The organism is Tahibacter soli, assembly GCF_025717065.2.
Taxonomy (GTDB): domain Bacteria; phylum Pseudomonadota; class Gammaproteobacteria; order Xanthomonadales; family Rhodanobacteraceae; genus Tahibacter; species Tahibacter soli.
In genome coordinates this window covers 455,974-513,644 of record NZ_JAOVZO020000020.1, presented here as the reverse complement: position 1 = coordinate 513,644, position 57,671 = coordinate 455,974, and the positions used below count along the sequence as shown (strand labels likewise).

Annotated in this window: 42 protein-coding genes and 1 pseudogene (2 of these 43 only partly in view); 21 read left to right on the top strand and 22 right to left on the bottom strand. The window is 67.6% G+C overall.

Going from position 1 to position 57,671, the window contains the following annotated elements:
• Both thrA and OD750_RS23215 read right to left on the bottom strand, forming a co-directional pair.
• Window positions 1-1,458 carry the 5' portion of a bifunctional aspartate kinase/homoserine dehydrogenase I gene (gene thrA / locus OD750_RS23220; RefSeq protein WP_263540637.1) on the bottom strand. The gene continues 1,065 nt to the left of window position 1, outside the view, so the window shows 1,458 of its 2,523 coding nt (coding positions 1-1,458); the start codon lies at window positions 1,456-1,458; its stop codon lies off the left edge, out of view.
• A gap of 1,430 nt (window positions 1,459-2,888) precedes the next feature.
• Entirely contained in the window at window positions 2,889-3,983 is a 1,095-nt protein-coding gene (locus OD750_RS23215) for a ribonuclease D (protein WP_263540636.1), read from the bottom strand.
• A gap of 334 nt (window positions 3,984-4,317) precedes the next feature.
• On the opposite strand from OD750_RS23215, the gene OD750_RS23210 reads away from it, so the two are divergent.
• On the top strand, window positions 4,318-6,243 hold the full coding sequence (locus OD750_RS23210; protein WP_263540635.1) for an SUMF1/EgtB/PvdO family nonheme iron enzyme: 1,926 nt from the start codon (window positions 4,318-4,320) through the stop codon (window positions 6,241-6,243).
• Window positions 6,244-6,252: 9 nt separating this feature from the next.
• Here OD750_RS23210 and OD750_RS23205 read toward each other — a convergent pair whose 3' ends face one another.
• Window positions 6,253-6,894: a Pr6Pr family membrane protein gene (locus OD750_RS23205; RefSeq protein WP_263540634.1), complete on the bottom strand. Its 642-nt coding sequence runs from the start codon at window positions 6,892-6,894 to the stop codon at window positions 6,253-6,255.
• A gap of 89 nt (window positions 6,895-6,983) precedes the next feature.
• On the opposite strand from OD750_RS23205, the gene OD750_RS23200 reads away from it, so the two are divergent.
• The 3 genes from OD750_RS23200 (at window position 6,984) to OD750_RS23190 (ending at window position 8,940) form a co-directional block, all read left to right on the top strand.
• Window positions 6,984-7,724, top strand: coding sequence for a L,D-transpeptidase family protein (locus tag OD750_RS23200; protein WP_263540633.1), 741 nt, complete (start codon window positions 6,984-6,986; stop codon window positions 7,722-7,724).
• Window positions 7,725-7,736: 12 nt separating this feature from the next.
• The gene (locus OD750_RS23195) at window positions 7,737-8,096 is read left to right on the top strand and encodes an MmcQ/YjbR family DNA-binding protein (RefSeq protein WP_263540632.1); all 360 of its coding nucleotides are present in this window, start codon (window positions 7,737-7,739) and stop codon (window positions 8,094-8,096) included.
• A gap of 241 nt (window positions 8,097-8,337) precedes the next feature.
• Window positions 8,338-8,940 carry a class I SAM-dependent DNA methyltransferase gene (locus tag OD750_RS23190; protein ID WP_263540631.1) on the top strand — a complete coding sequence of 201 codons (603 nt, stop codon included), beginning with the start codon at window positions 8,338-8,340 and terminating at the stop codon, window positions 8,938-8,940.
• 151 nt (window positions 8,941-9,091) lie between these two features.
• Here OD750_RS23190 and OD750_RS23185 read toward each other — a convergent pair whose 3' ends face one another.
• Both OD750_RS23185 and OD750_RS23180 read right to left on the bottom strand, forming a co-directional pair.
• Window positions 9,092-11,038: an LVIVD repeat-containing protein gene (locus tag OD750_RS23185; RefSeq protein WP_263540630.1), complete on the bottom strand. Its 1,947-nt coding sequence runs from the start codon at window positions 11,036-11,038 to the stop codon at window positions 9,092-9,094.
• A 127-nt stretch (window positions 11,039-11,165) separates the two neighbouring features.
• The gene (locus OD750_RS23180) at window positions 11,166-13,523 is read right to left on the bottom strand and encodes a winged helix-turn-helix domain-containing protein (protein WP_263540629.1); all 2,358 of its coding nucleotides are present in this window, start codon (window positions 13,521-13,523) and stop codon (window positions 11,166-11,168) included.
• 804 nt (window positions 13,524-14,327) lie between these two features.
• Between OD750_RS23180 and OD750_RS23175 the strand changes: the two genes are divergently transcribed.
• Window positions 14,328-14,537, top strand: a complete 210-nt coding sequence (locus tag OD750_RS23175) for a type I toxin-antitoxin system SymE family toxin (protein WP_263540628.1) — start codon at window positions 14,328-14,330, stop codon at window positions 14,535-14,537.
• A gap of 683 nt (window positions 14,538-15,220) precedes the next feature.
• On the opposite strand, the gene OD750_RS23170 is transcribed toward OD750_RS23175, so the two are convergent.
• Complete coding sequence (locus tag OD750_RS23170) at window positions 15,221-15,430, bottom strand: type I toxin-antitoxin system SymE family toxin (protein ID WP_263540627.1); 210 nt, start codon at window positions 15,428-15,430, stop codon at window positions 15,221-15,223.
• 761 nt (window positions 15,431-16,191) lie between these two features.
• Between OD750_RS23170 and OD750_RS23165 the strand changes: the two genes are divergently transcribed.
• A complete protein-coding gene (locus tag OD750_RS23165) occupies window positions 16,192-16,614 on the top strand; it encodes a hypothetical protein (protein ID WP_263540626.1) in 423 nt (140 codons plus the stop codon).
• A gap of 114 nt (window positions 16,615-16,728) precedes the next feature.
• On the opposite strand, the gene OD750_RS23160 is transcribed toward OD750_RS23165, so the two are convergent.
• Complete coding sequence (locus OD750_RS23160) at window positions 16,729-16,950, bottom strand: type I toxin-antitoxin system SymE family toxin (protein WP_263540625.1); 222 nt, start codon at window positions 16,948-16,950, stop codon at window positions 16,729-16,731.
• Between the two features lie 689 nt (window positions 16,951-17,639).
• On the opposite strand from OD750_RS23160, the gene OD750_RS23155 reads away from it, so the two are divergent.
• Window positions 17,640-20,585, top strand: a complete 2,946-nt coding sequence (locus OD750_RS23155; RefSeq protein WP_263540624.1) for a hypothetical protein — start codon at window positions 17,640-17,642, stop codon at window positions 20,583-20,585.
• 41 nt (window positions 20,586-20,626) lie between these two features.
• Here the strand turns inward: OD750_RS23155 and OD750_RS23150 are convergent, their stop codons facing one another.
• Window positions 20,627-23,446, bottom strand: coding sequence for a ligand-binding sensor domain-containing diguanylate cyclase (locus tag OD750_RS23150; RefSeq protein WP_263540623.1), 2,820 nt, complete (start codon window positions 23,444-23,446; stop codon window positions 20,627-20,629).
• 152 nt (window positions 23,447-23,598) lie between these two features.
• Here OD750_RS23150 and OD750_RS23145 point away from each other — a divergent pair, with 152 nt between their 5' ends.
• The gene (locus tag OD750_RS23145) at window positions 23,599-24,714 is read left to right on the top strand and encodes a serine hydrolase domain-containing protein (protein WP_263540622.1); all 1,116 of its coding nucleotides are present in this window, start codon (window positions 23,599-23,601) and stop codon (window positions 24,712-24,714) included.
• A 14-nt stretch (window positions 24,715-24,728) separates the two neighbouring features.
• On the opposite strand, the gene OD750_RS23140 is transcribed toward OD750_RS23145, so the two are convergent.
• Both OD750_RS23140 and OD750_RS23135 read right to left on the bottom strand, forming a co-directional pair.
• On the bottom strand, window positions 24,729-26,348 hold the full coding sequence (locus tag OD750_RS23140) for a winged helix-turn-helix domain-containing protein (protein WP_263540621.1): 1,620 nt from the start codon (window positions 26,346-26,348) through the stop codon (window positions 24,729-24,731).
• A 23-nt stretch (window positions 26,349-26,371) separates the two neighbouring features.
• Complete coding sequence (locus OD750_RS23135) at window positions 26,372-27,037, bottom strand: response regulator transcription factor (RefSeq protein ID WP_263540620.1); 666 nt, start codon at window positions 27,035-27,037, stop codon at window positions 26,372-26,374.
• Between the two features lie 85 nt (window positions 27,038-27,122).
• On the opposite strand from OD750_RS23135, the gene OD750_RS23130 reads away from it, so the two are divergent.
• Window positions 27,123-28,991: a D-(-)-3-hydroxybutyrate oligomer hydrolase gene (locus OD750_RS23130; RefSeq protein ID WP_263540619.1), complete on the top strand. Its 1,869-nt coding sequence runs from the start codon at window positions 27,123-27,125 to the stop codon at window positions 28,989-28,991.
• Window positions 28,992-29,139: 148 nt separating this feature from the next.
• Here the strand turns inward: OD750_RS23130 and OD750_RS23125 are convergent, their stop codons facing one another.
• The 4 genes and pseudogenes from OD750_RS23125 to OD750_RS23110 all read right to left on the bottom strand — a co-directional run bounded on the left by OD750_RS23125 (window position 29,140) and on the right by OD750_RS23110 (window position 33,895).
• Entirely contained in the window at window positions 29,140-30,837 is a 1,698-nt protein-coding gene (locus OD750_RS23125; protein ID WP_263540618.1) for a SulP family inorganic anion transporter, read from the bottom strand.
• 167 nt (window positions 30,838-31,004) lie between these two features.
• Window positions 31,005-32,246: pseudogene (locus OD750_RS23120) on the bottom strand (malic enzyme-like NAD(P)-binding protein); the annotation flags it as partial.
• Entirely contained in the window at window positions 32,243-33,562 is a 1,320-nt protein-coding gene (locus tag OD750_RS23115; protein WP_336407577.1) for a SulP family inorganic anion transporter, read from the bottom strand. The pseudogene OD750_RS23120 and the gene OD750_RS23115, both read right to left, overlap by 4 nt.
• A 75-nt stretch (window positions 33,563-33,637) precedes the next feature.
• The gene (locus OD750_RS23110; protein ID WP_263540616.1) at window positions 33,638-33,895 is read right to left on the bottom strand and encodes a helix-turn-helix domain-containing protein; all 258 of its coding nucleotides are present in this window, start codon (window positions 33,893-33,895) and stop codon (window positions 33,638-33,640) included.
• Window positions 33,896-34,491: 596 nt separating this feature from the next.
• On the opposite strand from OD750_RS23110, the gene OD750_RS23105 reads away from it, so the two are divergent.
• The 3 genes from OD750_RS23105 to OD750_RS23095 all read left to right on the top strand — a co-directional run bounded on the left by OD750_RS23105 (window position 34,492) and on the right by OD750_RS23095 (window position 36,231).
• Complete coding sequence (locus OD750_RS23105) at window positions 34,492-35,019, top strand: hypothetical protein (protein ID WP_263540615.1); 528 nt, start codon at window positions 34,492-34,494, stop codon at window positions 35,017-35,019.
• Window positions 35,020-35,046: 27 nt separating this feature from the next.
• Entirely contained in the window at window positions 35,047-35,286 is a 240-nt protein-coding gene (locus OD750_RS23100) for a hypothetical protein (protein ID WP_263540614.1), read from the top strand.
• Between the two features lie 183 nt (window positions 35,287-35,469).
• Entirely contained in the window at window positions 35,470-36,231 is a 762-nt protein-coding gene (locus tag OD750_RS23095; protein WP_263540613.1) for a fused MFS/spermidine synthase, read from the top strand.
• An 18-nt stretch (window positions 36,232-36,249) separates the two neighbouring features.
• On the opposite strand, the gene OD750_RS23090 is transcribed toward OD750_RS23095, so the two are convergent.
• Complete coding sequence (locus OD750_RS23090) at window positions 36,250-36,624, bottom strand: hypothetical protein (protein WP_263540612.1); 375 nt, start codon at window positions 36,622-36,624, stop codon at window positions 36,250-36,252.
• Window positions 36,625-36,821: 197 nt separating this feature from the next.
• Window positions 36,822-39,671 carry an RNA polymerase-associated protein RapA gene (gene rapA, locus OD750_RS23085; protein WP_263540611.1) on the bottom strand — a complete coding sequence of 950 codons (2,850 nt, stop codon included), beginning with the start codon at window positions 39,669-39,671 and terminating at the stop codon, window positions 36,822-36,824.
• 294 nt (window positions 39,672-39,965) lie between these two features.
• Here rapA and OD750_RS23080 point away from each other — a divergent pair, with 294 nt between their 5' ends.
• A complete protein-coding gene (locus OD750_RS23080; RefSeq protein ID WP_263540610.1) occupies window positions 39,966-41,915 on the top strand; it encodes an RICIN domain-containing protein in 1,950 nt (649 codons plus the stop codon).
• Window positions 41,916-42,425: 510 nt separating this feature from the next.
• Window positions 42,426-42,764, top strand: a complete 339-nt coding sequence (locus OD750_RS23075; protein WP_263540609.1) for a lipid-A-disaccharide synthase N-terminal domain-containing protein — start codon at window positions 42,426-42,428, stop codon at window positions 42,762-42,764.
• Window positions 42,765-42,814: 50 nt separating this feature from the next.
• Here OD750_RS23075 and OD750_RS23070 read toward each other — a convergent pair whose 3' ends face one another.
• Window positions 42,815-44,488 (bottom strand): endonuclease, encoded by a 1,674-nt coding sequence (locus tag OD750_RS23070; RefSeq protein WP_263540608.1) that lies wholly within the window; start codon window positions 44,486-44,488, stop codon window positions 42,815-42,817.
• Between the two features lie 299 nt (window positions 44,489-44,787).
• Between OD750_RS23070 and OD750_RS23065 the strand changes: the two genes are divergently transcribed.
• Window positions 44,788-46,254 (top strand): hypothetical protein, encoded by a 1,467-nt coding sequence (locus tag OD750_RS23065; RefSeq protein WP_263540607.1) that lies wholly within the window; start codon window positions 44,788-44,790, stop codon window positions 46,252-46,254.
• Between the two features lie 256 nt (window positions 46,255-46,510).
• Window positions 46,511-47,983, top strand: a complete 1,473-nt coding sequence (locus OD750_RS23060) for a hypothetical protein (RefSeq protein ID WP_263540606.1) — start codon at window positions 46,511-46,513, stop codon at window positions 47,981-47,983.
• A 9-nt stretch (window positions 47,984-47,992) separates the two neighbouring features.
• Here OD750_RS23060 and OD750_RS23055 read toward each other — a convergent pair whose 3' ends face one another.
• The 5 genes from OD750_RS23055 to OD750_RS23035 all read right to left on the bottom strand — a co-directional run bounded on the left by OD750_RS23055 (window position 47,993) and on the right by OD750_RS23035 (window position 54,078).
• Window positions 47,993-48,475, bottom strand: a complete 483-nt coding sequence (locus tag OD750_RS23055) for a cupin domain-containing protein (RefSeq protein ID WP_263540605.1) — start codon at window positions 48,473-48,475, stop codon at window positions 47,993-47,995.
• 30 nt (window positions 48,476-48,505) lie between these two features.
• Entirely contained in the window at window positions 48,506-51,997 is a 3,492-nt protein-coding gene (mfd, locus tag OD750_RS23050; protein ID WP_425508257.1) for a transcription-repair coupling factor, read from the bottom strand.
• A gap of 63 nt (window positions 51,998-52,060) precedes the next feature.
• Window positions 52,061-52,648: a GNAT family N-acetyltransferase gene (locus OD750_RS23045; protein ID WP_263540604.1), complete on the bottom strand. Its 588-nt coding sequence runs from the start codon at window positions 52,646-52,648 to the stop codon at window positions 52,061-52,063.
• Between the two features lie 128 nt (window positions 52,649-52,776).
• Window positions 52,777-53,145, bottom strand: a complete 369-nt coding sequence (locus OD750_RS23040) for a PilZ domain-containing protein (protein ID WP_263540603.1) — start codon at window positions 53,143-53,145, stop codon at window positions 52,777-52,779.
• Window positions 53,146-53,277: 132 nt separating this feature from the next.
• Complete coding sequence (locus OD750_RS23035; protein WP_263540602.1) at window positions 53,278-54,078, bottom strand: cytochrome C assembly family protein; 801 nt, start codon at window positions 54,076-54,078, stop codon at window positions 53,278-53,280.
• A 126-nt stretch (window positions 54,079-54,204) separates the two neighbouring features.
• Between OD750_RS23035 and ffh the strand changes: the two genes are divergently transcribed.
• The 5 genes from ffh to rplS form a co-directional block, all read left to right on the top strand.
• Entirely contained in the window at window positions 54,205-55,593 is a 1,389-nt protein-coding gene (gene ffh / locus OD750_RS23030; protein WP_263540601.1) for a signal recognition particle protein, read from the top strand.
• Window positions 55,594-55,751: 158 nt separating this feature from the next.
• Window positions 55,752-56,012 carry a 30S ribosomal protein S16 gene (rpsP, locus tag OD750_RS23025; RefSeq protein ID WP_263540600.1) on the top strand — a complete coding sequence of 87 codons (261 nt, stop codon included), beginning with the start codon at window positions 55,752-55,754 and terminating at the stop codon, window positions 56,010-56,012.
• A gap of 9 nt (window positions 56,013-56,021) precedes the next feature.
• Window positions 56,022-56,540 carry a ribosome maturation factor RimM gene (rimM, locus tag OD750_RS23020; RefSeq protein WP_263540599.1) on the top strand — a complete coding sequence of 173 codons (519 nt, stop codon included), beginning with the start codon at window positions 56,022-56,024 and terminating at the stop codon, window positions 56,538-56,540.
• 17 nt (window positions 56,541-56,557) lie between these two features.
• Window positions 56,558-57,328 (top strand): tRNA (guanosine(37)-N1)-methyltransferase TrmD, encoded by a 771-nt coding sequence (trmD, locus tag OD750_RS23015; protein WP_263540598.1) that lies wholly within the window; start codon window positions 56,558-56,560, stop codon window positions 57,326-57,328.
• A gap of 19 nt (window positions 57,329-57,347) precedes the next feature.
• A protein-coding gene (gene rplS / locus OD750_RS23010; RefSeq protein WP_263540597.1) for a 50S ribosomal protein L19 crosses the window boundary here: on the top strand, window positions 57,348-57,671 show its 5' portion. 45 nt of this gene lie beyond the right edge of the window; only the first 324 of its 369 coding nucleotides appear in the window; the start codon lies at window positions 57,348-57,350; its stop codon lies off the right edge, out of view.

The window sequence follows — 57,671 nt, the reverse complement described above, 5'->3', positions numbered from 1 at the left end:
AATCGTCTGCGGCGACAGCCAGAAACCGGCGTGCGCGGCGCGCAGCGCCTTGTCGGCGTCGGCGCTGGCGACGGCCACGGAGATGTTGCGCTCCGACGCGCCCTGCGCGATCGCGCGGATGTTCACGCGCGCGCGGGCGAGGGTGTCGAACAGCCGCGCCGCGACGCCCGGCGTGCCGGCCATGCCGTCGCCGACCGCGGCGAGCACGCTGATCGCGCGCGTCACCTGCACGCTCTGCACCTGCGCGTTGTCGAGCTCGCGCGCGAACGCCTGCTGCAGCGCGCGGCGCGCGGTGTCGGCTTCGCTTTCGCGCACGACGCAGCAGATCGAATGTTCGGACGAACCCTGCGAAATCATGACGACCGAAACGCGCGCGTCGCGCAGCGCGGCGAACACGCGCTCGGCGGTGCCCGGCACGCCGATCATGCCGGCGCCTTCGAGGTTCACGAGCGCAAGGTCCGGGCTCAGCGTCAGGCCCTTGACCGGCCCGGCCCGGTCGCCGACGGCGGCGATGCGCGTGCCCGGATGGTCCGGTCGGAAGCTGTTGCGGATCAGGATCGGCAGGCCGCGCGAGATCGCCGGCGTCATCGTCTGCGGATGCACGACTTTCGCGCCGAAGTACGCCAGCTCGCACGCTTCGTGATAGCTCAGCGCCGCGAGCGGCACGGCTTCGGGCACGAGCCGCGGATCGGCCGACAGCACGCCGTCGACGTCGGTCCATATGTGTAGTTCTTGCGCATTGAACAATGCCGCGAAAATGGCGCCGGAGTAGTCGCTGCCGTTGCGGCCGAGTATCGTGATGCGGCCTTCCTCGTTGCGCGCGACGAAGCCGGTGACGACGACGCGTCGTGCCGCGTTCGCCGCGCGCCAGTCGGCGAGCTTGCGCTGGCTCGTCGGCCAGTCGACGTCGACGCCGAGGTCGCCGTGGCGTACGACGAGCACGTCGCGCGCGTCGAGCGTCGCGGCGTCTTCGCCGATCGCGGCGAGGTGCGCGCCGAGCAGCCGCGCCGAATACACCTCGCCCAGGCCTTGCACGAGTTCGAGCGCTTCGCGCGGCGGCGAGCCGAGCACCGACAGGGCATGCAGCAGTTCGGCGAGTTCGGTGAAGCGCAGTTCGAGCCAGTCGAGCGTCGGCTGCGCATGGTCGCCGAGGAGGTCGCGCGCGGCGACGACGTGACGTTCGCGCAAGGCGTGCCAGCGCGCGCGCCAGTCGGCCGCGCCGGCCGCGGCGGCGGTCGCGAGGGCGATCAATGCGTCGGTGACGCCTTTCATCGCCGAAACGACCGTCACCTGCACGGTGTCGTCGCGCGAGATCAAGAGTTGCGCGACGTGACGGTAGCGGTTCGCGTCGGCGACGGACGTGCCGCCGAACTTGTGCGCGATGCAGCCGGGCTGCGGCGCGGGCGACGCGGCGGGTTTCGGGTGTTCGGTCGGTGTTGCGACAGCGAGCGGTTTCATTGGGCCTCCGGTCGGGGCCTCGCGCTCGTCAGGGTGGGGTTTGAAGCTCGGCCCGCATCCCTGTTCGAGGTGCGGGGCCGTTTGCGTTGAATTACTCGCGCACGACTCGCCGCACCACCGTAGTGGTCGTCGTCGTAATCGTCGTACCGGAGCCGATGCGAACGCGCGCCGCCGTACGGGCGGAAGCGGGAACGCGAAGGCGGCGGGGAGCGCGGATCATGGGCCGAGTGAAGCGGATGTTGCGCTTGGCTGTCAAGCACCGGTGGGGCATAAGGGGCTCGCGCCGGGTGTTGTCGTTGGTTTTCGCTTCGCCGTTTTCGTCTGGCGTTGAACAGCGCGTTTTGCTCGCCTGTCGGTGGGCTTCTTGCTTTCTTCGACTGGCCGATCGGACGTTGCTGTCGTCGTTGACGGTCGCGTCGTTGTTTGTGCCCGGCGTTGAACAGAGCGTTCCGCTCGCCTGCCGGCGAGCGTCTTACTTTCTTTGTGTGGACAAAGAAAGTAAGCAAAGAAAACCACCCCAACAGCCGCGCCCCTCCGGGCATCCTGCCCTGCGGGGACCGCAAGCGCCCGGCGGGGTCCGCCGATGGTCCATCCATGGACCACGGCGGACGACGCACATCCGTGTGCGTCCCCTGCGGGCCTGATCACCGGTCGCTTGCTCGCGGCAGATGGGGCCCCGGGTAGAGCGGGCGGCTTCCTGCCGCCAGAGGCAACGGCAACAGCAACGGCTACAGCAACGGCGACGGCAACAGCGACGGCAACTGCAACTGCAACTGCAACTGCAACGGCAACCGCCAGGGCCTGGCATTTCTACAACGCCGTCATACCGGCGCAGGCCGGTGGTATCCAGCTTCTCGGTGTCCGCGAGAACCGGGCCTAGAAGCTGGATACCAGCCTTCGCTGGTATGACGAGCAGAGAAAAAGCGAAGGCAGAAGCAGAGATGAGCTAACCAACCGCCGCGCTTCGGCCGTTGCCTTTGCAGTTGCCGTCGCGGTTGCCGTCGCTGTTGCTGTGGCCGTTGCGGTTGCTTCTGGCGGCAGGAAGCCGCCCGCTTCACCCGGGGCCCCGTCGGTCGCGGCGAGATTGCGTAGGAAAAGCCCGCGCAGCGGGTGCGCACAGGACGTGCGCAGTTCGTTGACGGGCCATGGATGGCCCATCAACGAACCCCGGAGCGATCTCGCGGAGTCGGAGGGCAGGATGCCCGGAGACCGCGGCCGTCGGGGTGTCCTTGGGGGATGCAAGGGGAGATTGGACAAGCAATCTCCCCTTGCTCGCTCGCGGCAGCGAGCGAAACGCTTTGTTCAACAAGGTGCGTTAGCTACAAAGCGACAAAAAACAGCGTGCGCTGAAATGACGAACATTCACGCCGCGCCGCCGGCAGCCCGGCACAGCCCGGTACTTCCCCAGACACGCCGTCGGCCGCCTCGTGTCAATCGTCCAATTTGGACACCAGCGCATCGTACAAAAGTACCTTCCGCCACCCTTCGAGCGCGTCAGGCCAGCGGCGGTCGAAGTACAGCGTTTCGAGGTGTCGTCGCGCGCACAGCAGGCCGTCGGGCAGGTTCAGTTCGGTCGCGGTCGCGTTGACCACGTCCTTCATCGCGGCCAGCGCGCGCTTCTGCTTCGGCGTCGGCAGCGGAAAGATCGGCGCGAAATCGAGTTCGGCCGGATCGAGCGGCGCGGTCAGCACGTCGAACAGTTCGGCGCGCAGCACGCCGCGCAGCGCGCGCAGGCCCTTCGTGCGCGCGAACAGGTCGTCGGCGTCGTGCGGCGGTTTCTGCACGAAGTCGAGCGCGTGCGCGTCGTCGATCAGCCACGGCCGCGGCTTGTCGGCGCGCCGCGCCGCCGCCTCGCGCCACAGCAGCACGCGGCGCAGCCGCGCCTGCTGTTCGCGCGGCCATTCCGCCGCGCCCTTGAAGCCGCGCTGCGGTTCGGCGTCGCCGTCGCGATGGCGGCGCGCCTTGTCGAGCAGGCGGCGGCAGTCTTCGGCGTGCCACGCGCGGCGGCCGAGGGCATCCAGGCGCGCGCCGAGTTCGTCGTGCAGCGCCGACAGGTGCACGACGTCCTGCGCCGCGTAGTCGAGCTGCTGCGCCGACAGCGGCCGGCGCAGCCAGTCCGAGCGCGTCTCGGTTTTCGGCAGGTCGACGCCGGCGATCGCGGCGACGAGCTTCTGGTACGAAAGTCCGAGTCCGAGGCCCGTCATCGCCGCGGCGATCTGCGTGTCGAACAGTTCGCCGATGCCGTCGGGCACCGCCGGCGCGAGCGCTTCGAGGTCTTCGCTCGCGCTGTGCATGACGACCGTGACGGCGGGATCGGCGAGCACCGGCGCGATGCCGCCGAGGCCCCTGAGCGCGACCGGGTCGATCAGCGCGATTTCGCCGCCGAGGTTCACCTGGGCGAGCGCGAGCTGCGGGTAGAAGCTGTCGACGCGCATGAACTCGGTGTCGAGTCCGACGAGACGCTGGCCGGGATGGCGGGCGAGCAGGGCTTGCAACGGGTCGATGCTGTCGATCCAAACGTACACGCAGTTCTCCATGAAGGCGCGCGCAACGGGCATACCAGGCACAAGCGTTCGAACGCGACGGAGACTCTCATGACGAAAGCCGCGCGGAATCCGCGTTCGACCGCTCGCGCCGGCGCGCTCGGCGACACGCGGTTGTCAGGCGGGACACGGTAGCCTAAGGTGAGTTTCCGCCGAAGTCAGCAGCCGCGGCGGCGCGTTGCGCGCCCCGTTGCGCGCTCCGGAATCCACAACGTCCGCCAACCGCTTGTTGCGCAAGCGTTTGTCGACCCCTTGACTCGCCGAGCCCGGAGCGGCCCAATCGGGGCCGCGCAACGCTTAAGAGACGCAACGACGCATGCCTGGTACCGAGACCGTCCGCAAGCAGACCACCTGGGGTGGCGCCGCGGGTATCGCCTTGCTCGGCTTCGCGCTCGTATACCGCTTCTTTCCCGACGTGATCCACGTGCAGCCCGGCCGCCGCGTCGCGGCGCCGCCGACGGCCGCCGCGAGCGCGCCCGAAGCGCCGATCGGCTGGCGCGCGCCTGAGTTCGTGCCGGAATTCGTCGGTCCGCCGCGCGAACTCGCCGGCGCCGCGCCGTCGCTGCTGCCGCCCGCGCCGGTCGAGCCCGAGAAGCCGGCGACGGCGAACGTCGCGGCGTGGCTCAAGGACGCCGACAAGGCGCTGGCCGCCGAAAACTACGTCGAGCCCGAAAAGACGAGCGCGCTCGCGCTGTATACGCAGGTGCTCCAAGAGGACAGGAACAACCGCCGCGCCATGGCCGGCGTGGCGAAGATTCGCGAGGCGCTGCTGGCCGCCGCGATGGCCGCGCTCGACCAGGGCGACGCGCCCGAGTCGGAGGCGCGCCTGGCCGATCTCGAACGCGTGCCGCACGAGCGCGACGAGTTCGCGCCGCTGCGCAACCGCCTCAAGGTGCTGCACCAGACCGCGCCGCTGCTCGCCAACGCGGCCGACCTGCTGCGCCAGGGCAAGGTGATGGAGCCGGCCGGTTCGAGCGCGCTCGACGTGTACCGGCGCGTGCGCGACCTCGACCCCGAGAACGCGCTCGCGCGGCAGGGCCTGGAACAGATCCAGCGCGGCGTGCTCGACCGCGCGCTCGCCGCCGTCGCGAAGGACGACTTCGCCGAAGCCGACGCGATTCTCGCGCAGGCCGCGACGATCGCGCCGGGGTCGCAGCAACTGCTCGACACGCGCACGCGCACCGAAGGCGTGCGCCGGCAGCGTGCCGAAACCGTGCTGGCGCAGGCGCAGTCGGCGCTCGATTCGGGCAACGCCGACCTCGCCGAGCAGCTCGTGCGGCAGGCCCAGCGCATCAGCGCCGACCTGCCGGCGCTCGACGAATTTCAGGAAAAGTTGCGAAATGCGCGTTTGTACGCGAGCTTCCGCCCGGGCGAGGTGATCACCGATCCGTTCCGCGACCGCAGCGGCAACGCGCCGGCGCTGCTCGTCATTCCCACCGGCAAGTTCGAGATGGGGTCGCCCGACGACGAGGAAGGCCATCGCAGTACCGAGGGGCCGCAGCGCGAGGTGATCATCTCGATCGGCTACGCGCTCGGACGCACCGAGGTGACGGTCGGCGAGTTTCGCGAGTTCGTGCGCGCGACGGGCTATCGCACGACGGCCGAGCGCGAAGGCACGTCGAGCACCTACGACGAGGTCAGCGGACGCGTCTCGGACCAGCCCGGCGTGACGTGGCAGGACGACTACGCCGGCAAGCGCGCGGCCGACAACCTGCCGGTCGTGCACGTGTCGTGGGAAGACGCGAACGCGTACGTCGAGTGGCTCGGTGCGCGTACCGGCAAGCGCTACCGGCTGCCGTCGGAAGCCGAATTCGAGTACGCGCTGCGCGCCGGATCGTCGACGCGCTTCTGGTGGGGCGACGGCGATCCGCCGCGCGTGGTGGCGAACGTCACCGGCGCCGGCGACCGCTCGCCGCAGCACCGCACGTGGCGCAAGGGCTTCGCGCGCTACAACGACGGCCACTGGGGGCCGGCGCCGGTGCGAAGCTATGCGGCGAACCCGGTCGGTGCGTTCGATATCGACGGCAACGTGTCGGAATGGGTCGACGACTGCTGGCACGAAAACTACATCCGCGCGCCGCGCGACAGCCGTGCGTGGGTCAATCCCGGCTGCGAGCGGCACGTGGTGCGCGGCGGCTCGTGGGGCAGCGATCCGGATCAGGTGCGCTCGGCGTTTCGCCTGTCGGCGCTGACGGTCACGCGCAGCGCGCGCGTGGGATTTCGGGTCGCGCGAGATCTGTAGACGCGTCGCTCAGTCGTCGCGCGCCTGCCAGCGCCCCAGTCCGACCAGCGCCGCGGCGATCACGAACAGGCCCACGAGCACGCACAGCGCGTTGATCACGGCCTGCGCGACGCCGAGCGCGGCGGCGTCGACGAACGGATACGGGTACAGGCCGGTCAGCGCGCCGCGCGCGAGCGTCAGCGCAAAGTACACGACCGGAAAAATCAACCAGTACGGAATGTCCGACCAGATGACGTCGCGCTTGCGCACGGCGAACCACCAGTACGCGAGAAACGCGAGCGGCATCGCGTCGTGCAGCAGATGATCGACGACGAGCTGCAGCCCCTGCGGGTTCCAGATGCGCCGCAGCAGCAGCGAATAGGCGATGCCGACGAGCGCGAGATACGCGGCGATCGCGGTGTTGACGCCGGGGCGCGCGAAGAAGCGTCCGGCCGGCGACGCGGGACGCAGGCGCGGCAACGTCAGCGCGAGCGCGGCGAGCCCGTTCGACAGGATCGTGAAGAAGCCGAAATAGATCACGACGCCCATCGCCATCCCGCGTCCGTTGTCGGCGGCCAGGCGCAGCGACAGCGCGAGCTGCAGCGCGAGCGTGGCCCAGGCCAGTACGGCGAGTCCCGCGGACAGTCGCGCCGTCAATACGTTCGGGGCCATCGAACCTCTCCTCGGGAACGATGTCGAGTGACGGCTATCTTCATACAATCGCGGGCACGACGAGGAGAATTATGCGACGCAAGGCCGCAATGGGTGCCGCGATCGGACTGGCCGTGCTGCTGCCGGTCGGCGGCTGGGTCTGGGCGACGAGCGGAAGGACGTTGATGGCACGCATCGAATCGACGCCCGCCGGGCGGGCGCAAGCCGCCGCGGCGCGCGTGCGGCCGGCGCTCGAACGCGACCTGGCGAAGCAGAATCTCGCGTTCGGCGCGCCGGTGTTCATGCGCGTGTTCAAGCGCGAGGCCGAACTGGAACTGTGGCTGCGCGCGAAGGACGGCGCGTACCGGCTGTTTCGCACGTATCCGATTTGCACGTTCTCGGGCGTGCTCGGACCGAAGCGGCAACAAGGCGACAACCAGGCGCCCGAAGGCTTCTACCGCGTCGCGCTCGGGCAGTTGAACCCGGCGAGCAAGTTTCACCTGTCGTTCAATCTCGGCTACCCGAACGCCTACGACCGCGCGCACGGCTATACCGGCGACTTTCTGATGGTGCACGGCTCGTGCGTGTCGATCGGCTGCTACGCGATGGGCGACGCGGCGATCGAAGAGATCTACACGCTCGCCGAAGCCGCGTTGCGCGGCGGCCAGCGCGCGTTCGAGGTGCACGCGTTGCCGTTTCGTCTCGACGCCGCCGCGCTCGCCGCCGAGCGCGCTTCGCCGTGGCACGATTTCTGGTCGGAGCTCAAGCCCGGTTACGATGCGTTCGAGCGCACGCGCAGGCCGCCGTCGATCGGCGTCGCGGCGAAGCGCTATGTCGTCGATGAAGGATAGGGGGCGTCACGCATGAAACCGCTGGAACCGGAAGACCTCGAAAAGATCTGCGGGCGATGGCCCGGCGTCACGCAGTCGATCAAGTGGGAAGTCGATCTCGTGTACAGCGTCGCGAACAAGATGTTCGCCGTGTACTGCACGCTCGGCCCCGAGCGCGGGCGCATCTCGTTCAAGGTCGACAACGAACGCTTTCTCGAACTCACCGACCAGCCCGGCTTCATGCCCGCGCCGTACATGGCGCGCGCGTTCTGGGTGACGCTGACCGACTACGGCGTGCTCGACCGCAAGCAGCTCGAGGCGTTTCTGCATCGCTCGTACGAGCTCGTGGTCGAGAAATTGCCTAAGAAGACGCAGGCAGCGCTCGCCTCGTAGCGACATTGCCGGGCGAGCGGGATGTCGTGGTGCTGCGGTTGCCGCAACGCAGGATTCCGACGTCGCCCCCTCACCCCGGCCCTCTCCCCCAAGTGAACTTGGGGGAGAGGGAGAGAGCGTCGCGTCGCTTGAAGCCCTCTCCCCCGCAAGCCTGCGGGGGAGAGGGTTGGGTGAGGGGGCGACGCATCCGGCCTCGTCGGTCCGCGGTTTTCGCCGGACAGGAAAACTGCAAGGATATCGAATGCAAAAAGTTTACGACCGCGCGTATTTCGACAAGTGGTACCGCGACGAAAAACACCGCGTCGGCTCGCGCGACGCGCTGCGGCGCAAGGTGGCGATGGCCGTCGCGATGGCCGAGTTCTATCTCGGCCGCGAGATCCGCAACGTGCTCGACGCCGGCTGCGGCGAGGGCGCGTGGCACGCGCCTCTCAAGGCGTTGCGGCCCAAGGCGCGCTATCTCGGCCTCGATTCGAGCGAATACGCGGTCGCGCGCTGGGGCCGTTCGCGCAACCTGCGCCTGGCGACGTTCGGGCAGATCGGACAGCAGCGTTTCGACGAGCGTTTCGATCTCGTCGTCTGCGCCGACGTGCTGCACTACGTGCCGACCGCCGAACTCAAGCGCGGCCTCGACGGCCTGACCGACCAGCTCGAAGGCCTCGCGTTCATCGAGGTGTACACGACCGCCGATCACCTCGTCGGCGACATGATCGGCTTCAAGCGCCGCACGCCCGCGTGGTACCGGCAGACGTTCGCGGAAGCCGGGCTGATGCCGGTGGGTTCGCACGGATGGGTCGGCGCGCGGCAGGCGCCGTGGGTCACGTCGATGGAATCGCCGCAGGCCTGATCGATCCGCCAAAGCGAATCGACCGCCCGCCGCCGGTCCGGGGATACGGCGCGGCGGCGGGCGGTCGCGGTGCGCGGCCGCGAGGGTGGGGAGGAACGGCGGCGCACCGGAACCGTGAGACGACGCTCGGCGCCCGAGCGTCGCAGGAGCGTTACGGCGTTTCGAGACCGTCCGCGAACAGGCCGTCCGGCGTGAACACGTACAGGCCGGAGAGGCCGTGCGCGACGTACACGCGGCCGTCGGCCGGCGCCTGGATGCGGCGCGGCGTATCCGGCGTGTCGTGGTGCGTGACGAGCGTCGGCGCCGCGCGGTTCGTGATGTCGATTTCGTCGACGCCGGTCGCGAGACCCACGTACGCGCGGTTGCCGCGCAGCGCCACCGAGTACGCTTCGCCCGCATACGTGCCGAGCAGGGCCGGCGCCGCGGGATTGCTCACGTCGACGAGCCGCGTGCCGTCCATGCACGCGACGAGCGCGAGCCGGCCCGTGGGATCGAGCGCGATGTCGCTCGGCGTGCTGCAGTCGCCGAACAGCGCGACGCCGGCCGGCGACGTCGGGTTGGAAACGTCGACCACGCGCAGCCCGCCGTCCGTACCGCCGCCCGACGGCTGGTCGGCGATGTACAGATAATTGCCGTGCAGCGCGAAGCGCATGTACTTGTCGTCGATCGGCGGATCGGACACATAGCTGCCGACGATGCTCGGCGCCGCCGGATTGCTGACGTCGACCACCGCGAGGATGCCGCCGTTCGTCGACGTGCCGACGTAGGCGTAGTTGCCCTTCGCGGCGATCGCGGTGGCGAACGGAAACTCGAGGAAGCCGTGCTCGACCGGTGCGCGCGCATTGGTGACGTCGGCGATGACGAGGCCGCTGCCCCAGCTCGTGAGGTAGGCGCGGTTGCCGTCGACGGCGACCTGCTCGAACGCGCGGCCCTGCAGCGACTGCGGCAGGCTCGTCACGTAACGGCCGAGCGGCGCGAGCGTGCCCGGCTGCGCGATCTGCAGGCCGTAGGCGTTGCCCAGAACGAACACCGTGTCGTCCTTCACCGCGACGTCCATCGGCGCGGTGCCGCCGGGCAGCAGCGCTGCGCCCGCGAGCGTCGGCTGCGCCGGGTTCGTCCCGTCGATGCGCAGCACGCGGTCGTCGCGCGTGGCGAGCCAGCCTTCGCTGCCGGCCGTCGCGGTCACGTCGGTCGAGAACGTGTCGATCGGCGCGGTGCCGGCGTGGATCGGCTTGTCGACATTGGACACGTCGAACACTTCCACGCCGTCGAAACCGCCGACGCCCCAGGCGTAGTTGCCGACGAGCACGCCGTTGTACGACACCGGCGAATCGATGCGCCCGCGCGGCACGCTGTTGGCCGGGTCGGTGAGGTCGGTGACGGCCGCCGCGAGGCCGAAGCCGAACGCGTAGGGCGGACGGAAGCGCACGCGGAAATAGTCGTAGCCGTCGAGGTTCGCCGAGCCGAGTTCGACCAGCGCGGCCGGATTGGACACGTCGAACACCGTGGCCACGCTGTTGCCGAGAAAGCTGCGGCCCGAGACGTACAGCCGGTCGCCCGCGACGTGCGCCTGCGCGTAAGCGCCGAAGCCGGCGTAGCTCTGCGTGAACACCGGATGCGACGGATCGCCGAGATTGCCGGTGAAGATGCCGTTCTCCGAATCGAGCAGCAGCAGCTTGTCGCCGACGATCGCGACGCTCGCGGCCATGCGGATCGACGACGTCGTGTAGTCGTACTGGCCGAGCAGCACCGGGTTCGCGCGATCGGCGATCGAGTACACCGCGACGCCCGCCACGAGGCTGTCGTAGCCGCGGAAGCTCGCGTACAGATAGTCGCCGCGGCGCGCGAGGCCGGTCAGCCAGCCCTTGGCGGGCGTGGCGCGCGTGTCGCCGGCCGCGACCGGCGCGCCGGCCTGGGCGCGGCTCCAGGCGCTCAACGTCGCGCCGTTCGGCACGTAGACGTAGTCGTCGACCGCGACCGGATCGGCGAGCGTGCCGCCGAGCGCGGCGGTGAAGGCGGCGGGGGCCGGCGGCGCGGCCCGGGCGGGCGCATGGGCAATACAGAGAACGGCGGCAACGGCGACGGCTAGCGCTTTCATTCAAATCTCCGCAACGAGTGTTCGGGCAATCCCGTCGGCCATGCTTGCGTCAGGGCCGCGTCGACGCATTCGTTGCATCGTCGTTGCTCGTTCGTTCGGCGTGTGTTGCGTCGTCGTTGCGCGTGCGTCAGCGCACCGGGCGTTCGCCGGCGAGCGTCTGCGCGCGCGACTGCGCCTGTTGCAGCGCGTCCGCCTGGTTCAAGGCCGCGTTCAGCGCGACGAACACGCTCGCGGCGCGCAGGTCGCTGTCGGCCCAGCGCGAAATGCGCGACGACAGCGCACGCGCCTGCCCGAACCGGCCGGCCTCGATCAGCGCGAGGCTGTACGGCCGGATCACCTCGACGAGATCGGCCGGCGTCACCGCGAGCTCGTCCGCACGCGCCAGCGCGCGGGCGTAGACGTCGAGCGCCTCGTCGACGCGGCCTTCGGTACGCAGCTGCTCGGCCGCGGCGACGTCGCCGTAGACGCGGCGCCAGTCCGGCGGCTGCTGCGTCTCCAGCCACGCGCGAAAGCGCGCGGTTTCGCTTGCCGCGAGCGCGCGATCGCCGAGCGCGCGCAGCGCCGCGAGCCGCGTCGTCCACGCGCGCAGGTAGCGCGCCACGTCGGTCTGTTCGAGCAGCGGCGTCAGCGTCGCGGCCGCGAGCGTCGCCGCGGCGTTCGCGTCGCCGCGCGCGAGCGCCAGGCGCGCGCCGAGCGCGGCGACCTGCGCGCGCACCGCGGCGTCGGCCTCCGGATCGGCCTCGTGCGCCACGCGGTCGACCAGCGTCTGCGCGTCGCGCAGCCGGCCGTTTTCGGCGAGCGCCTCGCCGCGCACGAGCGTGAGCTTCCAGCGCAGCCGCGGATTCGGCGTCTGCGTCTCGGGCGGCCAGAACGCCTCGGTCGTCGCGAGCGCGGCGGCGGGTTCGAGCAGATCCTGCTGCAACTCGGCGATCGCGACGACCGCCGCGAGATATTCGGCGCGCGCGCCGAGCCGCTTGAGTCGCGCCGCGGCTTCCTCGAGCGCCGCCACCGCCTGCGCCGGGCGCTGCCGCCGCGCCTCGATGACGCCGAGGTTGAGATCGACCTGCGCGACGCCGAGCGCGTCGCCGGCCGCGTCCATTTCGGTGCGCGCGAGGCCGAGATCGGCGAGCGCCGCCTGGTAGTCGTCGCGCAGGATCGCCACGATGCCGCGGCCGAGATAGGCCGCGCCGAGCGCTTCGGGATCGCCGCGGTCGGTCAGCAGCGTAATGGCTTCGGCATAGCGCGGCGCGGCGTCGGCCGGGCGGCCGCGGCGCACGTCGCTCGTGGCGAGCGTGGTCAGCGCGCGACCGCGCAGCACGGCGTCGCGCTCGCGCGAAAGGCGGTCGAGCAATGCCGAGACGCGCGCGTCGACCGCGTCGTAGGCGCCGGCGCGCAGTTCGATCTGCGCCTGGCGCAGCGCGATTTCCGGGCGGTCGCGCAGCGCCGGGTCGGCGTCGCGGATCAGGTCGCCGGCCAGGTCGAGCCGGTCGGCGAGCATCGCCGCGCGCGTACGCTGCAGCAGTTCGTCGAGGCCCTGCGGCCGGTTCGCGTCGGCCGGCGGCCGGTGGCCGAGGCGCAACAACAAGGTGTCGACCGCTTCGCGCGCCGCGGCGATCGCGTCGGCCGCGCGCGCCTCGACGACGAGGTCGTTGCCGCCGCCGCGCGCGGTCAGCTTGACCGTCCAGCGGCCGTCGGCGAGATCGACGCTCGGCAGGATGCGCAGCGTGTCGGCGCCGGCGATGTCGCTGGCGTCGAGCAGCGATTCGGCGTGCGAGACGGGCCGGTCGCGCACGAGCGCGACGACGCTTTCGCTCGCGGCGGTCGCGAGATCGCCGCGGCGCAGGCGCGCGGCGACGAGATCCATCAGGCCCAGGCGCAGCCAGGCCCAGTCTTCGCCGGCCTCGACGACGGCCGGCAGCACGAGCGCGGCGGTGGTCAATGCCGGCGGCGGCGCGGCGGTCGCCTGTGTCGCTGGCGGCGCACGCCACAGCCACGCGGCGAGCGTGATCGCCGCGACAACCGCGAGCGCGGCGACGGCCGGCCAGATCGCGCGGCGGGGCGCGGCGGCGGGTGATGCGGCGGCGGGGGCGGGCGCTTCGAGGGCCGGCGCGGGTTCCGCGTCGGGCGCGACAGGGGCGGGTGCGGTGTCCGCCGGGCCGGCCGCCGTTTCCTCGTCGACCGGCGCCACCCAGCGATAGCCGAAGCGCGGCACGGTGCGAATCGTGTGCTGTTCGTTGCCGGTGTCGCCGAGCACGCGGCGCACGCGCACGAGCGTCTGGCCGAGCAGGCCGTCGGCGACGTCGGCGCGGCCCCAGATCGCGGCCATCAGTTCGTCGCGGCCGACGGCGCGCTCGCGGCGTTCGATCAGATACACGAGGCAGTCGAACGCACTGGTCGGCAGCTCGATCGGCTCGGCGCCCTGGCGCAGTTCGCGCGCCGCGGGGTCGAGCGTGAAGTCGCGGAATCGGTACAGCGGGTGATTCATCGGCGGCGATCGGGGAAAGCAGGCGAGACGGCCAAGTATGCGGTGGCGTCGCAGTTGGCGCTAATGGGGCGGGGGAGGGCTTCGCCTGCGGGCGATGGGCGGGGCGACAACAGCGCTGATTGCCCGGAGGGCGGGCGCGAGTCGGTCCCGCACCGGCTCCTGCTGGTCATCCCAGCGAATGCTCACTGCTGTCTGGAATATTTTTCTTGACTTGCTCGCAAGCGCGCGCGGTTGTGCGGCGGCCTGATATCGCGCGTGAATGAAGACTCGAGAATCGAGTCTGCCGGGTGCGACCGTGGTGTCGAAAACCCGAACGCGACGCGATCCTTCGCGCAGCCCCCATCCCAACCTTCTCCCCCAACGCTGTTGGGGGAGAAGGAGCGGCAAACTCAAGCGCCGCGCGGCTTTAGCCCTCTCCCCCAACCTTGTTGGGGGAGAGGGTTGGGTGAGGGGGTGACGCCAAGGTCTTCGTTGCCCTTACAGAAAATCCGCTCGCCGGCGCTGTGCACATTTATTCCGGACAACAGTGGGCCTCCGCCGAGCTGACGAGCAAGAGCCGGAGCAAGAGCCAAGGCTCGCAACTCGTAACGCAATACACATTGCTCGCTGCGGTCGTCTCAGCGTAGCCCCGTGCTCGGTCGGTCAAGGACTGACGCAAGTTCGCTGCGCGAATCCTTGACCGACCTGCGCGCGGGGCTCCTTTAAAGGTCGCCCACAGCGATCAATCGCTTCAGGGCCAAGCGCGAACGGCGCGGTTGCTCCCGCGCCGTTCGCTGATCACGACCCACCTCTAAGGAGTGCATCATGACCAAGCACAATCGTACCTCCCGCAACCCTTCCACCCGCCAAATCCGCGTCGGCACCATCCGCTACGCCGAAGGCGTGAACTTCGCCGCCTGCGACGTCCCGCATATCCGCCTCCTCGGCCACTGGCTCGCCGACGCCGGCTTCCTGCCGAACGACGACGTCACCGTCCGCATCCGCCAAGGCCGTCTCGTCCTCACCCGCCGCTGATCGCGGCCACGACACCCGCCCCGCCCGGGGCGGGTGCTTTCCGTACTCCTTCGGATCGCTCCCGACGACTCGGGCCTCGGATATTCATCGGCGGGTGTCCCTGAAGCGGCTGAAACCGCCGGACGTACGGCGTCGTCCGTTGCGCCGGGCGCGGATCCACCCGCGTTCCGGCCCGCTTGCGGTCCGAAACCGCGCTTTTTTCGGGCATTCCGCACGCTTTTTCCGTCGTTTGAGTGTCCACTACTCACGCGTGACTGACGAACACTCAGCGTTGACTGTCCATCACTCACGCGTGAGCAAAAATCACTCGCGCGCGAGTACCCGCATACCCACGCGAGACCGGCCGGCACTCACGCGAGAGTGCCCGCCACTCACGCGTGAGCAAAAATCACTCACGCGCGAGTATCCGCCACTCGACGGTGACTGCCGGGCACTCACGCGCGAGTAAAAATCACTCACACGTGAGTACTCGACTACTCACGCGTGAGTGCTGGCCACTCACCGCGCCTTCGCGCGCGATGAAGTGTTCGAGCGCGGAAAAAAGCCCTCCTTGCCACGCGCGCGCGCAGGAAAAACGAGTGCTGACGACAGCGGCGACGGCGCGCGCGGAAGCCGATCGGGGAAAGCGGGGCGAGCGGCGGAAAGGCGAGAGCCCCGCGGCAGCGGAGCCCTCGCCGGTTGGGCTAGCGGCGTGTGACGACGATGCGGCCTTTCGAGACGGCGACCTTGAGGTCATCGGCGGGTTCGAAGCCGGCGGCGGCGAGCCAGAAGCCGCGGAGGCGGATGTAGGGGATTTCGCGTTCGTCGAAGACGACGGCCTGGGAATACGGCGACGGATTCGAACGCGTGCGCTTGGCGGACGGTGTGGCGGAGGTACTCTTGCGCTTAGCCATGGGGCTTACTCCAGAAAGTGGCCTTGTGGTTAGCGAACGGCGTGGCCGAGAACCGCGCCGTTCGCGCCTTGCCCCAGGAGCGTTTGCTCGCTGTGGGCGACCCTTCAGGAGCGCCGTGCGCAGCGCCGTCAAGGATTCGGTTCTATCGAACTTGCGCAGTCCTTGACGGCGCTGCGCGCGGGGCTACGCTGAGACGACCATAGCGAGCAACTGTATTGCGCTCGATGCTGCGAGCTTTTTGGGTGTCCACGAAGCCGGGTGTCCACGAAGCCGGGTGTCCACGAAGCCGGGTGTCCACGAAGCCGGGTGTCCACGAAGCCGGGTGTCCACGAAGCCGGGTGTCCACGAAGCCGGGTGTCCACGAAGCCGGGTGTCCACGAAGCCGGGTGTCCACGAAGCCGGGTGTCCACGAAGCCGGGTGTCCACGAAGCCGGGTGTCCACGAAGCCGGGTGTCCACGAAGCCGGGTGTCCACGAAGCCGGGTGTCCACGAAGCCGGGTGTCCACGAAGCCGGGTGTCCACGAAGCCGGGTGTCCACGAAGCCGCCCGGCAGCGACCTTCAATGACCGTATTATTGGGCGACGGCGTTTTGGCGCATTGTGAAACCCGCCAAGCGTCCAATGCCCGGAAAGCACCGCACTCACGGCCGACGACCTGGAAGCATTCTCCCGCAGGGTCGGCGGCCGGGAAATTCTCAGCGACCTACCGCCCGACGACGCGCTACTCGCGACGGCCGGCGACCCGATCATGATCAAGACCCGATGACCACAGAAATCACGACGTTTTCGAACAGCCGCGACATCGACGAATGCGTGGCGCACGGGGTCGGGCTTGGCATCGTCCGAAGCGGCGAAGCCTGCTATGACATGACGCTGACGTCCTCCGCATCGGACATCACCGTGCTGCGCCTGTGGACGAGCCGCAAAGGGTCGATCGATGTCACCGTGGACGGCGAGGATTCGACGGGCATCGATCTTCGGCGAGAAGCCGACGGCGGCCTCGCGTCGTTGCACACGCATTGCCGCGAGCTGCACCTGGAACACCTTGCGCGCGGCGCGTATGCCTTGTCGTTCGCAACGACAGGCGGAGCTGATGGCTTGATGCGCTTCTCGACGCGCGGCTATCTGCGGTGCGCCGTCGTCGATCCTGCGCGGCATGCGGGCCATGCGCCGGTCTCGGTTTGAGTCCCTGATCGGGCGCTGTGCCGTGCGATGCGGGAACTGAAAATCCCAACGGTTTGACCCCGCGAGCGGCGGAAAGGCGAGAGCCCCGCGGCAGCGGAGCCCTCGCCGGTTGGGCTAGCGGCGAGTGACGACGATGCGGCCTTTCGAGACGGCGACCTTGAGGTCATCGGCGGGTTCGAACCCGGCGGCGGCGAGCCAGAAGCCGCGGAGGCGGATGTAGGGGATTTCGCGTTCGTCGAAAACGACGGCCTGGGAATACGGCGACGGATTCGAACGCGTGCGCTTGGCGGACGGTGTGGCGTGCGTTGCAGCGGAGGTACTCTTGCGCTTAGCCATGGGGACTTACTCCAGTAAGTGGCCTTGTGGTTAGCGAACGGCGTGGCAGCAACCGCGCCGTTCGCGCCTTTGCCCCAGGAGCGTTTGCTCGCTGTGGGCGACCTTCCAGGAGCGCCGCGTGCAGCGCCGTCAAGGATTCGGTTTTATCGAACTTGCGCAGTCCTTGACGGCGCTGCGCGCGGGGCTACGCTGAGACGACCACAGCGAGCAACTGTATTGCGCGGGATGCTGCGAGCTTTTTGGGTGTCCAGGACGCCCTATATACTTGGAGTGCGCACCGTTAAACGCCCTTCGGATTTCGCCCCCATCGGTTTTGAATGCCAAAAGAATTTGCGCATGAATACGAAAACCTCGATGAGCGACGCCCCCGTTCACAAGCCCTCGTACAGCGAATTCTTGCGCGCACGACGTCCCGAGCTTTACTCGGACACACTAACCATCGAAGTAAGCGAGATGGACCGACGCCAGTTCGAGTTCCATCTCGACACTCTTACCCAGCGTAAAGAAGAAGTCGCTTTTGAGCACTTCGCTCGCGCTCTGGCCGAAAAGGAGCTATGCCCGAACCTTATTCCGCAAACGGGACCTACAGGGGGCGGGGATAGCAAAGTCGACACGGAAACCTACCCTGTTGCCGCCTCCATTGCGACATTATGGTATGAGGGCGAACCGGGGAAGGCGTCTTCCGAGCGATGGGGCTTCGCGATAAGCGCCAAAAAAAATGGAAGCAGAAAGCCGAGGACGACGTCAAGAAAATTGCCGAGACGGCACGCCCATACGCACTTATATACTTCATCTCAAACCAAGCAATTCGCGACAAGGATCGTGCCGATACTGAAGATTCGCTCAAGGTGAAGTACGGGATAGCGGTTCGCATTTTGGACAGAACCTGGATCGTCGATAAAGTCGTCAAGCACAAACGATGGCAGCTTGTAGCGGACATCCTTCAATTCGAACTACAACACCTCACAAAAGTTGTTCCGGGACCGCTGGACACAGAACGCCTGAATGATCTAGATGCGCTGGACAAGAAAATCGAACAAGCGGCAGACGGCGAAGTCAGCCTTGAAGTGGTCGAGGAAAGTTTGCAAACAGCCCTGCTCGCAAGAGGATTGGGGCGTGCACGAACCGAAGTTGACGGTCGATTCGACAGAGCGGAACGTCTTGCGCGCAGCATCGACGGCGACAGGCAGTTGCAGCGCATCTGGTACCAACGCGCCTTGACGGCGATATGGTGGTTTGACGATGCGAAGGAAGCGATTCGTCTCTGCGATGCGTTATCCACCGCAACCCTCGAGTCCGAGTGGATCTGGGATTTGGATAAGTTAGTCAACTTGTGGCTCGCGCTGGTACCAACGCAAGGCCCCGATCCACAGCGAACCTCTGCGTTGCGAAAGGCGCTGCAACAGCATGCCGAAGACACAACGAAGGAAACAAGCTCGCTTTGGGCGCGTACGCAACTATTGTTGATGGATCTGGTAATTGCGTTCCAAACGAAGCAGGACCTTGAGCCAGTACTCAGCAGTCTGCGCGACGTGCTCGGTGATATACGTAGGCTGATAGAGTTTCCAGTAGGGCCCATTGTGAAACTGCTACGAGAAATAGGTGGCACGATCGGCGAATTTTCCGGGTACGACGCTCTGCTAGATCGAATCATCGAAATCGAAACAGAACGGCACGGCGAGCTAGCGGCAGGGGAGCTTCGTCTGGAACGTGGACTCCAGAAGCTCGACCGAAAGAAATTCTACGGCGCGATTGACGATTTGGCCAAGGCTCAGTTCCTGCTGGCCAAAGACGAGGTGCGGGACGAGTTCATCGTTGCGCAAGCTGCAGTCGGTGTCGCGTACGAGTCTGTCGGTTTGTTGTTTGCTGCACGCGCGAACCTCGTTTTCGCCTTGGATCGATGTTTGTATGCACATTTTAAGCAAGGAAAAATTGACCCGCGGGCACTGCCGATCGTCAGAAAACTGGCTTGGCTTGAACTCCAACTGGGTCGCGCCCCCTACGTTATGGCATGGGTGAAATGGTTGCCGCTATTGTTCAGAGCGTTGAGTATAGATGAATCAAAGAGGGAAAAAATTGAAGACGAGGTTCGCGCTCTCGATCGCGTTCTTGGCATTTTAGTTCTAAAAACACCCTACGAGAGTTGGGCTCAACTGACGCGCCTTCCCGATGTGTTGCACTCGCTTGATCTCCAGATGTCCCGAGCTGCAGCTTTGTTTATGTTGGGCCATGACGAGTTGATTCGCACGCAGTACAGCGCCGAAGACGATTTGGAAGATTTCTTTAACGCTTGGATATACGCTCAGGCAGCAGATGATTTGCCCGAGTCTCCTTCATGGCATATCGGCGTCGCGACGATGACGACCGTCGTTCTTGGTTGTCGCGTCGACGTGATTGTGAGAGGCGGGACTACCTCTGCCCTATTGGGGGAAAGTATTATTTCCTTCCTAGAGGCTTTTTACTCAACGGCAGTGAGGTCGCGAGAGCTGATTTCACCTCGAGCAGAACTCACCATTGAGGTGCGACAGTCTGATACCGCAAAGCTACCGTTCTCGTTGCGCGCAATCGAGGACGAGTTTGGCGAGACAAAACTCTTGTTAGCGCATCCAATAGTGCCCGCCACTGCCCTGGTGGGCAATGGCTTCCAGGACGCCATGTTCGATCTTCTTGCGCAGGTCACCGCCCATTTACAGTTGAACATTGAGCGAAAAGTATTTGAAGAGCTCTTTTCCGAACACCAGGCGCAAGATCGGGCCTTCCATGCGGCCAGATCCATCCTTGCCGTAAGCAACATTTTTGACCAGTCTCCGCCGGGACGTGCGGAGGACTGGGTCAATGATCCGGCGTTCGCCGAATACCCGCTCTTGCGACAAGTTTCCTGGCAACCACGACCTGTTGCTGCAGACGTTTCAGCACCATCGGCAACAGAGCTTACTTTCGCTGACGAAAAACCGCCGGAAACCCTGTTCGGCGCCGACGCGCTGAAACATCGGGACATTGAAGCGATATCACCGATCAATATTCCACTTTGGAGTCGTGCCGGCTGGACGGGTGTCGGCATCGCAACGGTGAGCGGAGAACGCCCCTTTCCTATCATGGTTCTTGCGTTTCAAGACATAGATGCGGGTCGAAAAATTTTCCGCGGCTGGCGGAAGTACATCGGTCCATTCGACCGAGAAGGATGGATTGGAGTCACCGTCATTACTGGCATCAGCCGCGAACGCCCGCTGGACTATCGAGTAGCCATTGGCGTCGGCGAAAAGTTCTTACTCGCCAAAGCGGCACGCTCCCGTCGGCTGGTCACGACAGTTTATCGAATGCATGACATGACTCCGGCGTCTGCTCAGAACCTGGGGACGTTGCTCAAGCTATACAAGCAAGCCGGTCGAATCGTGCTGCAGCCTGGCAACTTCAAAATGGCTCAACCAGGCATTCCACTAGAGCAAGAGGATATTGACCTAGAAATCGAGTTGTCGGATCTGTCCGTAGTACCCGCCTGGGAGGTGGACGCCAGTTCTCCATTGGTCAGTGCGATGTTCGGAATCGATGATCCTTTTGTTCCCGCGGGCGTGATTGATCCTCCGTTTGCGGAAGTGCGTCGCCGCCTTCGCGAGTCGAAGCATCGCGCCACTTGAGGCCAGCCAGCCCTCCGCCCCAACGCCCCGCCGAACCCCCGTCACTCACTCTCCACCCGATCCCGCCCATTCCGCTTCGCCCGATACAGCGCCGCGTCCGCACGCGCGAGCCTCTGCGCCGCCGTTTCGCCGCCGTCGCCCGTCGCCACGCCGATACTGATCGTGACGCCGGGGCATTGTTCGGCGACGACGCGGCACAGCCGCCGCCCGAGTTCCGTTGCCGCCGCCGCGTCGCAGTGCGGCACCACGAGGCAGAACTCCTCGCCGCCGAAGCGCGCCACCAGCGTGTTGTCGCGCACGTGCGCGCACAGCGTCGCGGCCACGCGCTTGAGCACCTCGTCGCCGGCCAGGTGGCCGTGCGTGTCGTTGTACGTTTTGAAATGGTCGACGTCGACGAGCAGCACGGCGTACGGCCGGTGCGTCTGCTGCGCCGCCGCGATCGTCGCGGCGAGAAACGCGTCGCTGCGTCGCCGGTTGGCCACGCCCGTCAGGCCGTCGCGTTCGGCGAGGTCGCGTAGCTGGCTGTTGGCCAGTTCGAGTTCCGACGTGTGCGCGTGCACGAGCGCGTCGAGTTCGCGATTGCGTTGCGCGAGCCGACGGATGCGCGTGCGGTGCGACGCGCCCAGCGCGAGCGCGACGAGCGCCGCGAGCGCGAGCGCCGCGGCGAGCTGCATGCCGCCGTGCTGGTACCAGCGCGGTTCGACGCGAAACGCGAACGCCGGCACGTCGAGCTCTCGGCCGCCGGCCGTGCGCGCCTGCGCTTCGAAACGGTAGTCGCCCGGCGGAATCTGCGCGTAGCTGAATTCGGCACGCGGATTCCACGCCGACCAGCGCGCGTCGAGCCCCGCCAGCCGCACGCGAAATTGCGGCGCCGCGCCGTGCGCGAGGTCGGCCAGGCCTAGCTGGAACGCGAGCGTGCCGCCGCCGTAGGGCAGCGTCGCCGTGGCGGCCAGCGGCAATGCGCGCGGCTCGCCCTCGCGCGGCGTCAGGCGCACCGACGCCAGGTGCGCGACCGGTTCGCGCTGCGCGCCGCCCGATGTCGCGGCGTCGTAGTGCAGGAGGCGCCCGGTCGTGCCGACGACGACGTCGCCGCCGGGCAGCGGGCGCAGCGCTTCGATCACGCCGTTCGTGGCGCCGAGTTCGTCGATGCGTCGCCACGTTCCGTTCGCGTCGCGCCGGTACACCGCGCGCCAGCTCCACGCCCACGCCGTGCCGTCGGTGCCGGCACGCAGCCGCACGGTTTCGTCGCGCGCGAGCAGCGGCGCGAGGCCGCCGAGGTCGTCGCGCGCGAAGCGTTCGCCGTTCCACGCGAACAGGCCCGTCGCCGCGCTCGCGACGAGCGTGCCGTCGAGCGTCGATACCGTCGTTTCGATGTCGGCTTCGGCGCCGATTTCCTTGCGGTAGTCGACGAGCGATTCGAGTGCGCCGTTCGCCGCGACGTGCGCGCGCAACAGGCCGCGACCCTCGGTGCCGAGCCACACGTCGCCGCGTGCGGTTTCGACGAGACTCATCACCCGCGTGCGCAGGTCGGTGTGCCGCGCGACGAGCCGCCAGCCGTCGGCGTCGCGGTCGAGCACGGCGAAGCCCGATTCCGTGCCGACCCACACGCGCGCCGGATCGAACGGCGAGCGTTCGAACACGCGCGCGTACAGATCGTCCGGGCCGAGCGCGGCGCCGCCGGCGTCGAGGCGGCGCAGGCCGTGCGATTCGGCGAGAATGCGCGCATCGCCGTCGACGAAGAGCGCCCAGGCTTCGTTCGTCGTCGTGCGCTGCGGCGCGAACGCGGTCGCGGCGCCGCGGTCGCCCCACGGCGCGGCCACTTCGCCGGCGCCGGTCTGCAGGCGCAGCACGCCGTCGACGAGCGTCGCATCGTGGATCGAACCGGTGACGCCGTCGGCGACGCCGTAGGCGCTCCAGGCCGGCGGCCACGGCACGCGCACGGCGCCTTCGCTGTCGCCGACGACGATCGCGCCGTCGCGGTCGCGCGCCATGCCGCTCTGAAAGCTGATGCCGAGCGGAATTTCGCGCAGGCTGCCGTCGGCGATGTCGACGATGCGCAGCTTGCCGTCGTCGCCTCCGAACGCGGCGCGGTTCGCATCGAGCGCGAGCGCGGCGCTCACGTGCGACATCGCCTCGTCGTCGCGCAGCACCGTCACGCGGCCGTCTTCGACGAGCGCCAGGCGCGGCGTCGCGTCTTGCACCAGCAGCCGCTTGTCGTCGAGCGACATCAGAAAGAACGCCGCCTTCGCCGCGAACGCTTCGCCGCCGGGGAACGGCTCGAACGCGTCGCCGGCCAGGCGCTTCAAGCCTTCGCCGCGGAAATTCACGACGAGCTGCCCGGCATGGTCGACGATGCCGCCGAACCGGTTCGGCGCGTGCCATGCGTGCACGCGGCGGCACTGCGCGTCGGCGTGAAACAGATGGCGCAGCGCGCGGAAATAGATGCCGTCGTCGCGCGCGACGACGTCCCAGATGTCGGCGAAGCCGGCATCGCCGATGTCGGCGGCGAAGGCCGGCGCGCAGTCGACGAAACGCTCGCCGCCGTCGGCCGCGCGTTCGATGCGGCCGAACCATTCCGTGCCGCCGGCCCAGAGCCGGCCGGTGCGGTCGAGCGCGAGCGCGCGCACGGGGCCGGGCTTGGGCGTCGCGAACGATTCCCAGCGCACGCCGTCGTAGCGCAGCACGCGGTCGACGCCGCCGAGATAGAGAAGGCCGTCGGCGCTGCGGGCGACCGAGAAATATTGCGGGTAGACGTCGATGTCGGGCTTGAACCGCGCGGTCAGCGGCGTGCCCGCGAACGCGAACGACGCGGCGAGCAGCGCAACGCCGCAGATCCCCGTACGCCAGGCGTGCCACCGCATTGCCGACCCCCTGTCGAGCGCGAACGCACGGCTCGATCCTAGCCGAAAACCGCGCTTTCAGAATTCTTCATTCGCGCTTCATGCACTTTTTTCGGCTCGCCGCGACCGTTGCGCCTCCCTCGACATCGTTTCCTTCGACACCCGGAGTCTTCATGCAACGCCTGATCGCCGCTTTTGTCTTCACCGCCTGCGCCGGCACCGCCGCCGCCTACACCGCCCCGGCCGCGCGCGACGACGGCTGGGCCGTCGCCGACGCGAAAGCGCTCGGCTGGGACGTCTCGCGCTTCGACGCCGTCGCCGCGAAAGTGGCCGACAAGACGTATCCCGACATCACGAGCCTCGTCGTCGCGCAGCGCGGCAAGCTCGTTTACGAGGCGTATTTCGGCGCCGGCGGTGCGGATGTCCTCAACGACATGCGCTCGGCGACGAAGTCGGTCACGGCGCTGCTCGTCGGCCTTGCGATCGACCGCGGGCTGATTCCCGGCGTCGACGCGAAGGTCTATGCGTATTTCGCCGACAAGGCACCGGCCGCCGGGCTCGATCCGCGCAAGGCCGCGATCACGCTCGAAGACCTTTTGACGATGAGTTCGATCTGGCAGTGCGACGACGAAAACCCGGCCACGGCGGGCAACGAAGAACGCATGTACGTCAGCGAGGACTGGGTGCAATTCGCGCTCGACCTGCCGGTGCGCGGCTACGCGCCGTGGGACAAGCGGCCGAAGGACAGCCCGTACGGGCGCACGTTCGCGTACTGCACGGCCGGCTCGTTCATGCTCGGCGCCGTGGTCGAGCGCGCGACGAAGCAGCCCCTCGCGAAGTTCGCGCACGACGCGCTCGAAGCGCCGCTCGGCATCGACAAGGTGCAGTGGAACGTCTCGTCCGAAGGCGTCGGCATGGGCGGCGGCGGCACGCGCTACCGCTCGCGCGACGTCGCCAAGATCGGCGAAACGGTGCGCACGGCCGGACAGTGGAACGGCAGGCGCGTGATCTCGAAAGCCTGGATCGACGCGGCGCTGACGCCGCGCGCCGTGCCGCGCGACGACGTCGAGTACGGCTACCAGTTCTGGCGCTTCAAGTTTCCGGTGCGCGGCAAGGACACGTGGATCTGGGCGATGTCCGGCAACGGCGGCAACTACGTGTTCGTCTCGCCGGAACTCGAACTCGTCGCGGTGGTGACGTCGACCGGCTACAACAAGCGCGACTCGCATCCGCGCTCGCAGGAAGTGCTGCGCGAATACCTGCTCAAGGCGTTGCCGGCGAAACCGTAGACGGAAGATCGCGGCTAGCCGCCGCCGGCGGACTCGGCCGCGGCGAGCGGCGCGGCGCGCACGCGCTCGGCGTTCACGCGTTCGGCGATGGTATCGACGAGCGTGGCGAACGCCGGGTCGTCGGCGAGCGGCCGGAACAGCGGCGACGCCTGCAGGTAGGCGCGGTCGAGAAAGCCCGCCGCGATCGCGCCGCGCAGCGCGGCGACGGCGGCGGGCTTGTCGCCGCGCGCGAGTTCGAGCAGCGCGATGTCGATGCGGTCCTCCGGCCAGCCGCCGGCGCCGCTCGCGACATAGGTCGACAATCCCTCGATGCGTTCGGCGATCCACGCGGGATCGGGCGGCGCGGCGGCATACAGCGTCGCGAGCGTGCGCGGCAGGCTCGTATGCGGGCGCAGCGCCGACGCGCGTGCGAACGCCGCCGCCGCCGCCGCGCGGTCGCCGCGCAGCAGCGCGAGTTCACCTTGCAACATGTGCATGTCCGGATGCGCGCCGCGCGCGAGCGCCGCGTCGAGCGCGGCCTGCGCCTCGCCGTAGCGGCCCTGGCGGAACAGAAACTTCGGCCACGCGGCGTTCGAATACGTGTTGTCGGGATACAGCCGGAAGCTGCGCCGGTAGCGCGCCTCGGCCGCGGCGGCGTAGCCGAGCAGCTCGAGCGTGCGCGCGATCTGCAGGTCGAGATAACGCGGCTTCGCGCCGCGGCGCTCGACCGCGACATTCGCTTCGAGCGCGTCGGCGAGACGGCCCTGCACCATGTACAGATAGGCGAGCGACGCCGCGCTGTCGGTGCGCGCGGCCGGATCGAGCTTCACCGCGCGCTCGTAGTGGGCCATCGCGTCGCGCAGTTCGCCGCGGCAGTCGTGCGCGTAGCCGATCGCCGCTTCGGCGAGGCTGTTGTCCGGTTCGGCCGCGAGCACGGTCTGCGCCAGCGCCAGCGCGCGCTCGGTCCATTCGGGTTCGCGGTTGTGCACGCAGACGCGCGTGTTGTACGCGAACGCGAGGCCGAGCTGCGCGGCGCGATCGTTCGGGTCGCGGCGCAGCAGGTCGTCGTACAGCGCGACGGCGCGATCGATGTCGTCCGGCTGGCCGATGCCGGCGTAGTAGCGTGCGCGCTGCAGTATCTCGTCGCGTTCGGTCGGCGCGGCCGTCTTCGTCGGCACCGCGAACCACGCGACGGCGCCCGCGACGAACGCGGCGGCGATCGCCGCGCGCGCGAGCCGGCGACGTGCGCGTGTCGGCGCGGGCTGTGCGGCGGCCGGTGCCGGCGTGCCGTCGACCGGCCTGACGTTGACCGGAATGTGGTCGACCGGAATGTCGTCGACCCGCTGCGGCGCGACGCACAGCGCATAGCCCTTGCCGCGCACCGATCGCAGGTAGCGCGGATTGCGGCCGTCGTCGCCGAGCGACTGGCGCAACAGCTTCACGCGCTGCGTGACGGTTTCTTCGCCGACGACGGCGGGCGCCCAGACGCGGGCGATCAGCTCGTCGAAGCCGACGACGCGATCGCCCTGTGCGACGAGATACGCGAGCAGGTCGAACGACAGGCCGCCGACGTCGAGCGCGACGCCGTCGCGTTCGACGCGGCGGCGGGCGAGATCGATCGTGAGATCGTCGAGACGGTGAAGCGGGGCGGGCATCCGCCGAGTTTATCCGACGCGCGCTATTCCACCGGCGCCCTGGCGGGATCGGCGAGTTCCAGCGACCGCAGCAGCACGCCCGCCTGCGTGCGATTGCGCACGCCGAGGCGTTCGAAGATCGCGGTCATATGCGCCTTGACGGTGCGCTCCTGGATGCCGAGCGCGTCGGCGATCTGCTTGTTCAGACGCCCCTCGGCGACGAGCCCGAGCACGCGGAACTGCTGCGGCGACAGGCTCGCGAGCCGGGCCGCGAGTTCGCCGTCCGACGGCGACGCGCTGGCGCGCGCGACGGCTTCGCGCAGCGGCTCGGGCACGAAGTCCTCGCAGGCGAGCACCGCGCGCAGGCCGGCCTTCAGTTCGGCCGGCGACGCGCGCTTGGGAATGAACCCGGCCGCGCCGAACGCGAGCGCGCGGCGGATCACCGCGGGGTCGTCGTGCGCCGAAATCATCACGACGGCGACCGCCGGAAACTCGCCGCGGATCGACGCGAGACCCATCAGGCCGTAGCTGCCGGGCAGGTGCAGGTCGAGCAACACGAGATCGGTGTCGGGCGCGGACGCGAGATGCACGCGCGCGTCGTCGAGCGTTTCGGCCTCGGCGACGTCGGCGTCGGGCACGAGTTCGCGCACCGTGTGCGCGAGCGCCAGGCGGTACAGCGGGTGGTCGTCGACGATCAGCAGCCTTGGCATCGGCGCTAGCGTAGCAGCGCCCGCCCGGCACCGGGTCGTACTTTCGTACGATGGTCGCGCGCACCGCGCCTGCTACCGTGGCCGCATGATCACGACCTCGCGTTGCCTCATACTCGCGACCGCGCTCGCGCTGTCCGCCTGCGCCGACCAGAAGCCCGCCGCGCCGCCCGCGGCGACGCCCGCACCGAAGGCCGCTGCCGCGATGCCCGATTTTCTCGTTTCCGCGGTGGCGCAGACGCGCCACGAAGGCGCCGACGACCTGCTCTCCGCCGGCCTCGGCCTCGACGGCCTGCGCGCGGCCGTGCCGCAGCCGTTCGCCAATCCCGACGCGCCGACGCGCGAGGAACTGCGCCGCCGGGCGATCTGGAGCAACTGGCGCGGCATCGCCGATCTCATGGTCGGCGGCGGCTACGGCGACGTCTACGGCGCGGTGCCGAGCGTGCCGGGACGCGAGTTCCAGGCGTTCGCGAAAGTGCCCGGCGCGTCGCAGCCGCATCGCGTGCTCGTGCAGGTGCCCGACGCGTTCGACCGCAAGAACCGCTGCGTCGTCGTCGCGGTGGCTTCGGGTTCGCGCGGCGTGTACGGCGCGATCGCGCTCGGCGGCGCGTGGGGCCTGCCGCGCGGCTGCGCGGTGGCCTACACCGACAAGGGCGCGGGCACCGGCTACTACGACGCCGACAGCGACACGGGCGCCGCGCTCGACGGCACGCGCGCCGCGCGCGGCGCCGGGCTCGATTTCGAACCCGCGCAAAAAGCGACGGTTCCACACACGATCGCGGTCAAGCACGTGCACTCGGGCGACAACCCCGAAGCCGACTGGGGCCGGCACGCGGTGCAGGCCGCGCAGTTCGCGCTCGCGGCGCTGAGCGATGCGTTTCCGAACGAACCGCGCTTCGAATTTTCGAACACGCGCGTGATCGCGGCGGGTCTTTCCAACGGCGGCGGCGCGGTGCTGCGCGCGGCCGAAATCGACGGCGCGGGCTTCGCCGGCGTCGTGGCGATCGCGCCGAACGTGTGGCCCGGCGCCGACGGCGCGCAGCCGATTTACAGCTATACGACGCAGGCGGCGATTTTCCAGGCGTGCGCGCTCGCGCATCCGCGCTTCGACGCGGTACTGCTGGCGCGGCCCGGCGGCAAACCGTCGCCGGCCGCGCTCGCGCGCTGCGCGGCGCTGCACGAGCGCGGGCTGCTCAAGGCGGGCGACGCCGCGGCGCAGGCGCAGGAAGCGTACGACCTGATGCGCGCGTCGGGCTGGACCGATGCCGCGCTCGAAGCCGGCGCGCTGAGCACGGCTTTCGACCTGTGGCGCATGGTGGCCGTCGCGTACGCGTCGACCTACGGCCGCTACGGCGCCGACGCGATGCCGTGTGGCTATCGCTACGCGCCGATGGGCAAGGACGGCGTGCCGCGCGCGGCGACCGCGGCCGAGCGCGCCGCGTGGATCGCCGACGGCAGCGGCATTCCGCCGGGCGCGGGCGTCGGCCTCGTCGACACGCAGGCCGCCGGTGCCGATCCGACGCTGCCGGGCCTGCTATGCCTGCGCGAGCTGTGGACCGGCGAGGGCGCCGACGCGAAGCGCGTGAAGGACGGCATCGCCGCGACGCAGGCGAAGCTGCCGCGCAAGGACCTGCCGCTCTTCGTCGTGCACGGCACGGACGACGGCCTGATTCCGAGCGCGTTCACCGGCGGCGCGTACGCGCGCTGGGTCGAGGCATCGGGGCAAAAGATTACCCATTGGGACATTGCCAACGCGCAGCATTTCGACGCGTTCCTCGGCCTGCCGCCGCTCGCGGCGCGCTACGTGCCGCTGCTGCCGTACGCGTACCGCGCGCTCGATGCGATGTGGGCGCACGTCGCCGATGGCAAGCCGCTGCCGGCGTCGGGCGAGATCGCGACGAAGCCGCGCGGCATGGGCGCGGTGCTGACGAAGGACAATCTCGGCGTGGTGCCGTAGCGTCCTGTCCGACGGGTTCGCGCGAATTCTCGCGGCGTCTTCGGCCGCCGACGGCATCGAGACGTTCCACGACCCGAAGCGCCGGCACGGTTCCGTCGGAGACACGTGAAGCCCGGCGATTCACCCGCGCCGTTCGTATCGACGTCGATCAGGCTTCCTCAACGTCGGTTCGCTCCAAACGGCTTTGGACGATAGCCTGCGCAAAGTTGTCGGCGAATTGCAGCTGCTTGCCGTCCGGTACTACCTGCATCTGCGCCAGGACGCGACGCGGCTGTTCGCGCAATCCCGACAAGATGACGCGCGTGCCCTTGCGCTCGCAGCGACTGAGGAACTGCCGCAGCGCAGAGACGCCGCTCGCGTCGATCAGCGGTACGAGACGCATGCGCAGAATGAAGACCGCCGGCGGAACGGGGAATTGATCGAGCACTTCGTCGAGCCGGCTCGCAACGGCGAAGAACAGCGGGCCGGAGATCTGGAACGCCTCGACCCCGGGCGGCAGCTGCGCGCGCTGGTCCGGTTCGTCGGCGGTGTCGCGATCCTCTTCGAGTAGCGACACCCTCGACTGCAGTTCGACGACTTCGCTCATGCGATGCATGAACAGGAACGATGCGAGCACGAGGCCGACCTCGATCGCGACGGTGAGGTCGAACATCACGGTCAGCACGAACGTGGTCAAGAGGACGGCGCGATCGCCGATCGGTCCTTTCCAAAGATGCCGAAAGCTCTCGATGTCCGACATCTGCCACGCCACGACCAGCAGGACCGCCGCGAGCGCTCCGAGCGGCACGTAGCCCATCAACGGTGCGACGACCAGCATGAACAGCAGCAGGAATACGGCGTGCGCGATTCCCGCGATGGGCGAGCGGCCGCCGGACCGGATGTTCACCGCGGTACGCGCGATGGCGCCGGTCGCCGGCAGTCCGCCGAATAGTGCCGCGCCGATGTTCGCTATGCCTTGCGCAACCAGCTCGCCGTTGGAGCGGTGCCTGCCGCCGGTCATGCCGTCCGCCACGACGGCAGAGAGCAGCGACTCGACGCCGGCGAGGAAGGCGATCGTGAACGCACTCGGAAACAATTCCAGCGTGCGTTCGAACGGAATATGCGGAATCTCGAACTGCGGCAACGCGGCCGGAATGCCACCGAAGCGCGAGGCAATCGTATCGGTCGGCAGCGCGAACAGCGTCGTGGCGAGCGCGCCGGCTACGACTGCGAACAGGAAGCCCGGCCAGGTCGGACGCCAGCGCCGCAGCACGATGATCAATGCCAGGCACGCTGCGGCAACGCCGACGGTCGCGGGGGTGAACTTGTCGAGGTTGTGGAAATAGGCATTCCAGCGTGCGAAGAACTCGGCCGGCACGGCGTCCATGCGAAGGCCAAGTACATCTTTGATCTGGCTTGAGAAGATGCTGACGGCGATGCCCGCCGTGAACCCCGTGACGACCGGCTGCGGGATGTACTTCATCAGTACGCCGAGTCGCAGTACGCCGGCGCCGATCAGCATGAACCCGGCCAGGAGCGTGCACAGAATCAATCCGCCGTAGCCGAACTTCTCGATCACGACGAAGACGACTGGAATGAAGGCCGCGGTGGGCCCGCCGATCTGCACGCGCGAACCGCCGAAGAACGAGATCAGAAAACCCGCGACGATCGCCGTATGCAGTCCCTTTTCGGGCGCGGTGCCCGACGCGATCGCGAGCGCCATCGCCAACGGCAACGCGACAATCGCAACCGTCAGGCCTGCGACGAGATCGCGGCGAAGATCGGGCAAGGAATAGCCGTCACGCAACACCGTGAACAGCTTCGGCTCATAGATCTGCCGCAGACGACGCGTATCCAAGGTTTTCATGGGTCACTTTGTTCGACTGAGTCGGTGATGCGCAAGAAAAGATGCGAAATGACCGGAGTCGTCCTCGCCCGGCGGACGAGCGAGATTGTTCGGTATGCGCCGCGTCATCAAGACACGGCGACGGGCTGCACTACCGGACGTGGCGACTTCCGCTCGGCGCGCCATGTGGCCAGGCTCTGCCGATAGGCCGCGAGATCGTGGATCGGGCGCGTCGCCACGCCGCTCGCCATGGCCGCTTGAGCCACCGCGCCGGCAACGTTGGGGAGCAGCCGGCGGTCGAACGGTTCGGGCAATAGCGCCGGTCGGGACCGTCCAGCCTGGCTTATCGCCGTCGAAGCCGCCTGCGGCACTCCTGAGAGGCGAGCAAGCGCCGACACGGCAGCCAATTCCATTTCGCGCGTGATGCGCGTAGCGCCGACATCCAGGGCGCCTCGGAAGATATAGGGGAAGCAGAGCGCGTTGTTGACCTGGTTCGGATAGTCGGAGCGTCCTGTCGCAACGATCGCGTCGGGTCTTGCGGCGTAAACGTCGGCCGGGTGCATTTCCGGCTCCGGGTTCGCCAGCGCGAACACGATCGGCTGCGTGGCCATGCTGGCGATCATCGTCGACGTCAGCACCCCTCCCGTGGAAAGGCCCAGGAAAACATCGGCGTTCTCGATGGCTTCGGCGAGCGTCCGATGGTCGGTCGCTCTCGCATAGCGTGCCTTGAACGGATCCATTCCGTTGCACCGGCCGTCGTACACCACGCCGTCGATGTCGCAGACGGTAATCTGATCTCGGGACAGACCCAGATCTTCAAGCAAGTTCAAGCAGGCCAACGCCGCGGCACCCGCGCCGCACGTCACGAGCCGACTGTTGCGCAGGCTTTTTCCGACCTGAGTCAACGCATTCAGGAGCGCGGCAGCGACAACGATCGCCGTTCCGTGCTGATCGTCGTGGAACACCGGAATTCGAAGCCTTTCCCGCAACCGCTCCTCGACATAGAAGCACTCCGGTGCCTTGATGTCTTCGAGGTTGACTCCGCCAAAGGTGGGCTCCAGGGCGGCGATCAGATCGACGAGTCTGTCCGGATCCTTCTCGTCGACTTCCAGATCGAAGACATCAATGCCCGCGAACTCCTTGAACAGCACCGCTTTGCCTTCCATGACCGGTTTCGCGGCGAGCGGCCCGATCGCTCCCAATCCCAGCACGGCCGTTCCGTTGGTAATGACGCCCACGAGATTGGCCCGCGCGGTCAGTTCGGCGACCTCCGCGGGCGCTGCGACGATTCGCTCGCAAGCCGCGGCCACGCCGGGCGAATAGGCCAGCGCCAAGTCGTCCGGGCCCGCGAGCGCCTTCGTCGATGTCGTCGCGATCTTGCCCGGTGTCGGGAAGCGGTGGTAGGCGAGTGCCGGTAAACGATAGCTCATGGCATTTCCTTGGGCGGCTTGGGTCCGACGCTTGGGACGGGCAGTGCGCGAACAGCAGCGGCAGCGACCGTTTGTCTGCCGCGCAGAACCCTCGACAGGACGAGGCCGATACCGATCGCGATCGCGGGATCAACCAGTACTGTCGAGACGAACGTCGCGAACAGCAGAAGCCGATCCGCTGCCGGTGCGCCCATGAACTGCCGAAAACGGCGCGCGTCGCCTGTTCTGCAAACGACGATCATCAGTACGGCGACGACGCTGGCGAGCGGTACGTAGGCGATCAGCGGAGCCGCTGCCAGTGCCAGCGCTCCCGTCGCGACAACGCTTCGAGTTCCGGCCAGCGGTGCTCGCGCATCGAGATGCATGCCGGCACCGGGTTGACGAGAGGATGTCGGGCGCAATTCTTCGAGAGGCGAGGTTGCGTTCGCCCGACGCCCGGCGGCCTGTTCGTGACGCGGCTCGTGCGGGAGCCGTCGAGGCGGTCGCACCGCAACGAGCAACGCGAGCGTGACGGCGATCGACAGCACGGGCGAGAGATGCGCCCACGCAGCCGTCGGCTCGTACAGCGACGGGTGCGATGTTGACATCGCGCCGAGTCGATCGCCGACGGTTTCGGCCGGCATGGCAGGCATCCCCGCGATGAGCGAGGCACCGACGAAAACGAGCAGAACGCCGGGCCAGGCGGACCTGACGAGGTGCAAAAAAAGGAGCGTTGCCAATGACCATCCGGCCACGGCAATGCTTGCCAGCGGTATCGCGTCGGGGTGCTTCCAGAGCGCGACCCATCGGTGGAAGCGATTCGAAGCGTCGGCCTTCGGATCGAGACCGAGCAGAACCTCGATCAGGCCGAACAGGAGGATCAACGCGACTCCGAACGCCAGACCGACGACAACGGGTTCGGGAATGCGCGCTATCCACGCTTCAAAGCGGCCGGCGCCGAAAACCAGCAGCGTGATGCCGATCGCCGACACCGCCGCGATCGTTTCGCGCGGCCCCTGACTGAAAACGATCCCGTACACGACGGCGCCGAAAACGAGAACGGCACCGTTGATTCGGAAGCAGCAAGCACCGCCGCGCGTAGAAGCCGGTAGTCCGACTACGGCAGCGGCGGTCAAAGCAATCTCCGGTTCCCGACCGAACGCGAGGGCAACGAACCAGACGAGCGACAACAGCATCGTCGCGGCAACTGCCCCGGCGACGGCGTCGCTCGGGAATTCGACCCACTTGCTCGTTCGCTGAAATGCGGCAGTGAATTTCGATACGAAAGTCTGCCTGGACGACGAGCGATCGCGGGGGGATGCAGACGGCGTACGCAAGGATCCCCCAAGCGGACTGGCGAGATCCCGAGGGGAAAACTCTCGCGCACCCAAGTTATCCCTTGGCGTTGGTGCTCAAGGGGGCTTCGGAGTCTTCAACCGCACGCCTCGACCCGTACCGTGGCTGGGCATGTTCTCGCCGATCAATTCGACACCCGCAAGGTCCAGCGCGGCGATGATCTTGGTCAGTGTTTCGACCACACCGCGCACGTTTCCCGTGCTCGCTTCCATGCGCTGAATGGTCGGCAGCGACACTCCCGCCTTCTGCGCCAACGACTTTTGGTCCAGTCCCGCCAGGGCGCGCGCCGCACGAAGTTGAGCCGCGGTAATCATCTACAAGACTCCGGAAGGAACTTTAACAAAGAGAGATTGAACATCTCAAGTGATGTTTTGAACATCATTCGCGATTCGGGGCAACGGCATTCGCCGGAAGCGAACCGCGGATCATCGGACAAGTCGATACCGGAAAGCCAACGACGCAGATCGACGATCAGCAATTATTATTGATGCTTAAGACATCTAGTGAAGCATAAAAAACATCATCTATAATGCATGGAACCTTGACGCCGGGCGTGTGCGTCGTCTTCGCCGGCGCGCCTTCTACAGGGAATCGACGGCGTCGTTGGCTTGACCACCACGGAATTCTGAGTATGAGCAGCCCCCGTCGCTCGTCGGCGACCTCCGGAACGCTTCGCCGCGCACCCGATACTTCGCGCCAACGCCCGATGCTCCCTTCGTCGGGTCAGCCGGCCGTCGTCGCCAGCGCAACCGCCGTCCTGCCAAACGCAACAAGCGCTCACGTCTACGCACTGTGCTGGCCGACCATCCCGACGGCATGGCAAGCGCTTGGTCAGGCCTGGGATACGGTTCGCGCCAACCGACAGTCGCTTGCCAGGATTTCGTCCGTATCCGCGCCGGGCGGATCGTGGGTGAGCGATAGCGCCCCTCAGCTGGGCGAACCGTTTCGCGATACTCCCGCCGAGGAAAGCTCGGTTGCCGCGCTTCTGGTGCGCACGCCGGTACAAATCGCGCTATCCATCCTGCGAACGCCCCAGACGCCCGAAGCCGACTCGACGAAGCTCGAGGCGATGCAGCGACAAGGCCTGGCGGAATGCCTTGCCGTCTACGATGCGCACCTGCGCCTGCCCGGTCGCTCGCCCTGCAGCTTGCTGATCGCACGTGGGCTCGATGCCGACACGGATCGCCGATGTCTGGATGCGTTCAACCGGACGCGTATCCGGCTTCCCGAGGCTGCCTGGCTTCGGGAAATGCAACTGCGGTTCTGGCGCGACGAGACCGCCCCGCTGTCGCTGGAACTGGCGCAAGTCGTGGCACGCGCGGTCGCGGAACACCTTCGCAACGAAGCGCTGCCGAATCCGATCGTCGAGGCCGTTCTGTCGAAGCTCTCGCAGACGCCGGATTTGCTGAAGCGTTCCGTCAAAGACAAGCGCCGTTGAGCACGACCTGCACGCGGAGACCCGAAGATGCGCAGCCAAGTCTCAGAAGATCCGTTCGCCGGCGAAGCCCAATGGGGCATTGACGTCGCACGAGCGCGATTGCCTGCCGCGCTCGATATTGCGGCCTGGTACGAAACGCAGCCGATCCCTTCCCTCGGCGACCAAACGGCGGCCGCACTGGTCCGGTCGGGCAAGGACCGGATGGTCGTGACCTTTCTGGAATCGCTCGTCGACGCACATTCGAACGCCGAGCCGGGCGCTCGCTGATGCTTTCGGTCAAGCCGGTCTGTCGCATCGCGCCGGCGTTTTCGTCGGGCGATGCGCGCGTCGCGGAAACTCGCGGCCGCGTGCTCGGACAAGACTCCGTCGCGTTCGCACAGGGCTGCGCGCGGACGACGATGAGGTTGAAAAACGGCCGGTCGCCGGCGTGCACCGACGAGAGCTAGCAACGTGTTGGACGACGCCTCCGAGATGTGCCGACCCTTCGTGCACGAGACACTTCACTACAAGACGCTCCATTTCTCGCTCCACGAAGCACAGAGCCGCATGTTGAAACGCGAGCCCTGTACGCTCGTCGTCGACTACACGCGCACGATGATGGGGTTCCTGCTCTTCAACGGCCAGCCGCAACGCGTCGCCATGATCGGACTTGGCGGCGGTTCGCTCGCGAAATTCTGCTACCGGGAGTTGCCCCGGACACGGATCGACGTAGTAGAGATCAATCCCCACGTTCTCGCACTGCGCGACGAGTTTCATGTGCCGCCGGACGACGAGCGGTTTCGCGTCCATCTGGACGATGGCGCCCACTTTGTTCGCCGCGCTCATCGGCAGTTCAATGTGCTGCTTGTGGACGGGTACACCCGCGAAGGGGTTCCGGCAAAGCTTGCTTCACAAGCGTTCTACGATCAGTGCCGGCAGGCGCTGTGCGACAACGGCATCATGGTCCTGAACTTGTATTGCGACGACCTGAACGCGCACCTTGAGCGTATCCGGCGCAGCTTCGGCCGCGGGGTGTTCACTGTTTGCGAAGCCGATGGAACGAACAACGTGGTTTTCGCGCATGCCGGTGATGACCCTTTCCCGCGCCTGTCGTCGTCGATCGGCGACCCGGGCCATCTGCGCCGAGCGGCGGGAGCATTGTTGAAACCGGCATTTTCCCGCGTAGCGGCGGCAATGCATGCGCAATGCGACAGCGCGGCACGGTGCGACTGACCGGCCGGGACGCCGGCGCTACTTCGGCTGAGATTCGGCCCATGCGCTCCGCAGCGCGTTGGCGCAGCCGGCGTCCATTTCCTCGGGCGTCTTGCCGGACATGTCGTTGCGCAGGTCGGCGAGCGACTGCGCGATCATCGCTTCGAGCTGCATGCCTTGCGCCTGAGCCTGCGCGCGCGACACTTTTTCGCCGTAGGCGACGACCTTCTTGTTCGCCTTGTTCCAGCGTTCGAGCGCCTGCTCGTATTCGGGCGCGCGCAGCGGCGCGTGCTGCTTGCACGCGTCGAAGATCACCGGCAGATAGTTCGATTGGATGTACGCCGCCGCGGCGTTCATTTCTTCGCTCGGCGGTTCGGCCGCGAAAGCGGCGGCAATGAGCAGCGATGCCAGCATGGTTTTCCTCGAAGGTTGTGCCGCACAGACCGCGGCAACGACGTCGAGCTCCAGAGGTTAGCGCCGAACTCAGCCCGGCGCGACCACGAGCACGTCGTACGTCAGCGCGCGAGAGCGCCGGAACACGAACACGCTCGCCACGCCGAGCGTGAAGATCATCGGCCGGAACGGCGGCGCGTACGCGATCGCGAACGGCGCTACCGCAAGCTCAGAAAATCCTGGCTGCAGACGAAGCGCACGGCGTCGAGCCGCGGCCGTGCGCGCGGCAGCGCATCGAGGATGGCGGCGAGTTCGGTCGCGAGCGACGCGATTTCGTCCTCGCGCACGCCGGGGTTCACGGCGCGCAGCGCGGTCAGGCGCGCGATGTCGGCGCCGAGCTGCGCGCTCACCTCGCCGATCGCCGCTGCGATCTCGCGTTCGGCGAGTTCGTACGCGCCTTTCTCGCACGCCTCCAGCATCGGCGGCACGAGCTGCGCGATGAACTTGCGGTAGCGGTTGAAATCGAGCGCGCGGTCGCCGGCCTTCTGCAGCGATACGCTGTTGGGCTTGTACGCGTCGCGGCGCTGCAGTTTCGTGTCGACGACGGTGCGCAGCGGCAGCGCCGGCAGGAAGCGCTCGACGCCGAGGCTACGCTGCGCGACGCATTCGAGCACGAACACGGCTTCGAGCAGCACCGTGCGCGGCGGCAGCGCGTCGTCGACGAGGATCGCCGCATTGCCTTGCTCACCCTCGACCAGCACGTCGATCGCGCTCGCGACCATCGGATGATCGGCGCGCAACAGCGGCAGTTCTTCGCGCGCGAGCGCGGTGGCGCGGTCGAACGTGATCTGCTGCGGACCGTCCTTGAGACCCGCAAGCCCTTCGGTGCTGACGTATTCGGGATCGAGCACGTAGGTGCGCGTGCCGGTTTCGTCGTGCTCGACGCCGAATTGTTCGAACAGGCGCAGGATGAAGTCGTCGCCGTCGAGGTCGGCGTCGGCGGCGGTCAGCGCCGCGCGCAGCGTTTCGTCGCGCGCTTCGCGGGCGCTCGCCAGTTCCAGCAGCCGGTCGCGGCCGGCGTGCACGAGTCGCGACAGCTCTTCGTGCACGGCGCGCGTTTCGGCGATCAGCGAATCGATTTCCTGATCCGGTTCGGTGCCTTCGAGCGCATGCGTCGCGGCGCGCTCGGCGAGATCGGGCCCGAAACGCTTGTACAGCTCGCGGCCGTCGGCCGGGCTCACGCGCAGCGCGTCGAGCGCTTCGGCGTACCAGCGCAGCAGCACGTACTGCGCGGTGCCGCGGTACGCGACGGCGTGCAGCTGGATGTCGTGCTTCTGCCCGATGCGGTCGAGGCGGCCGATGCGCTGTTCGAGCAGATCGGGATCGAGCGGCACGTCCCACAGGATCAAATGATGCGCAAACTGGAAATTGCGGCCTTCCGAACCGATTTCCGAGCAGATGAGGATGCGCGCGCCTTCCGGGTCGGCGAAGTACGCCGCGTTGCGGTCGCGGTGCACGATCGACAGGCCTTCGTGGAACCGCGCGATTGCGATGCCGCTCTTCGTGCGCAGCGCTTCTTCGAGCGCGAGCACCTTCGCCTGGCTGCGGCAGATGAGCAGGAACTTGTCGCGCGGGAATTCGTCGATGAGGCCGATCAGCCACGACAGGCGCGGGTCGGCCGAATAGTCGTATTCGTGCAGCGTCGGCGGCTGCTGGATGTCCGACAGAAACTCGGTCAGCAGGCGCTGGCGCTCGTCTTCGCTCAGCGCGTCGCCGTCGCGCACGTCGACGTTCGGGATGCGCTGCGGAAAACCGCCGACGACGGCGCGGCGGTTGCGGAACATCACGCGGCCGGTGCCGTGGCGGTCGATCAGCGCGTCGAGCAGCTGCGAGGCGACCGTCGCGTCGTTCTCGCCGAGGCGCGCGAGCAGCGCCTGGCTCGCATCGTCGCCCGTCAGGCGCGCGCGCAGTTCGGCGACGTCGCCGGCATCGAGCGCGACGCCGTCGGTCAGCTTCGCGGCGATGCGCGACAGCGCGAGATAGCCGTCGGCTTCCTCGGTGTAGCGTTCGAGATCGTGATAGCGCGCGGGATCGAGCAGGCGCAGCCGCGCGAAGTGGCCGGTGCGGCCGAGCTGCTCGGGCGTCGCGGTGAGAAGGATCACGCCCGGCGTCGCCGCGGCGAGGCGTTCGACCAGCGCGTACTGCGGGCTCGCCGCTTCCGGCGTCCACGCGAGGTGATGCGCCTCGTCGACGACGAGAAGATCCCAGCCGGCGTCGATCGCCTGCTGCGCGCGCCTGGCGTTGCCCGACAGAAAGCCGATGTCGGTGATGACGAACTGCTCGTCCTCGAACGGATTGCGGCCGTCGCCGGCGAGTTCGATCGCCTCGCAGCGTTCTTCGTCGAAAATGGAAAATTGCAGATTGAAACGGCGCAGCAGTTCGACGAACCACTGGTAGACGAGCGGCTCGGGCAGCAGCACGAGCACGCGCTCGACGCGGCCGGCGGCGATCAGGCGCGACAGCACCATGCCCGCTTCGATCGTCTTGCCGAGGCCGACCTCGTCGGCGAGCAGCACGCGCGGCGGGCGGCGCGACGCGGCGATCTGCGCGACGCGCAGCTGGTGCGGCACGAGATCGATGCGCGCGGCGGCGAGGCCGTAGTCCGGCGCGCGGCGCGCGTTCGCGCGGCGGTTCAGCGCCTCGACGCGGAAATCGAAGCGGTCGGCGCGGTCGACGCGGCCCGACAGCAGGCGCTCGTCGGCCTGCGACAGGCTTTGCACGTCGTCGAGTTCGCCTTCGACGAGCGCGTCGGCGCCGTGGTAGTAGTGCAGGAGGCCCTGATGCGTCTCGACGCGCTCGATCGTGAACGCGAGGCCCTTGCCGCTGACTTTCTGACCGACGCGAAACTCGGCGCGAACGAGCGGCGCGGCGTGCGCGGCGTAGTGGCGTAGTACGCCGGACTTCGCGAACAGCACCTGGATGCTGCGCCCTTCGATGCGCAGGATCGTGCCCAGACCGAGTTCCGGTTCGGCGTTGGAGACCCAGCGTTGTCCGGGAACGAAAACCATCAGCGCATCCTGTCGATCGGGGGCGCGATTATCCGCCCCTTGAGGCGCGCGGGGAACCTTTGCTTCGTTCGGCGATTTTGCTAGCACACTTGGAGGCGCGCGATCCAGGGATGGATCGCTCGAGAATCGATCGCGCAAGCGATTGATTCTCGGAGAAGGTGCGCAAGCTTTGCTTGCGCCGTTCGATTGAGCAACAGGCAGGACGCCTGTTGCTCAACAAGTGTGATAGGAGCGGATGCGTTTTTGCGCAGCCTTCGGCATGCGGGGCTTGCCGCAGCCAACGGAGCCAGGGCCATGTCGGTGAAACCGGATACGGACGCGCACTACTACATCGTTCCGCGCCACAGCAAGCTGGTGCTCGAAGTGAAGGATGCGTCGACGGCGCTCGACGCGCCGATCCGCCAGAACGCCGCGCAGGCGAACAAGCCGCATCAGCGCTTCAAGTTCAATCCGACCCGCGACGGCATGTATGCGATCCGCTGCGAAGCGTCGCAGCACGTGTTCGATGTCTACGGCATTTCCAAGGACGACGGCGCGAAGGTGATCCAGGTGTCGTGGCACAGCGGGCCGAACCAGCAGTTTCGTCTGCTCGACGCGGGCGAGGGCTGCGTGTTCATCGAGGCGACGCACAGCGGCAAGTTCGTTGCCGTGAAGAACGGCTCGAGCGACGGCGGCGCCGAACTCGTGCAGCGCGACAAGCCCGGCAAGGCCGACGCGCACGAATACCAGTTCCGCCTCGTGCTCGCGACGCGCGACGTCAAGCCCGCGGCGCTGCCGACGTTCAAGAAGCCCACCGACATGCTGCGCGACATCGGCCTCGGCGCGATCGGCCTGATTCCGAAGGCCGGCGGCGCGTTCAAATTCATCGCCGGCGCGTTCTGGCCCGACCAGTCGCAGCAGATGTTCTGGGACCAGATGACGTATTACGTCGAGCGCTACGTCGACGAAAAGTTGACCGCCAAGCGCCTGGAGGACCTCGGCGTCGCGCTCGACGGGGCACGCAAGAATCTCTCCGACATGTCCGACATGGTGCCGAGCGCCGAGAAGCTCGGGTTCTTCAACTCGGCCTATGCGGCGATCAACCAGGTCGACCGCGCGTTCTTCAAGGCCGACAAGGCCGAAAAGACGCTCGCCTACCTCATCGCGATGGGCACGCTCAAGATCGGCATGCTGCACGAGATGACGACGGCGTTCGCGACGATCTCCGACGAGGCCGACAGGAACGCAGCGTCGCACCGGCGCTGGCTGAGCGAGGCGGTCGCCGAATACGCCGCGGCGGCGCGCGCCTATCGCCAGGGCATCTTCGACCGGCGCATGGCGAAAGTGGACCAGCGCGCGCGCGTCGACCACAGCCATCACACGAGCTCGTACTGGATACGCGTGGTCGACGCGCACAGCGGCGCCGACTATCGCCGCCGGCTCGACATCGACACCGACCAGCGCACGGTCGACCGCGTGGCGAACGATCTCGTCGCGACCGCGAAGCGCACGGCGCAGGCGCTGTTCGACGCCGAACTCGACGCGCTGTTCGCGCCGACGCTGCTGTGGAATTCGTACGGGGCCGAGCGGCCGCCGGCGCCGCGCGAAAATATCTTCGTCGAGGCCGGCGCGTTCGGGTCCGATCTCGAAGCGAGCCGGACGCTCGCCGACCGCAACGCCGCGATTCAGGGCGTGCGCGTCTACGGCGGCGGCGCGCTGACCGGCATCGCGATCAAGTCGAACGGCGTGTGGCAGTCGGTCGGCAGCACGGCCGGCACGCCGAGCGAAATCGAACTCAAGGACAAGGAGCGCATCGTGTCGGTATACGGCACGGCCGACCATCGCCTGATGTCGATCCGCTTCGAGACGAATTTCGGCCGCCGCGCCGGCGCCGGCGACGACATCAGCGCACCGAACTGGAGCGCCGACGTGCCGGCCGATCTCGAGCCGACGCTGGTCGGCGTGAAGGCGTCGGCGCGGCCCGGCGGCGTCGAAGGCGTGACGCTGACGTGGCGCTACGAGCGCCTGGGCGGCTATCCGGCGCTGCCGGCGGCGAAGCGGCGCGGGGCCGTGAAGAAGGCGGCTGCGAAGAAGGCCGCCGCGAAGAAATCTACAACGAAAAAAGTGGCCGCGAAGAAGGTCGCGAAAAAGCCGGCCGCGAAGAAAGCGGTCGCAAAGAAAGTGGCCGCAAAGAAAGTGGCCGCAAAGAAAACCGTCGCGAAGAAGACGCCCGCGAAGCGGGCCGCGGCGCGCCGGAGCCGCTAGGCGCGGGCGGCTCGTCGGTTGCCCGCCGGAGCGGCGCGCGGCACGGGCCGTGGCGATTGCGCCGGGACGCAAAGCGCGACGTTCCGCACGAAGGACGCCTTCCCCAAGGCATCCGTCCTCCGGGATCACCCGCGTGTCACGGCGCGTGTGCGAGCCCGCGCGCCGTCCGACGGGAACCGACCTTCCCGGCCGCCGCGCCGTTTCCGCGGCACGCGGCCCGCCGCGCGGACCCGACCGCACGACGCGGCGCCCGTCGCGCATGCGCTGCGCGGGCGGGCGCATCACGGCCTCCGTGCCATGAGCGTTACGAAAGTGGTGCGCAATGTACAAAGTGCGGTCGCCCGCGATGTGCCGGCAGGCCCCCGGCCGCCGGCGCGAGAGCCGACCGTAAGTGCGGGGTCCATGGTTGTCAACGACGGCCGCGCCGCGCTGTGACCGCGGTCGCGTCTTAAGCGGGCTTTAATGCCCGCGGGTATAATCGCCGGTCGTTTTTGGCGTCGGCGCAAGGCAATGGACCAGGCTCTGTTCGATTTCGATCACATCGTGATCACGCCGTGGAAGCTGATCGGCTACCTCGGCACGCTGCTGTTCACCGCGCGCTGGTTCGTGCAGGCGTGGGCGACGAAGAGAAAGCGGCGCACGCATCTGCCGATGGCGTTCTGGTGGCTCTCGATCGTCGGCAGCCTCCTGACGCTGTCGTATTTCATCTGGGGCAAGAACGATTCGGTCGGCATCCTGCAGAACGCGTTTCCGGCGTTCGTCGCGGTCTACAACATCATCGTGGAAATGCGGCACCGCAAGGAACGCGCCGCCGAGGAAGCCGCCGCGCGGCAGACGCCGGCGGCGTAGCGCGCCTCGCAAAACGCGCTCCCCGGGGCGATCCCCGGGGGAGCGGCGGTTCAGTTGCAGACGTTCTGGAAGATGCACGCCGCCCATTCCGGGTGATCGACGAACGGATTGCGGTTGCCCTGGTAGCTCTCGACGATGTCGTTGCGCAGGCGTTCGCGCGCGTCGACCGGATCGTCGCGATGCCAGGCGAGGATCGTCGACAACAGGCCCATGTACGCGACCGACGCGTTGCCGCTCGTCTGCGCGATCAGCGACAGGCTGTCGGTGAGGCGCAGGTCGGGCTCGGGCGTGCCGGTGCCGGGATGCGTGCCGCCGTCGTAGCGCACGTCCATGTACAGCATCGCGCGCGCGACGTTGCCCTTCATGCCGTCCCACACCTGCCAGTAACCGTTGCAGCGGTAGTTGCCGTGGCCGCTGCCGCCCTGGCCGAAATACGCGAGCGTCGCGTACAGCGTGGAGCCCGACGTGCAGGTGCCGAACGGCAGGTTGCCGCGCGCCTCGTTGTAGGCGATGTCCGACGCCATCAGCATATGCGTGTCCGTGTGCGGATAGTTCGCGTCGCCGTCGTCCGGAAAGCCGAGCGACTTCGGCCACGTGTGCTCGCGGTTGTAGAAGTCGTTGCCGGCCGCGGCTTTCGCGTAGCTCGCGTTTTTGTAAATGTCGAGAATATTGCCCGGTACGAGCGGATCTTCGTCCGCGTCGTCGAGCACGTTCCACACGTCGGTCGCGCTCGCGGTGTACGGAATCTTCACGCTGTGCGCGATGATCGCGTGCAGCGTGCTGCGCAGCCGCGCCGCGCTCGTCGTGTCGACGCCGTCGTAGTACGGATCGTCGCCGCCGCCGCCGGACATCGACACCGTCGCCGTCAGCGTGACGTTCGCCGCGGTCGCGTACATGCGCACCAGCACATGCCACGTGCCGGCGGCCGGTGTCGCGACGGTGCAGTTCTCGGCGTTGCCGGAACGGTTCGAGCGGCAGTCGTAGCTCGACGTCGTCGGCGCCGCGCCGAACCGGACGTAGAGATCGGCGTCGCCGCTGCCGCCGCTCGTGACGACGGCGAGGCTGCTCGCGCTCGCGGGCACCGCGATCGTGTAGCGCTTTTCGGTGCCGGTCGCGCCGCCGATGCCGGCCACCGGCACGCCGCTCTGCAGCGCCGTCGAACCGCCGCCGCCGCCGCCGGTGAACGTCTGGCCGCTGTTGCACGCGCCGAACGAGGCCGCCGACGCGGTCGCCCAGGCGAAATCGGCATAGCGCGTGCCGGTGCCGCGCAGCTGCAACGACTGCGACGCCGTGACGTCCGTGCCTTCGCTGCGGCCGATGTCGCTCGCGACGCGGCCGGCGGCCGGGCCGTCACTCGCCGTGAACGCGCCCTCGTAGCTCAGGAACTGCACGACGGCGCCGGCGGCGTCGACGAGCGCGAGGCCGTCGGGCGAGCCGTTCTGCAGGCCGGCCGCGTTGAACGCGAGCGTGCCGTGGCCGCCGCACTGGCTCGGCACGGTGCCGGCGAGATTGATCGTCGCGTACACCTTGCCATCGCCGCCGTTGTACAGCGCGAGCTTCCAGCCGGCGAGCGAAGTGCCGGCCGGCGCGGCGATTTCGACGCGTTCGTTCGCGTCGGTGCCGTCGTTGTCGTAGTGGATTTCGTTGACGAACACGTCGGCGAACGCCGGCGCGGCGAACAGTGAAAACAGTGCGGCAAGCCGCACAAATGCACGATGCGACATCTCTCCCTCTCCCGTGTGAACGGCCCCCCGGCCGCTGGACCGCGCAGTGTCGTGCGCGAATGTGTGCGGATGATGACGATTGCCGCGGCGTATTCCGTGACGCGGATCAATGTCGGCGACCGCGGCGCGCGTGATCAACTTTTTCGCTCTTTTCCGGTATGTACTAGTTGTGAGCGGACTTAAATTTGAAAAAGTTGTTGAAATTCAATTTTGGAAGAAGTCGTCGTGGCGCGCGGGTCGGCGGTTGCCGCTTGCGCGGCGCTTCGGGTAATCGCGTTTCTACCGATGGAGAACCGGAAATGGCAATTGGCATCAAGCGAGGCATCGCCGCGGCACTGGTCGCGCTCTGTGCGACCGGCACGGCGCACGCGATCAACCTCGATCTCGTGCAATTGTTCGAATCGCACAATCCCGTGTCGCGCGACACGTTCCTGACGACCGACATCGGCCAGGACACCGCCGCCGTCGACATCCACGGCGGAGTTCGGCGCGGCGTCGCGGCGTGGCTGCCGTGCGCGCCGCCGACGACGCTCGGGCCCAACGGCGAGTCGCCGCTGCCCGGAACGTCGAATCCCAACATGGGATTCGATGCGGGCACGCCGATGAACTTCACGTGCGCGAAGCCGCCTCTCTCGCACCCGTTCTATCGTCTGTACAAGGGGGCGCCCGATACGGATCATTTCTATACGCGCAGCGTCGCCGAAGCGAACAGCGCCATTGCGAACGGCTACGTGTTCGAGCGCGTCGAAGGCTATATCTTCCAGACGCCGCCGATCGGCTCGACGGCGCTGTATCAGCTCGCGAAGTGCTGGCCGGTCGCCGGCGGCTGCGACTTCGAGCATCGCTACACGATCAGCTCGTACGCGCGCGACCAGCTGATCGCCGACGGCTGGGGCTATGCGGGCATCGCCGGCTACGTCTACGACAGCTACGCGAACGACACGGTGCCGGCGAAATTCAACGGCACCTACAACGGCATCACCGTCAACAGCGTTTCGCCGACCGCGGTCGCGATACAGAACGTCACGCCGACGAAGTCGCCGCTGGTGGTGAAGGGCACCGAGCGCAATCCGCTGCACGGCTACCGGCAGTCGAACTCGACGCCGCGGCCGGCCGGCGCCGCGAAGATGCGCGCGAAGTTCTCGTTCTATACCGGCGACCTGTTCGGCGCGTCGTCGAACATCAACCATATCCCGATCGTGCTCTACGGCCATGCGCAGGCGGCGACGGACGGCATTTCGGCGGCGCCGGTCGACGGTATCGGCATCTTCTTCGCCAAGGCGAGTTCGACGTGGAGCACGTCCTGCCCCGGAACGCCGGTCGCCGGCGGCCAGATCTGGGTCGAGCTGTACGGCGCGCGCGCGCGGGTCGAATGCGAAACGAATCTCGACACGCCGCTCGCCGCGAGCACCTGGTACGACCTCGTGCTGACGGTCGACGACAACGCGGTGCTCGATCTGGAAGTGCGTTTCAGCAGCGCCGGCGGCACCGGCCCGCGACTGCCGTTCAAGACCGGCCATGTGCATCCGCCGGTGAGCTACGCCTCGCGCTATCCGTGCCCGCTGTATCCGACGGCGGTGACGCTGACGGCCGCGAACGCGCACTGCGCCAATCCGTTCGCGCAGGATCGCATGCCGAACCAGCGCACGGGCTATCTCGTGATTCCCGTGTTCGAAGCGTCGGCGACGCCGGCGACCGGCGGCACCATCACGAACTTCACGATCCAGTGGCTCGATGCGAGCGACAACGTGCTGACCTCGCTGTAATCCGACCCGTTCCTTCCCGGCCTTCGGGCCGGGAAGGAACGCCGGCGCCGAGCCGCCGGGCGACGCAAGGTCGCGGCATTCGCAGCGATGCAAGGATCAGCCCGGCATCGGCACGCCGAGGCGCGGCGAGCCGCGATTGTTCTGATGTATCCTTTAACGATTAGTTGAAAATTAGTTACGGGTTTCTTCAGCTTTTCGCCGCTATGGTGCGCGGGCCGGTCGGTCCGACGGTCGTTCCATGTCGACGGAGGTACGCATGAAACCTCGCAGCATCGCCGCAGTCGCCGCACTGCTGTTCGGCTCGCCGGGCGCGCACGCGTACGATCTCGTGCAGCTCATCGAAACGCACTATGCCGGCGAGACCGCGCCCGGCGTGCCCGAGAGCGACACGTTCCTGACGACCGACCTCAAGCAGAGCGACGACTCGGCGAACATCGACGGCGCCGTGCGCCGCGGCGTCGTCGGCTGGCTGCCGTGCTCGCCGCCGGACTTGCCCGGCCCGGGCGGCCAGCCGCCGCTGCCGGGCACGTCGAATCCCGACATGGGCTTTCCGATGCCGATGGCGTTCGCCTGCGCGCAGCCGCCGTCGTCGCTGCCGTTCTATCGTCTGTACAAGGGCGCGCCGGAAACCGAACACTTCTATACCGCGAGCGCCGTCGAGGCGAACGCCGCGATCGCGAGCGGCTACGTGTTCGAACGCGTCGAAGGCTACATCTTCAAACAGCCGCCGCCCGGCGCGACGGCGCTGTACCGGCTGTCGGACTGCCGCTCGACCGGACGCGACTGCAACCGCGAGCACCGCTACACGATCAGCATCGCCGCGAAGGACGCGCTCGTCGACGCCGGCTGGACGTTCGACGGCATCGCCGGCTACGTGTTCGACGGCTACGTCAACGACACCGTGCAGGCGCGATTCGACGGCCGCTACAACGGCATCGCGGTCACCGATGCGGCGCCGACGACGATTCCGATACAAAACGTGCGACCGCCGAAATCGCGCGAGGCGCTCAAGGGCACCGAACGCGATCCGCTGTACGGCTACCTGCAGTCGAACTCGACGCCGCGGCCGGCGAACGCGGCGAAAATGCGCGCGAAGTTCTCTTTCTATACCGGCGACCTGTTCGACGACGACTCGAACGTCAGCCATATCCCGATCGTGCTGTACGGCCACGCGCAGGGCGCCTCGGACGGCATCTCGGCCGGACCGGTCGACGGCATCGGCATTTTCTTCGCGAAGGCGAACGTCGGCTTCGCCGCGCGCGCGAACTGTCCGCCCGACACCAGCGAGGGCGGGCAGATCTGGGTCGAGCTGTACGGGCGCGACGCGCGCATCGAGTGCGAGACGCAGCTGCGCAATCCGCTGCTGCCGTATACGTGGTACGACGTCGTGCTGACGGTCGACGATGCAGCGGTGCTCGATCTCGAAGTGCGCTTCACGCTGTTCGGCGGCTTCGGTCCGCCGCTGCCGTTCAAGCCCGGCCTTGCGCATCCGCCGGTGAGCTACGCGTCGCGCTATCCGTGTCCGCTCGATCCGCAGAGCGCGGCCCTGACGCCCGAGAACGCCTACTGCGCCAACCCGTTCGCGCAGGATCGCGTGCCCAACCATCGCACGGGCTATCTCGTGATTCCGGTGTTCCTCGCGTCGGCGGCGCCGGCGAGCGGCGGCGCGATTCGCGGCTTCACGATCCAGTGGCTCGACGCGAACGGCAACGTGCTGACGTCGCTGTGATGCCGCGTCTCAGGCGAGATCGAGCAGCGCCTCGTCGATCAGGCTGAGCCGCTTCGCCACGTCCGGCGCCTGGTCGAGCAGCGCGAAGCCGCGGAATTCGTAGCCTGGCGCGACGGTGCAGCCGACGAGCGTATACGCGCCGAGCGGCCTCGCGCACTGCCACATGCCGGCCGGGACGACGCAGACCGGCGCGGACTCGCGCGACGCCGGACCTAGCACGTGCCGCGTCAGCACACCCTCGACCGGATCGAAGCGCAGGTGTTCGAGCGGCTGGCCTTCGTAGAAGTGCCACACCTCGTCGGTGTCGAGACGGTGCCAGCGGCTCAGGTCGCCCGCCGCGAGCAGGAAGTAAATCGACGTCGCGACCGCGCGCTGCGCCGCGTCGCCGTAGGCCACGCGCGTGGCCGATTCGTAGATGCGGCGATAGTGGCCGCCTTCGATGTGCGGTTCGAGGTGCAGCGCGCGGATCAGTTCTTCGGCTCGGGTATGCATCGTTGTGTACCGGTGGTTTCTTGTTTTTTCTTACGCGGCCTTGCGGCGGCCGAGCGCGACGATGAGTTCCTGCGCGCTGCGCAGGCGCTCGGCGGTGCCGGGCATTTCCAGGCGGACCTTGAGCTTGTCCGGGCCGTCGAGCGCGTAGACGCGCGGCAGCATCTGCAGCAGCTTGATGATCGTCGCGGGCTCGACGTTCGGCGACGAGGTGAACACCACGCGTCCGCCGTGCGCGCCGAGATCGATCTTGCGGATGCCGAGGTCGGTCGCGGCGAGTTTGAGTTCGGTCACCGCGAACAGGTTCTTGACCGGTTCGGGGAGCAGGCCGAAGCGATCGACCATTTCCACCTGCAGTTCGCGCAGGCGCTCGGCGTCGCGCGCGCTCGCGATGCGCTTGTACAGCGTCAGGCGCGTGTGCACGTCGGGCAGGTAGTCGTCGGGAATCAGCGCGGCCAGATGCAGCTCGACCTCGGCCTCGTGTTCGCTGACGAGATCGAAGTCGGGCACCTTGCCGCTCTTGAGCGCCCGCACGGCGCGCTCGAGGAGCTCGGTGTACATCGAGAAGCCGACCTCCTGGATCTGGCCGCTCTGTTCTTCGCCGAGCAGTTCGCCGGCGCCGCGGATTTCCAGGTCGTGCGTCGCGAGCGTGAAACCGGCGCCGAGTTCTTCCATCGATGCGAGTGCTTCGAGGCGCTTTTCGGCGTCGGCGGTGATCGAGCGCCGGTCGGGCAGCACGAGGTACGCGTAGGCGCGATGGTGCGAACGGCCGACGCGGCCGCGCAGCTGATGCAGCTGTGCCAGGCCGAAGCGGTCGGCGCGGTTGACGATGATGGTGTTCGCGGTCGGGATGTCGATGCCCGATTCGATGATCGTCGTGCACAAGAGCACGTTGAAGCGCTGGCGGTGGAAGTCGAGCATCACCTGCTCGAGCTCCTTCTCCGGCATCTGGCCGTGCGCGATGCGGATGCGCGCCTCGGGCACGAGTTCGGCGAGTTCGCGACCGGTCTTCTCGATCGTGTCGACTTCGTTGTGCAAAAAGTACACCTGGCCGCCGCGCTGCAGCTCGCGCTGGAACGCCTCGCGCAGCAGCGCCGGATCCCACTGGCTGATGAACGTCTTCACCGCGAGGCGGTGCGCCGGCGGCGTCGCGATGATCGACAGGTCGCGCGTGCCCGACATCGCCATGTTCAGCGTGCGCGGGATCGGCGTCGCGGTCAGCGTGAGGATGTCGACTTCGGCGCGCAGTTTTTTCAGTTGTTCCTTCTGCCGCACGCCGAAACGGTGTTCCTCGTCGACGATGACGAGGCCCAGATCCTTGAACTTCACGTCCTGCTGCAGCAGCCGGTGCGTGCCGATGATCACGTCGATGCGGCCGTCGGCGAGCCTGCGCATGGCCTCTTCGACTTCCTTCTTCGACTTGAAGCGCGAAAGCACGTCGACCTTGATCGGCCAGTCGGCGTAGCGGTCGCGGAAGTTCTGGTAATGCTGCTGCGCCAGCAGCGTCGTCGGCACGAGCACGGCCACCTGTTTGCCGGCGGTGGCGGTGACGAACGCGGCGCGCAGCGCGACTTCGGTCTTGCCGAAGCCGACGTCGCCGCAGACGACGCGGTCCATCGGCTTGCCCGATTCAATGTCGGCGATCACGGCGTCGATCGCGCCGAGCTGGTCCGGCGTTTCCTCGAACGGAAACGCCGCGGCGAACTGCTCGTACATCTGGCGGTCGACCGGCACCGCGACGCCCTGGCGCGCTTCGCGCTGCGCGTAGATCGCGAGCAGCTCGGCCGCGACGTCGCGCACCTTTTCGGCGGCCTTGCGCTTGGCGCGTTCCCACGCGTCGCCGCCGAGCGAATGCAGCGGCGCCAGTTCCGGCGACGCGCCGGAATAGCGCGACACGAGATGCAGCTGCGCGACCGGCACGTAGAGCTTGTCGCCCTTGGCGTATTCGATCGCGAGAAACTCGTTCGCGGCGCCGCCGACGTCGAGCTTGATCAGGCCCTGGTAGCGGCCGACGCCGTGATCCATGTGCACGATCGGCGCGCCGAGCGCGAGCTCGGTCAGGTCGCGGATGATCGTTTCGGGATCGCGCGCGGCGCGCTTGCGTCGGCGCTGCTGCTGCACGCGTTCGCCGAGCAGTTCGCGCTCGGTCAGCAGCGTGATGCCGGCCGCGGTCAGCGCGAATCCGGCGTCGAGTGTCGCGACGCCGATCGCGAAGCGCGCCGAACCCTGCGCGAACTCGGTCCAGTCGCCGACCGTCGCAGGCTTCAGGCCCGCGACGGCGATCTGTTCGATCATCGCCTCGCGGCGGCCGGCCGAGTCGGTCGCGATCATCACGCGGCCGGGGTACGCCGCGACGAAGCGCGCGAGCTCCGCGCCGGTTTCCTCGCCCTTGCGGCTGATCGGCAGCGACGGGGCCGGCTGCGTGCCGAGCGAGACCACATGTTCATTCGTACCCTTCGGTACGACGTCGACGCGCAGTTCGCGGTTCAGGCGCTCGCGCAGCTGCTCGGGCGACAGGTACAGCTCCAGCGGCGGCAGGATCGGCCGTTCGATGTCGTGCGCGCGCTGGTCGTAGCGGTCGGCGGCCTGCTTCCAGAACTGCTCGGCCGCGTCGAGCGCGCCGTCGGCGAGCACGAACAGCGCGCTGTCGGCGAGATAGTCGAACAGCGTCGCGGTGCCCTGGAAGAAGAGCGGCAGGTAGTACTCGATGCCGGCCGGCGTCGCGCCTTCCTTCAGGTCCTGGTAGATCGGGCAGCGCCGGATGTCGATCGGAAAACGTTCGCGCAGGCGCGTGCGGAACGCCTTCGCCGATTCGTCGGTCAGCGGAAACTCGCGCGCGGGCAGGAGGCGCACGGCGTCCACTTTCTGCGCCGAGCGCTGCGTTTCCGGATCGAAGCTGCGGATCGAGTCGATTTCCTCGTCGAAGAGTTCGACGCGATACGGTTCGGCGGCGCCCATCGGAAAGATGTCGATCAGCGCGCCGCGCACGGCGAAGTCGCCCGGTTCGAGCACCTGCGGCACGTTGCGGTAGCCGGCCGCTTCCAGGCGGCGCTGCTCGGCGGCGAGGTCGAGCTTCTGGCCGGTCGCGAGCGCAAGGCTCGTGCCGCCGATGTAGCTCTGCGGCGCCAGGCGCTGCATCAGCGTGCCGACCGGCACGATCAGTACGCCGCGCCGCGTCGTCGGCAGGCGGTACAGCGTCGCGACGCGCTGCGAGACGATTTCCGGATGCGGCGCGAACAGGTCGTACGGCAGCGTTTCCCAATCGGGAAAATGCAAGACTTCCACGGAGTCGCCGGCGAACACGGCCAGCTCGGTTTCGAGCGCGTGCGCCGAATGCGTGTCGCGCGCGACGGCGACGACGAGTCCGGCGTGCGCGCGGCCGGTTTCGGCGAGCGCGAGCGCCAGCGCGGAGCCGTGCGGCGTCTCCCAATAACGGCGAACCTTGGGCGACGTGGGAAGAACGGGGAGAGCAGGGTCGGGGTCATCACGGCTGCGAATCGGGTCGGCCCGGCGCCCGACGGGCACCGAGGGAACCGCGCAGTCTACTCCGATCGGCCCGGCCGCGCGCAGCGCGACCGGGCCGATCGGTCAGCCGAGGGCCAATCTGACCCGCGTCAGCGTCGGATCGTGGAACACCGAGTCGCGCTTGAAGCGCAGGCGGTCGCACAACCGCAGCATCGCGTGGTTTTCCGTCAGCACGTCGCCCCAGATCTCGTGCACGCCGCGCGCGCGGCAGGCGTCGATCAGGCGGCGCATCAGGAGGAGGCCGAGGCCCTGGCCGGTCAGCGCCTTCTGCACGACCAGCGCGTACTCGGCGCTGTCGGTGGTCGGATCGATATAGGCGCGCGCGACCGCGTGAATCTCCGGATCGGGCGTGCCCGGCGGATCGGCCAGCACGAACGCGATTTCCTGGTCGGGATCGAGGTTGCACAGGCGCGTGGCGAGCGCGTCGGGCAGTTCGGTCAGCATGTGCAGGAAGCGCATGCGGATTTCCTCGGGGCTCAGTCGCGAAAATCCGCGCTGCAGCGCAACAACGTCGTCCGGATGGATCGCGCGCAGGCGCAGGACGCGTCCGTCGCGCGTGCGAACCTCTTCGCCGAGCGCAGTCGGCGCGTCGTTCGCGGCGCGGTAACGCAGGCGTTCGGGCGGACGGATACGGGAGCGATAAATACGCATCTCGGCGGTTCGTTCGGCAGCGTTTTTCATGCACTGCAACATACGCCGCGACAATGGAGCAGGCCATCTAAATCGGCCGCGGGACTGAATACCGGCTGACCTCCGGTGTCAACAAGGCGGCGCCTGGCTCAGCCCAGCGACGAAAGCTCGCGATTGAGCAGCGCCGGATCGCCCAGATTCAGCTCCACCAGGCGCTTCAACTGCGCGAAGCTGTCGAGGTCGATCTTGTCCCAGCGAAAGCCGAGGCGGTGCGGCATGATGTGCGCGCACGTCACGCCCATGCTGATGATCACGCTGTTGTTGATGCGCAGATCCATGCGATAGCCGCCGCCGGCCTTGCCGTTCCAGTCGACCGGCCGCTCGATCAGCACGCCCTTGAGCGAGACATCGACGAGCTTGGTTTCCCACATCGCCGTGCCCGAATACAGGCGCACCGTGCCTTCGAAGTTGAATCGCTGGAAGCGGCGTCGTTCGGCGGCGCTGGGGTCGGGCTTCATGGATTGCGAATCAGGCTGAGATCAAGCACGTAAGTTCCCCCGCTGACGAAGGATTCTGCCCCCTGACCGACGCCCCGGCAAGGGGCGCGCAGCGTCGCGAGTGTGAACGAGTGCCGGTTTTTGCAGCGGAGGCTATGGCGTGCGGCGCAACAGGAGTTCGAGTACGAATTTGCTGCCGAAGAACGCGAGCAGCAGCACGACCATGCCGATCAGCAGCAGCCGCACCGCGCGGCGGCCGCGCCAGCCGAAGCGCCAGCGGCCGAACAGGAGCGCGCCGAACACGAACCACGCGACGATCGACAGCACCGTCTTGTGGACGAGGTGCTGCGCGAAGAGATTGTCGACGAACAGCACGCCGGTCACGAGCGTCAGCGTCAGGAGCACGAAGCCGGCGCCGACGAGACGGAACATCAGCGCTTCGGTCAGGGTCAGCGGCGGCAGCACGCGCACGAGGCCGGCCGACAGCCGGTGATTGCGCAGCGCGCGATCCTGCGCCGCGAGCAGGAGGCCCAGCAGCGCCGACAGGCTCAGTACGGCATAACCGAGCAGCGCGACGATCACGTGCAGCTGGATCTGCCAGTCGCGGTCGGCCGGATGCGTCGGCGGCGCGAGCCACGTATCGATGCCGAGCAGCACCGCGGCGAGCGGAAACACGATGACGCCGAGGCCGGCGACCGGCCGCGCGGCGTTCACGACGAGCGTCATCGCGGCGGTGAGCAATGCCACGACCGACAGCGCCGCGAAGAAGTGCAGGTCGAGTCCGCCGCTGTGCGCGCCGAACACGACGGCGCCGTGCGCGATCACGCCGATGCCGGCGACGCCGAGGCTGGCCCCGCGCGGCAGCGACGCGCGATTGACGAGCGGCAGCGCGAGCGCCAGCGCCGCGGCGATGTACAGAGCGACGGCGAGCGCGGAAAGAACGGAAATCGGCATGCGTCGAGTGTGGCATAGAGCCCGCGACCGATGTTAGTGAGAAGCGTTAGCTTCGGGCGCCCGGACGGATTCGTCGGCAGCGGCTGCTATACTCGCCGTCCTTTTGTTTCCCTGCGATACGCGTCCATGTTCGAGTCCCTGAGCCAGCGACTGTCGTCCACCATCGAGCGCCTGCGCGGTCGCGCGCGCCTGACCGAGGAAAACATCCGCGAATCCCTGCGCGAAGTGCGCATCGCGCTGCTCGAGGCCGACGTGGCGCTGCCGGTCGTGCAGGCGCTGATCGAGCGCATCAAGGTGCGCGCGGTCGGACAGGACGTGCTCAAGAGCCTCACGCCCGGCCAGTCGCTGATCAAGGTCGTGCGCGACGAGCTGACCGCGGTCATGGGCACGGTCAACACCGACCTCAACCTGGCCGCGCAGCCGCCGGCCGTCGTGCTGATGGCGGGCCTGCAGGGCGCCGGCAAGACCACCACCGCGGCGAAGCTCGCGCGCTTCCTGAAAGAACGCAAGAAGAAAAAAGTGATGGTCGTGTCGGCCGACGTGTACCGTCCCGCCGCGATCGAACAGCTGCGCGTGCTCGCCGAGCAGGTCGAGGTGCTGTTCCACCCTAGCGAAGGCAGCCAGGATCCGGTCGCCATCGCGCGCGGCGCGCTCGACGCGGCGAAGAAGAACTTCGCCGACGTGCTGATCGTCGACACCGCCGGCCGCCTGCACGTCGACGCCGACATGATGGCCGAGATCAAGGCGCTGCACGCGGCGCTCACGCCGATCGAAACGCTGTTCGTCGTCGACTCGATGACCGGCCAGGACGCCGCGAACACCGCCAAGGCGTTCGCCGAAGCGCTGCCGCTGACCGGCGTCGTGCTGACCAAGACCGACGGCGACGCGCGCGGCGGCGCCGCGCTGTCGGTGCGCTACGTCACCGGCCGTCCGATCAAGTTCATCGGCGCGGGCGAGAAGACCGACGCGCTCGAACCGTTCCACCCCGACCGCGTCGCGCAGCGCATCCTCGGCATGGGCGACGTGCTGTCGCTGGTCGAGCAGGTCGAACAGAAGGTCGACCAGGAGAAAGCCCAGAAACTCGCCGAAAAGGTGATGAAGGGCAAGCGCTTCGACCTCAACGACATGCGCGAACAGCTGCAGCAGATGCTCAACATGGGCGGCCTCGCGTCGCTGATGGACAAGCTGCCGGGCGTCGGCGCGCTGCCCGAGCACGTCAAGTCGAAGGCCAACGACCGCGAAGTGCACCGCATGATCGCGATCATCAATTCGATGACCAAAAAAGAACGCCGCCATCCGGACCTGCTCAACGGCTCGCGCAAGCAGCGCATCGCGCGCGGCTCGGGCATGCAGCCGGCCGACATCAACAAGCTGCTCAAGCAGTACCAGCAGATGGAAAAGATGATGTCCAAGCTCGCCGGCGGCGGCGTCAAGGGCCTCATGCGCCAGATGAAGGGCGCGATGCGCAACATGGGCGGCGGGGGCGGTTTTCCCGGCGGCGGCATGATGCGCTGAGTACGAAGGAAGCCGGGCGCGACACGGCAAGCGCTTGGCGGGAGATGGATTTTTCGGCATTTGCGCTTGCAGCGCGTGCCGACCTTCCCTACAATGCCGCGTTTCCCGGGGCTGCATGCGTCCGCCTGACGGCCCGATCACCTGAAGAGAAGTGACCAATGGTCAAGATTCGCCTGTCCCGCGGCGGCGCCAAGGGGCGTCCGTTCTATCACATCGTGGTTGCCGACGAGCGCTATGCGCGTGACGGCCGCAGCATCGAGCGCCTGGGTTTCTTCAATCCGATCGCCGCCGGCAAGGAAGTTCCTCTGGAACTGAACGTCGCGCGTGCGCAGGAATGGATCTCCAAGGGCGCGCAGCCGACCGAGAAGGTGCGTTCGCTGATCAAGCAGGCCGCCAAGCGCGCCGCTGCCGCCGCCTAAGGCGTCGGCATGACGGCGAGTGGCGACCGGCGCATCCTCGTAGGCAGGATCGTCGGCGTGCACGGGGTCCAGGGCGCGGTCAAGATCGAATCCTGGACCGATCCCCGCATGCAGATCTTCAAGTACCAGCCATGGATCTTGAAGTCTTCGTCGGGGAAAGAGACTGAAATCCGCGACTGCCGCGGGCGCGAGCAGGGCAAGGGCATGATTGCCGAACTGCCCGGCCACGGCGACCGCGACCAGGCCGCGGCATTGATCGGAACGGAAATCTGGGTGTCGCGTTCGGCGCTGCCGAAAGCGAAACCCGGCGAGTTCTACTGGACCGATCTGGAAGGGCTGGACGTGTTCACGGTCGACGGCGTGCCCCTGGGCCGCGTCTCGCACCTGTTCTCGACCGGCGCCAACGACGTGCTCGTCGCGCGCGACGGCGAACGCGAACGGCTGATCCCGTTCGTCGTGGACCAATACGTACGCGAGGTCGATTTCGATGCGAACCGCATCGTCGTCGACTGGGATCCGGAGTTTTAGCGAAGGCAGGCGGCGCGATGCGCATCGACGTCATCACGCTGTTTCCCGATTTCGTGCGCTCCTGCGCGGCGGTCGGCGTCGTCGGACGCGCGCAGGAACGCGAACTGCTGTCGGTCACCGCCTGGAATCCGCGCGATTTCGCGACCGACAGCTACCGTACCGTGGACGGCCGCACCTGCGGCGGCGGGCCCGGCATGGTGATGCTGATCGCACCGACGCGCGAGGCGATCGTCGCGGCGCGCAAGGCGGGATCGGGCTCGAAGAGCCGAACGATTTATCTGAGTCCGCAGGGATCGCGGCTCACGCAGGCCAAGGTGGCCGAACTCGCGCGGGAGGATCATCTGATTCTTCTGTGCGGGCGCTACGAAGGCGTGGACGAACGCCTGATCGCGGCGGAAGTCGATGAAGAAATCTCCATCGGCGACTACGTGCTGTCAGGGGGCGAGCTCGGCGCGGCGGTGCTGATCGATGCGATCGGGCGGCTGCAGGACGGCGCGCTGAACGACGCGGCTTCGGCAGAGCAGGATTCGTTTTCGGACGGTCTGCTCGATTGCCCGCACTACGCGAGGCCGATGGTCGACGAACTCGGCGCGGTACCGGACGTGTTGCAATCGGGCAACCATGCGATGATCCGGCGCTGGCGTCTGAAGCAGTCGCTGGGGCGCACCTGGTTGCGCCGGCCCGACCTCCTCGCGAGGCGCGAGCTCGGCAGTCAAGCGCGAACGCTGTTGGAAGAATTCCGCCGCGAATGGCTCGCGGCAAGGGCCGGCGACAAGCCGGAAGCATAATCAACGAGTGGTGAGTGTCATGAGCAACCTCCTTCAACAGTTCGAAGCCGCCCAGATCAAGCGCAGCCTGCCGGATTTCGGCCCGGGCGATACGGTCGTCGTCAACGTCAAGGTCAAGGAAGGCAACCGCGAGCGCGTGCAGGCGTATGAAGGTGTTTGCATCGCGCGCAAGAACGCCGGCCTGAATTCGGCCTTCACGGTGCGCAAGATTTCGCACGGCACGGGCGTCGAGCGCGTGTTCCAGACGCACAGCCCGGTGATCGACTCCGTGTCGGTCAAGCGTCGCGGCAAGGTGCGCGGCGCGAAGCTGTACTACCTGCGCGGCCTGGAAGGCAAGAAGGCG

Bases quoted from the DNA above. Each gene is read 5' to 3' on its own strand.
- OD750_RS23210 (WP_263540635.1), top strand. From the start codon at position 4,318: ATGCCTGGTACCGAGACCGTCCGCAAGCAGACCACCTGGGGTGGCGCC.
- OD750_RS23205 (WP_263540634.1), bottom strand. From the start codon at position 6,894: ATGGCCCCGAACGTATTGACGGCGCGACTGTCCGCGGGACTCGCCGTA.
- OD750_RS23200 (WP_263540633.1), top strand. From the start codon at position 6,984: ATGGGTGCCGCGATCGGACTGGCCGTGCTGCTGCCGGTCGGCGGCTGG.
- OD750_RS23195 (WP_263540632.1), top strand. From the start codon at position 7,737: ATGAAACCGCTGGAACCGGAAGACCTCGAAAAGATCTGCGGGCGATGG.
- OD750_RS23190 (WP_263540631.1), top strand. From the start codon at position 8,338: ATGCAAAAAGTTTACGACCGCGCGTATTTCGACAAGTGGTACCGCGAC.
- OD750_RS23185 (WP_263540630.1), bottom strand. From the start codon at position 11,038: ATGAAAGCGCTAGCCGTCGCCGTTGCCGCCGTTCTCTGTATTGCCCAT.
- OD750_RS23180 (WP_263540629.1), bottom strand. From the start codon at position 13,523: ATGAATCACCCGCTGTACCGATTCCGCGACTTCACGCTCGACCCCGCG.
- OD750_RS23175 (WP_263540628.1), top strand. From the start codon at position 14,328: ATGACCAAGCACAATCGTACCTCCCGCAACCCTTCCACCCGCCAAATC.
- OD750_RS23170 (WP_263540627.1), bottom strand. From the start codon at position 15,430: ATGGCTAAGCGCAAGAGTACCTCCGCCACACCGTCCGCCAAGCGCACG.
- OD750_RS23165 (WP_263540626.1), top strand. From the start codon at position 16,192: ATGACCACAGAAATCACGACGTTTTCGAACAGCCGCGACATCGACGAA.
- OD750_RS23160 (WP_263540625.1), bottom strand. From the start codon at position 16,950: ATGGCTAAGCGCAAGAGTACCTCCGCTGCAACGCACGCCACACCGTCC.
- OD750_RS23155 (WP_263540624.1), top strand. From the start codon at position 17,640: ATGGGGCTTCGCGATAAGCGCCAAAAAAAATGGAAGCAGAAAGCCGAG.
- OD750_RS23150 (WP_263540623.1), bottom strand. From the start codon at position 23,446: ATGCGGTGGCACGCCTGGCGTACGGGGATCTGCGGCGTTGCGCTGCTC.
- OD750_RS23145 (WP_263540622.1), top strand. From the start codon at position 23,599: ATGCAACGCCTGATCGCCGCTTTTGTCTTCACCGCCTGCGCCGGCACC.
- OD750_RS23140 (WP_263540621.1), bottom strand. From the start codon at position 26,348: ATGCCCGCCCCGCTTCACCGTCTCGACGATCTCACGATCGATCTCGCC.
- OD750_RS23135 (WP_263540620.1), bottom strand. From the start codon at position 27,037: ATGCCAAGGCTGCTGATCGTCGACGACCACCCGCTGTACCGCCTGGCG.
- OD750_RS23130 (WP_263540619.1), top strand. From the start codon at position 27,123: ATGATCACGACCTCGCGTTGCCTCATACTCGCGACCGCGCTCGCGCTG.
- OD750_RS23125 (WP_263540618.1), bottom strand. From the start codon at position 30,837: ATGAAAACCTTGGATACGCGTCGTCTGCGGCAGATCTATGAGCCGAAG.
- OD750_RS23110 (WP_263540616.1), bottom strand. From the start codon at position 33,895: ATGATTACCGCGGCTCAACTTCGTGCGGCGCGCGCCCTGGCGGGACTG.
- OD750_RS23100 (WP_263540614.1), top strand. From the start codon at position 35,047: ATGCGCAGCCAAGTCTCAGAAGATCCGTTCGCCGGCGAAGCCCAATGG.
- OD750_RS23090 (WP_263540612.1), bottom strand. From the start codon at position 36,624: ATGCTGGCATCGCTGCTCATTGCCGCCGCTTTCGCGGCCGAACCGCCG.
- rapA (WP_263540611.1), bottom strand. From the start codon at position 39,671: ATGGTTTTCGTTCCCGGACAACGCTGGGTCTCCAACGCCGAACCGGAA.
- OD750_RS23080 (WP_263540610.1), top strand. From the start codon at position 39,966: ATGTCGGTGAAACCGGATACGGACGCGCACTACTACATCGTTCCGCGC.
- OD750_RS23075 (WP_263540609.1), top strand. From the start codon at position 42,426: ATGGACCAGGCTCTGTTCGATTTCGATCACATCGTGATCACGCCGTGG.
- OD750_RS23070 (WP_263540608.1), bottom strand. From the start codon at position 44,488: ATGTCGCATCGTGCATTTGTGCGGCTTGCCGCACTGTTTTCACTGTTC.
- OD750_RS23065 (WP_263540607.1), top strand. From the start codon at position 44,788: ATGGCAATTGGCATCAAGCGAGGCATCGCCGCGGCACTGGTCGCGCTC.
- OD750_RS23060 (WP_263540606.1), top strand. From the start codon at position 46,511: ATGAAACCTCGCAGCATCGCCGCAGTCGCCGCACTGCTGTTCGGCTCG.
- OD750_RS23055 (WP_263540605.1), bottom strand. From the start codon at position 48,475: ATGCATACCCGAGCCGAAGAACTGATCCGCGCGCTGCACCTCGAACCG.
- OD750_RS23045 (WP_263540604.1), bottom strand. From the start codon at position 52,648: ATGCGTATTTATCGCTCCCGTATCCGTCCGCCCGAACGCCTGCGTTAC.
- OD750_RS23040 (WP_263540603.1), bottom strand. From the start codon at position 53,145: ATGAAGCCCGACCCCAGCGCCGCCGAACGACGCCGCTTCCAGCGATTC.
- OD750_RS23035 (WP_263540602.1), bottom strand. From the start codon at position 54,078: ATGCCGATTTCCGTTCTTTCCGCGCTCGCCGTCGCTCTGTACATCGCC.
- ffh (WP_263540601.1), top strand. From the start codon at position 54,205: ATGTTCGAGTCCCTGAGCCAGCGACTGTCGTCCACCATCGAGCGCCTG.
- rpsP (WP_263540600.1), top strand. From the start codon at position 55,752: ATGGTCAAGATTCGCCTGTCCCGCGGCGGCGCCAAGGGGCGTCCGTTC.
- rimM (WP_263540599.1), top strand. From the start codon at position 56,022: ATGACGGCGAGTGGCGACCGGCGCATCCTCGTAGGCAGGATCGTCGGC.
- trmD (WP_263540598.1), top strand. From the start codon at position 56,558: ATGCGCATCGACGTCATCACGCTGTTTCCCGATTTCGTGCGCTCCTGC.